General features: G+C 57.4%; 58 protein-coding genes and 1 riboswitch (2 of these 59 only partly in view). Of the genes, 26 read left to right on the forward strand and 32 right to left on the reverse strand.

What is annotated here, in order from left to right; genetic code table 11:
* Positions 1-1,274: the 5' portion of a malate synthase G gene (locus LF599_RS07125; protein WP_279522810.1), read on the reverse strand. It extends 925 nt beyond the left edge of the window; 1,274 of the gene's 2,199 nt are visible here — the first part of the coding sequence; the start codon lies at positions 1,272-1,274; the stop codon falls past the left edge of the window.
* Between the two features lie 583 nt (positions 1,275-1,857).
* Here LF599_RS07125 and LF599_RS07130 point away from each other — a divergent pair.
* Positions 1,858-3,159, forward strand: a complete 1,302-nt coding sequence (locus LF599_RS07130) for a glycosyltransferase family A protein (RefSeq protein WP_279522811.1) — start codon at positions 1,858-1,860, stop codon at positions 3,157-3,159.
* Here the strand turns inward: LF599_RS07130 and LF599_RS07135 are convergent.
* Entirely contained in the window at positions 3,126-4,151 is a 1,026-nt protein-coding gene (locus LF599_RS07135) for a glycosyltransferase family protein (RefSeq protein WP_279522812.1), read from the reverse strand. The genes LF599_RS07130 and LF599_RS07135 overlap by 34 nt on opposite strands.
* 117 nt (positions 4,152-4,268) lie before the next feature.
* A complete protein-coding gene (locus tag LF599_RS07140; RefSeq protein WP_279522813.1) occupies positions 4,269-4,652 on the reverse strand; it encodes a response regulator in 384 nt (127 codons plus the stop codon).
* A 554-nt stretch (positions 4,653-5,206) separates the two neighbouring features.
* Here LF599_RS07140 and LF599_RS07145 point away from each other — a divergent pair.
* The 20 genes from LF599_RS07145 to LF599_RS07240 all read left to right on the forward strand — a co-directional run bounded on the left by LF599_RS07145 (position 5,207) and on the right by LF599_RS07240 (position 25,792).
* Positions 5,207-6,922, forward strand: a complete 1,716-nt coding sequence (locus tag LF599_RS07145; RefSeq protein WP_279522814.1) for a sensor histidine kinase — start codon at positions 5,207-5,209, stop codon at positions 6,920-6,922.
* Entirely contained in the window at positions 6,915-7,346 is a 432-nt protein-coding gene (locus LF599_RS07150) for a response regulator (RefSeq protein WP_279522815.1), read from the forward strand. Before LF599_RS07145 ends, LF599_RS07150 begins: the two co-directional genes overlap by 8 nt.
* A 3-nt stretch (positions 7,347-7,349) precedes the next feature.
* The gene (locus LF599_RS07155; protein WP_319023435.1) at positions 7,350-7,760 is read left to right on the forward strand and encodes a response regulator transcription factor; all 411 of its coding nucleotides are present in this window, start codon (positions 7,350-7,352) and stop codon (positions 7,758-7,760) included.
* Positions 7,757-8,140: a response regulator gene (locus LF599_RS07160; protein WP_279522816.1), complete on the forward strand. Its 384-nt coding sequence runs from the start codon at positions 7,757-7,759 to the stop codon at positions 8,138-8,140. Before LF599_RS07155 ends, LF599_RS07160 begins: the two co-directional genes overlap by 4 nt.
* Positions 8,141-8,200: 60 nt before the next feature.
* The gene (locus tag LF599_RS07165) at positions 8,201-9,478 is read left to right on the forward strand and encodes a sulfite exporter TauE/SafE family protein (RefSeq protein WP_279522817.1); all 1,278 of its coding nucleotides are present in this window, start codon (positions 8,201-8,203) and stop codon (positions 9,476-9,478) included.
* A 4-nt stretch (positions 9,479-9,482) separates the two neighbouring features.
* Positions 9,483-10,169: a hypothetical protein gene (locus LF599_RS07170; RefSeq protein ID WP_279522818.1), complete on the forward strand. Its 687-nt coding sequence runs from the start codon at positions 9,483-9,485 to the stop codon at positions 10,167-10,169.
* Between the two features lie 132 nt (positions 10,170-10,301).
* Entirely contained in the window at positions 10,302-11,792 is a 1,491-nt protein-coding gene (locus LF599_RS07175; RefSeq protein WP_279522819.1) for a PAS domain-containing sensor histidine kinase, read from the forward strand.
* Positions 11,792-13,138, forward strand: a complete 1,347-nt coding sequence (locus LF599_RS07180) for a sigma-54-dependent transcriptional regulator (protein ID WP_279522820.1) — start codon at positions 11,792-11,794, stop codon at positions 13,136-13,138. Before LF599_RS07175 ends, LF599_RS07180 begins: the two co-directional genes overlap by 1 nt.
* A 121-nt stretch (positions 13,139-13,259) precedes the next feature.
* On the forward strand, positions 13,260-14,303 hold the full coding sequence (locus LF599_RS07185) for an FUSC family protein (RefSeq protein ID WP_269941148.1): 1,044 nt from the start codon (positions 13,260-13,262) through the stop codon (positions 14,301-14,303).
* A 653-nt stretch (positions 14,304-14,956) separates the two neighbouring features.
* Entirely contained in the window at positions 14,957-15,415 is a 459-nt protein-coding gene (locus tag LF599_RS07190) for a cytochrome c3 family protein (protein WP_279522821.1), read from the forward strand.
* Positions 15,416-15,418: 3 nt separating this feature from the next.
* Positions 15,419-16,564 carry a 4Fe-4S dicluster domain-containing protein gene (locus LF599_RS07195; protein WP_279522822.1) on the forward strand — a complete coding sequence of 382 codons (1,146 nt, stop codon included), beginning with the start codon at positions 15,419-15,421 and terminating at the stop codon, positions 16,562-16,564.
* 47 nt (positions 16,565-16,611) lie between these two features.
* Positions 16,612-17,583 (forward strand): RnfABCDGE type electron transport complex subunit D, encoded by a 972-nt coding sequence (locus tag LF599_RS07200; RefSeq protein WP_279522823.1) that lies wholly within the window; start codon positions 16,612-16,614, stop codon positions 17,581-17,583.
* 2 nt (positions 17,584-17,585) lie between these two features.
* Positions 17,586-18,155 carry an RnfABCDGE type electron transport complex subunit G gene (gene rnfG / locus LF599_RS07205; protein WP_279522824.1) on the forward strand — a complete coding sequence of 190 codons (570 nt, stop codon included), beginning with the start codon at positions 17,586-17,588 and terminating at the stop codon, positions 18,153-18,155.
* Between the two features lie 10 nt (positions 18,156-18,165).
* Complete coding sequence (locus LF599_RS07210; protein WP_279522825.1) at positions 18,166-18,855, forward strand: electron transport complex subunit E; 690 nt, start codon at positions 18,166-18,168, stop codon at positions 18,853-18,855.
* Between the two features lie 3 nt (positions 18,856-18,858).
* On the forward strand, positions 18,859-19,434 hold the full coding sequence (locus LF599_RS07215; RefSeq protein WP_279522826.1) for an electron transport complex protein RnfA: 576 nt from the start codon (positions 18,859-18,861) through the stop codon (positions 19,432-19,434).
* 24 nt (positions 19,435-19,458) lie between these two features.
* Positions 19,459-21,573, forward strand: a complete 2,115-nt coding sequence (locus LF599_RS07220; protein WP_279522827.1) for an FAD-dependent oxidoreductase — start codon at positions 19,459-19,461, stop codon at positions 21,571-21,573.
* Positions 21,574-21,966: 393 nt separating this feature from the next.
* Entirely contained in the window at positions 21,967-22,848 is an 882-nt protein-coding gene (locus LF599_RS07225) for a formate/nitrite transporter family protein (protein ID WP_279522828.1), read from the forward strand.
* Positions 22,848-22,985: a hypothetical protein gene (locus LF599_RS07230; RefSeq protein ID WP_279522829.1), complete on the forward strand. Its 138-nt coding sequence runs from the start codon at positions 22,848-22,850 to the stop codon at positions 22,983-22,985. Before LF599_RS07225 ends, LF599_RS07230 begins: the two co-directional genes overlap by 1 nt.
* Positions 22,986-23,069: 84 nt before the next feature.
* Positions 23,070-25,202, forward strand: a complete 2,133-nt coding sequence (locus tag LF599_RS07235; protein WP_279522830.1) for a molybdopterin-containing oxidoreductase family protein — start codon at positions 23,070-23,072, stop codon at positions 25,200-25,202.
* Positions 25,203-25,213: 11 nt separating this feature from the next.
* Positions 25,214-25,792, forward strand: a complete 579-nt coding sequence (locus LF599_RS07240; protein WP_279522831.1) for a 4Fe-4S dicluster domain-containing protein — start codon at positions 25,214-25,216, stop codon at positions 25,790-25,792.
* A gap of 138 nt (positions 25,793-25,930) precedes the next feature.
* On the opposite strand, the gene speB is transcribed toward LF599_RS07240, so the two are convergent.
* The 10 genes from speB to LF599_RS07290 form a co-directional block, all read right to left on the reverse strand.
* Positions 25,931-26,785: an agmatinase gene (gene speB / locus LF599_RS07245; protein ID WP_269943035.1), complete on the reverse strand. Its 855-nt coding sequence runs from the start codon at positions 26,783-26,785 to the stop codon at positions 25,931-25,933.
* Positions 26,786-26,795: 10 nt separating this feature from the next.
* Entirely contained in the window at positions 26,796-27,965 is a 1,170-nt protein-coding gene (nspC, locus tag LF599_RS07250) for a carboxynorspermidine decarboxylase (RefSeq protein ID WP_279522832.1), read from the reverse strand.
* Positions 27,965-29,155, reverse strand: coding sequence for a saccharopine dehydrogenase family protein (locus LF599_RS07255; protein WP_269943036.1), 1,191 nt, complete (start codon positions 29,153-29,155; stop codon positions 27,965-27,967). The genes nspC and LF599_RS07255 overlap by 1 nt, the downstream gene beginning before the upstream one ends.
* 45 nt (positions 29,156-29,200) lie before the next feature.
* Complete coding sequence (speA, locus tag LF599_RS07260; RefSeq protein WP_279522833.1) at positions 29,201-31,114, reverse strand: biosynthetic arginine decarboxylase; 1,914 nt, start codon at positions 31,112-31,114, stop codon at positions 29,201-29,203.
* Between the two features lie 535 nt (positions 31,115-31,649).
* Positions 31,650-32,831, reverse strand: a complete 1,182-nt coding sequence (purT, locus tag LF599_RS07265) for a formate-dependent phosphoribosylglycinamide formyltransferase (protein WP_279523086.1) — start codon at positions 32,829-32,831, stop codon at positions 31,650-31,652.
* Positions 32,832-32,978: 147 nt separating this feature from the next.
* Positions 32,979-33,932 (reverse strand): ABC transporter substrate-binding protein, encoded by a 954-nt coding sequence (locus LF599_RS07270; protein WP_279522834.1) that lies wholly within the window; start codon positions 33,930-33,932, stop codon positions 32,979-32,981.
* Between the two features lie 74 nt (positions 33,933-34,006).
* Positions 34,007-35,491 carry a betaine-aldehyde dehydrogenase gene (gene betB / locus LF599_RS07275; RefSeq protein ID WP_279522835.1) on the reverse strand — a complete coding sequence of 495 codons (1,485 nt, stop codon included), beginning with the start codon at positions 35,489-35,491 and terminating at the stop codon, positions 34,007-34,009.
* Between the two features lie 15 nt (positions 35,492-35,506).
* Positions 35,507-37,150: a choline dehydrogenase gene (gene betA / locus LF599_RS07280; protein WP_279522836.1), complete on the reverse strand. Its 1,644-nt coding sequence runs from the start codon at positions 37,148-37,150 to the stop codon at positions 35,507-35,509.
* A 21-nt stretch (positions 37,151-37,171) separates the two neighbouring features.
* The gene (locus LF599_RS07285) at positions 37,172-37,954 is read right to left on the reverse strand and encodes a FadR/GntR family transcriptional regulator (protein WP_279522837.1); all 783 of its coding nucleotides are present in this window, start codon (positions 37,952-37,954) and stop codon (positions 37,172-37,174) included.
* Positions 37,955-38,513: 559 nt separating this feature from the next.
* Positions 38,514-39,167, reverse strand: coding sequence for a tyrosine-type recombinase/integrase (locus tag LF599_RS07290; RefSeq protein WP_279522838.1), 654 nt, complete (start codon positions 39,165-39,167; stop codon positions 38,514-38,516).
* A gap of 323 nt (positions 39,168-39,490) precedes the next feature.
* On the opposite strand from LF599_RS07290, the gene LF599_RS07295 reads away from it, so the two are divergent.
* The 3 genes from LF599_RS07295 to metE all read left to right on the forward strand — a co-directional run bounded on the left by LF599_RS07295 (position 39,491) and on the right by metE (position 43,284).
* The gene (locus LF599_RS07295; protein WP_269943314.1) at positions 39,491-40,420 is read left to right on the forward strand and encodes an IS4 family transposase; all 930 of its coding nucleotides are present in this window, start codon (positions 39,491-39,493) and stop codon (positions 40,418-40,420) included.
* 18 nt (positions 40,421-40,438) lie between these two features.
* Positions 40,439-40,618 (forward strand): hypothetical protein, encoded by a 180-nt coding sequence (locus tag LF599_RS07300; protein ID WP_269943040.1) that lies wholly within the window; start codon positions 40,439-40,441, stop codon positions 40,616-40,618.
* 96 nt (positions 40,619-40,714) lie between these two features.
* Positions 40,715-40,895, forward strand: a riboswitch (cobalamin riboswitch).
* Between the two features lie 118 nt (positions 40,896-41,013).
* Positions 41,014-43,284, forward strand: coding sequence for a 5-methyltetrahydropteroyltriglutamate--homocysteine S-methyltransferase (gene metE / locus LF599_RS07305; RefSeq protein WP_279522839.1), 2,271 nt, complete (start codon positions 41,014-41,016; stop codon positions 43,282-43,284).
* 52 nt (positions 43,285-43,336) lie between these two features.
* On the opposite strand, the gene LF599_RS07310 is transcribed toward metE, so the two are convergent.
* A protein-coding gene (locus LF599_RS07310; protein WP_404823727.1) for an IS3 family transposase occupies positions 43,337-44,478 on the reverse strand; the annotation gives its coding sequence in 2 pieces (ribosomal slippage) (positions 43,337-44,226 and positions 44,226-44,478; 1,143 coding nt in all).
* A gap of 102 nt (positions 44,479-44,580) precedes the next feature.
* Between LF599_RS07310 and LF599_RS07315 the strand changes: the two genes are divergently transcribed.
* On the forward strand, positions 44,581-45,042 hold the full coding sequence (locus LF599_RS07315) for a hypothetical protein (protein WP_269943042.1): 462 nt from the start codon (positions 44,581-44,583) through the stop codon (positions 45,040-45,042).
* 422 nt (positions 45,043-45,464) lie between these two features.
* Here LF599_RS07315 and LF599_RS07320 read toward each other — a convergent pair whose 3' ends face one another.
* The 10 genes from LF599_RS07320 to LF599_RS07360 all read right to left on the reverse strand — a co-directional run bounded on the left by LF599_RS07320 (position 45,465) and on the right by LF599_RS07360 (position 53,392).
* The gene (locus LF599_RS07320) at positions 45,465-46,094 is read right to left on the reverse strand and encodes an RloB family protein (protein WP_279522840.1); all 630 of its coding nucleotides are present in this window, start codon (positions 46,092-46,094) and stop codon (positions 45,465-45,467) included.
* Positions 46,081-47,442 (reverse strand): AAA family ATPase, encoded by a 1,362-nt coding sequence (locus tag LF599_RS07325; RefSeq protein WP_279522841.1) that lies wholly within the window; start codon positions 47,440-47,442, stop codon positions 46,081-46,083. The genes LF599_RS07320 and LF599_RS07325 overlap by 14 nt, the downstream gene beginning before the upstream one ends.
* A gap of 518 nt (positions 47,443-47,960) precedes the next feature.
* On the reverse strand, positions 47,961-49,139 hold the full coding sequence (locus LF599_RS07330; RefSeq protein ID WP_279522842.1) for a tyrosine-type recombinase/integrase: 1,179 nt from the start codon (positions 49,137-49,139) through the stop codon (positions 47,961-47,963).
* Between the two features lie 46 nt (positions 49,140-49,185).
* The gene (locus LF599_RS18295) at positions 49,186-49,482 is read right to left on the reverse strand and encodes a helix-turn-helix domain-containing protein (RefSeq protein ID WP_404823742.1); all 297 of its coding nucleotides are present in this window, start codon (positions 49,480-49,482) and stop codon (positions 49,186-49,188) included.
* A 377-nt stretch (positions 49,483-49,859) separates the two neighbouring features.
* A complete protein-coding gene (locus LF599_RS07335; protein ID WP_269943048.1) occupies positions 49,860-50,066 on the reverse strand; it encodes a hypothetical protein in 207 nt (68 codons plus the stop codon).
* Complete coding sequence (locus tag LF599_RS07340; RefSeq protein WP_269943049.1) at positions 50,063-50,953, reverse strand: hypothetical protein; 891 nt, start codon at positions 50,951-50,953, stop codon at positions 50,063-50,065. The genes LF599_RS07335 and LF599_RS07340 overlap by 4 nt, the downstream gene beginning before the upstream one ends.
* A gap of 150 nt (positions 50,954-51,103) precedes the next feature.
* Positions 51,104-51,490: a hypothetical protein gene (locus LF599_RS07345; RefSeq protein WP_279522843.1), complete on the reverse strand. Its 387-nt coding sequence runs from the start codon at positions 51,488-51,490 to the stop codon at positions 51,104-51,106.
* Between the two features lie 259 nt (positions 51,491-51,749).
* Complete coding sequence (locus LF599_RS07350) at positions 51,750-52,034, reverse strand: hypothetical protein (RefSeq protein WP_279522844.1); 285 nt, start codon at positions 52,032-52,034, stop codon at positions 51,750-51,752.
* Positions 52,024-52,491, reverse strand: coding sequence for a hypothetical protein (locus tag LF599_RS07355; RefSeq protein ID WP_269943052.1), 468 nt, complete (start codon positions 52,489-52,491; stop codon positions 52,024-52,026). Before LF599_RS07355 ends, LF599_RS07350 begins: the two co-directional genes overlap by 11 nt.
* A 331-nt stretch (positions 52,492-52,822) precedes the next feature.
* Positions 52,823-53,392 carry a hypothetical protein gene (locus LF599_RS07360; RefSeq protein WP_279522845.1) on the reverse strand — a complete coding sequence of 190 codons (570 nt, stop codon included), beginning with the start codon at positions 53,390-53,392 and terminating at the stop codon, positions 52,823-52,825.
* Positions 53,393-53,431: 39 nt separating this feature from the next.
* On the opposite strand from LF599_RS07360, the gene LF599_RS07365 reads away from it, so the two are divergent.
* Positions 53,432-53,704, forward strand: a complete 273-nt coding sequence (locus LF599_RS07365) for a hypothetical protein (RefSeq protein ID WP_279522846.1) — start codon at positions 53,432-53,434, stop codon at positions 53,702-53,704.
* Here the strand turns inward: LF599_RS07365 and LF599_RS07370 are convergent.
* From LF599_RS07370 to LF599_RS07405, 8 genes are all read right to left on the reverse strand, one after another.
* A complete protein-coding gene (locus LF599_RS07370; RefSeq protein ID WP_269943055.1) occupies positions 53,690-54,064 on the reverse strand; it encodes a hypothetical protein in 375 nt (124 codons plus the stop codon). The two genes, LF599_RS07365 and LF599_RS07370, sit on opposite strands and share 15 nt — an antisense overlap.
* The gene (locus LF599_RS07375) at positions 54,064-54,429 is read right to left on the reverse strand and encodes a hypothetical protein (RefSeq protein WP_279522847.1); all 366 of its coding nucleotides are present in this window, start codon (positions 54,427-54,429) and stop codon (positions 54,064-54,066) included. The genes LF599_RS07370 and LF599_RS07375 overlap by 1 nt, the downstream gene beginning before the upstream one ends.
* Positions 54,430-54,440: 11 nt before the next feature.
* Positions 54,441-54,734 carry a hypothetical protein gene (locus LF599_RS07380; RefSeq protein ID WP_269943056.1) on the reverse strand — a complete coding sequence of 98 codons (294 nt, stop codon included), beginning with the start codon at positions 54,732-54,734 and terminating at the stop codon, positions 54,441-54,443.
* A 10-nt stretch (positions 54,735-54,744) separates the two neighbouring features.
* Positions 54,745-55,071: a hypothetical protein gene (locus LF599_RS07385; RefSeq protein WP_269943057.1), complete on the reverse strand. Its 327-nt coding sequence runs from the start codon at positions 55,069-55,071 to the stop codon at positions 54,745-54,747.
* A 220-nt stretch (positions 55,072-55,291) separates the two neighbouring features.
* Positions 55,292-55,765: a hypothetical protein gene (locus LF599_RS07390; protein ID WP_279522848.1), complete on the reverse strand. Its 474-nt coding sequence runs from the start codon at positions 55,763-55,765 to the stop codon at positions 55,292-55,294.
* Between the two features lie 53 nt (positions 55,766-55,818).
* A complete protein-coding gene (locus LF599_RS07395) occupies positions 55,819-55,983 on the reverse strand; it encodes a hypothetical protein (RefSeq protein ID WP_269943059.1) in 165 nt (54 codons plus the stop codon).
* Between the two features lie 507 nt (positions 55,984-56,490).
* The gene (locus LF599_RS07400) at positions 56,491-56,835 is read right to left on the reverse strand and encodes a hypothetical protein (RefSeq protein WP_279522849.1); all 345 of its coding nucleotides are present in this window, start codon (positions 56,833-56,835) and stop codon (positions 56,491-56,493) included.
* Between the two features lie 2 nt (positions 56,836-56,837).
* Positions 56,838-57,007, reverse strand: the 3' portion of a protein-coding gene (locus LF599_RS07405; RefSeq protein WP_269943062.1) for a hypothetical protein. The gene runs 43 nt beyond the window's last position; the window shows 170 of its 213 coding nt (coding positions 44-213); its start codon lies beyond the right edge, outside the window; its stop codon occupies positions 56,838-56,840.

Below are 57,007 nucleotides of genomic sequence, written 5' to 3' on the forward strand. Positions count from 1 at the left end.
GGGGGCATGTCGAGGGCCTTTTCCACGGCCGCGAACAGATCGCAGGTGAAGGCTACCTCCTGGGGACCGTGCAGCTTGGGCTTGACGATATACACGCTGCCGGTCCTGCTGTTTCGCCAGCGGCCACGGCCATTGATATCGTGCAGGAAGACGAGCCCGGCGAGCAGGGTGTCCAAGATACCCTCGGGAACTTCCTCGTTCCTGCCGAAGCCGTCCACGAGCACGGCGTCGGTGGTCATGAGATGGCCCACGGTGCGGACCAGCATCATGCTTCGGCCCGGCAGCGTCAGGAGAGCGCCGTTGGGCGTGGTGTAGGTTCGGTCGTCCGCGAGCGTCCGTGTCACGGTTCCGCCGTCTTTTTCGAAGCTCGTCTCAAGGTCGCCCATGACCAGGCCGAACAGATTCAGGAAGGCCTGCGCCTTGTCCGCGCCGTCCACTACGGCCACGGAGTCCTCGCAGTCGAGGATGGTCGATACGGCGGACTCCAGGACCACATCCTTGATGCCCGCGGGGTGGTCGCGGCCAACCGGATGTTCGGGGTCGAATTGCAGCTCTATGTGCAGGCCGTTTTTGGTGAAGAGCAGGGACTGGAGCCCGTCCTCGTCCACGTAGCCGGCGAACTGGGCGGGGTCGCGCAGGAAGGTGGCGTTGCCGTTGAGCAGGGTGACGACGACGTTCTTGCCCGAGGGGCCGTCCGTCAGGTCGAATCCTATCGCGTCACGGTGGGACCCGTTGGCCAGGGGCACGGCGGCGTCCAGGTGCGCGGCGGCCCAGGCCATGACCTTTTGTCCGCGCGCCGGATCGTATCCCTTGGCCGGGATGCCGTCTCTTTCGATCACGTCGGAGCCGTACAGGGCGTCGTAAAGGCTGCCCCAGCGGGCGTTGGCCGCGTTCAGGGCGAACCGGGCGTTGGTGACGGGGACCACGAGCTGCGGCCCGGCTATCTTGGCGATCTCCGGGTCAACGTTCTCTGTGACGATGGAGAAGTCCCCGCCTTCGGGCGACAGATAGCCTATCTCGCGCAGGAAGGCGTGGTAGGTCTTTTTGTCACCGGGCTGGCCGGGGTGCGCCTGATGCCATTCGTCCATGGCCGCCTGGATGCGGTCCCGTTCGGCCAGCAGTTCCTGGTTGCGCTGGGCGAAATCCCTGAATACGGATTCGGCTCCGCCCCAGAAAGTTGCTTCATTGAGGCCGGTTCCGTTCAAGATGGTCCTGACGGCTTCGGCGAGTTCCTTGTGGATCGACAGGGCGCCCATGAGAAGTCTTTGCGTCATGCCTGCTCCTGATAAGGTTGATTATTGGTGTGCGGTTTCCACGGAATTCATCATTGCAGAATGCCCTGACTCGGGGAGCAATGCAACCACAACCGATTCTTATGACATCAAGTTTTCCATGGCTGCCGGTTTGTTCCTCGAATGCGCGGGGCATTTATGCTGGAACGGAACTTGTAAAGGTTTCCGATCGGTACGGTATTTTGACGAACGCGGCGCGGCCGGTACTCGGGCGGGCCGCATCAACAGCACGGAGCAAGCCTTGCGGGATTATCTTTCCTTTGGGACCATCGGTCATAACCATCTTCTGGGTGGAGCGCAGAAGGCCTTTGGTCAGGCTGGTTCCGCCAAGCCTGGCGACCGGCCCGGGCTGGTCGCCCTTGGGTCCCGGCTTTTCGCCATGGCTTGGGCCGAGTTCCCTTTGAATGGCCCTTTGGCCGCCGAGCTTCCGCGTTTGGCCGCTTCGTTTCCCAACCCCGCCATGACCGGGGAGGGGGTTCGTCTGGCACGGAGGTTGGCGCGATCCCTTGCGGCGGATGCGCCAGCCGAACCCGGCCGAATGTTCGCACAGGGGAATTTTTCTCGTATGGCGGCCTGGTTCGAAAGCGAGGCTGCCAAGGGCGCGGGACTTCCCCTGGTGGCTCAGGCGGTTCAGTTGCAAGGGCTGCTTTCGCAATGGGATTGGCTGGTCGATTTTCTTGAACGGCATGTGGTTCCGGCGGACCCGGAGGTGGGACGGCTGTTGCTTGCGGACGTCTGTTTGGCCGGGGGACGATACGACCGGGCCGTGGCGGAATTGGAGAGGGCCGTCGCGTTGTATGGGTTGGCTGGATGGGGATTGCGCCTGGCATCGGCCCGGGCCGCAGCGGGTAATACAGACGGTGCCGTGCGGTTGCTCGGCAGGGTTTTGGAGGATTTTCCGGAACACGTCACGGCCTTGCTGTATTTTGACAGCCTGGTTTTCCCGCCCGGCCGCAACGGCAGGCTGGATGGCAAGTGCGCGGTCTCCATATATTCCTATAACAAAGCTGAAGAACTGGGGCGGACTCTGGAGAGCGTGCTGGCTTCGAATCTCGGTCCCGAGGTCGGCGACGTCACCGTGCGTGTGTTGGTCAACGGGAGTACCGACGACAGCCGGGCCGTGGCCGAGGCCGCGCGCGACAGGTTCGGCGGCAACATGGAGATCGTCGCCCTGCCCGTGAATGTGGGCGCGCCCGCTGCGCGCAATTGGCTGCTGGACGCGGCCCGCCGCGACGGGGCGCGTTGGATCGTCTACCTGGACGACGATGTGCTCGTGCCGTGCGACTGGTTGGCTGGGCTGGCCGCGGGCGTGAAGGATTTTCCCGAAGCCGGAGTGTGGGGATGCCGTGTCGCGGACGTGCGGTCGCCGAGTCTCGTTCAGCACGGCGACGGCTTCCTGCTTCCGCCGGATGAGGCGGCGCGCAGGGGAGGACGGGTCTCACTACAGGAACCCTGCGTGGAGGTCATGGCCGAGTCGCTGCTGGGCTATCGTCGCTATGCGGCCTCGGTAACCGGCTGCTGCCATCTCTTCGAAACGGATTCCCTGGCCGGGAGCGGCGGTTTCGATCTGCTTTTCTCTCCCAGCCAGTTCGATGACCTAGATCTCGACCTGCGCAGGCTCCGCCAGGGCAAGCTCGCCGCCTATCTGGGCGATGTCCGCATCACTCATTTGCGGGAGTCCACGCATTTCCTGAAGTTGTCGGAAGGCGCGGCCGCCCGGAGCGAAATGCACCGTCATATCCTAGAGGAACGCCATGCGCCCGTCCTGCCCGAACTGTGCGCGATACAACGCGCTTCGGTGCGGGCGGATTTGGCGGCGAGACGCGAACGGTTTCAGGAATCCGGATTGTTGCCCGACAATTCGTAGCACAGAGCGAGCAATTCGCTAGGCGTGTCGTCGGCCAAGGCATGGTCGGACAGGACTTCCTCCTGTGCGCTGTACGCCATCCGGGTCCGCGCTCCGGGGTTCTCGATCAGGGTTTTCAGACCGTCAAGCCATGTCCGGGGCGAGTTGGCCAGCAGGCCGGTCCGGCCGTGGCGCACACAGGCGTAGGGCGGCAGGTCGCTGAAAACGCCCGCGATTCCGCGTACCGCGTATTCCATCCATTTCACATGGCTCCCGGCCCGGTTGAACAGGGAGTCCTCCAGTGGAGCGAGGCCGATGTCGAAGGAAAGCTTATTCATGGCTTCGGCATAGGCCGCGTAATTTTCGGTCGGGGGCAGGATGCGCACTTCGGCCAGTCGTTCAATGGAGGGGGAAGAGCAGCCGAACAGAGTCAGCTCGACGGCCTCTCCGTACTTGTCCAGCAGGCGGGACAGGGGAGCCCGCAGGGTTTCGAGGTCGGCCGAATGGGTGGGAGTGCCTGCATAGAGGATTCGGACGGGCGTTCCATCCTGCCTTGGTTCCGAGGGGGCCCACAGAGTCGTGTCCAGTCTGTTGGGCGTGACCGCCACGCGGGCGTTACGGCGTTTGAAGGCCGTCGCCAGGGCACGGGTGGGGACGGAGATGGCCGCGAAGCGGTGTGCGATCTTGTCCAGTGTCCGCAAGGTGCGGCGGGCGAGGTCGTGTTGCGGGTTCTCCTCGGGTATGGCCTGGAGCAGGTCGTCCGTCTCGTAGATGACCGGCTTTCCGCTGTTGAAGCAGGCGTCGAGCAGTTCCTCGGTAAAGTCCAGGGGAAAGAATTTTTGCACCAGGATGACGTCGGCCTTGAGCAGAGCGTCGTGATTCACGGCGTGATCCTCACCCTGTTTGCGAACGGCCCAGTTCACCTTCACGGATTCATGGCGAAGTGGTGCCAGGACCCGGTATCGGGCACAGGCGGAATCCGGGCTGTCGAAAGTCAAAACGGCTATATTCAAGAGAACTCCATGGCCGGGGGCTGCTGTGCATCCCTTGGCCTATCTTTCTATATTCTTCTTCTTTTGGGTGGTTCGTGCCCATGGCGGTCGGTTCGGGCGGGTTTTTGCCCGGCATTCCTACGCTCGTATGGCGTCCTGGATGCGTTCCCATAGCTGTTCCAGCGGAACGGGCTTGAGCAGGTAGTCGAAGGCCCCCGCTTCGAGAGACTGCATGTGCCGGTTCATGTCGCCTTCTCCCGTGAGCACGATGACCTTGGCGCGGGGAAAGTTCTTGCGAATGATCTTGAGGGTCTCCAGTCCATTCAGGTCGGGCATGTTCATGTCCAGCAGGACCACGTCCACGGGGGAGGACTCCAGCACGGCATAGGCGTCGACACCGCTCGCGGCCGTGGCCGCCCGCGCTCCGAGGTGAGCCAGCCGTTTGGCCAGCGTGGACGCGAAGTCGGGCTCGTCGTCGACGATCAGGATGTGAATTGTTGCGGTCTTGGTGTCTTTTATCACGTTCTTCTCCTTACAATGAACATGCCAGCGACTGAAAGCCCAACACGTCTTGATACTTTTTTCTCCACTTGTCGAGGTTAAAAGAAGGACAGTAATTTCATATAATTAAATACTTATGGTACGTAAGTAACCAGTTTGTTCCAATTGGGACATGCAAAAAAATACCTAGGCTATTCAGGGGAATGTTTGAAAAAGTGGGGCGTTTTTACCCATCGTGTGCTATGGAGGTGGCAGGCGTTCCCTCATACGGGGGCTTGAGAGGAGGAAAGGGGTATTGGTTCATTATGTACCACTGGGGCAAAATGTACCGCTTTTGTGGTGTATGCCATGGATGAAGGTATTAAACGGCTGTTGGGTTTCGCTCGAAGGCGGAGAAAGTCGCTATGGGATGGTGTGTATAAAAAGTATATATTTCGGTTAATAAGAGCGATTTGGCGTTCTCGGGCCGTCCGTCTTTGTTTGATTCTGGATGGCACACGGTTTGCTCATGGGCACCATGGAGAGGCCGTGAGGTACGGCCGGGAAGCCGGAAGTTGCAATCGGGAGTTGAGGGAATGCATCCTGAGAAGAAGTCATCATACGACAACCTGTCGCGAAATCTATCGCTGACAGTTATCACGGTGTCCTTCGCCCCCCTCATTTTGGTGGGCGGCCTTCTCTTCCACCAGTTCCGCTCCATATATACTGAGAAGGTTTTTGCCCATCTGGCCGAGGTTGTGGACAAACACGCGGCCAACATCAATACGTTTCTTCGGGACAAGCTCACCGAGGTCCAATACATCAGCCGGACCTCCTCCTTCGAAGACCTGACAGCCCCGGGCCGTCTGGAAAAGGCCCTGCGCGGGATGCAGCAGCAATACGGCCGCATCTTCGTGGATTTGGGCATAGTCGACAGCCAGGGCCGTCAAGTGGCCTATGCCGGGCCGTTCAGCCTGTACGGCGCGGACTATTCAGAAGCCGACTGGTTTCGCAACTCCAAGGAACGCGACGCCATCATCAGCGACGTTTTCGAGGGCTTGCGCCAGTCTCCCCACTTCATCATCTCCATCAGCCAGGGGAAGGGCGAAGACCGCTGGACCCTGCGCGCGACCATCGATTTTCTGTCCTTCAGTTCCCTGGTGCGCAACCTCCACATCGGCGAGACCGGGTTCGCCTACATCGTCAACAGCCGGGGCGTGTATCAGACCCGCCCCAAGGACAAGCGTAACCAGGACCTGGAATTGACTCCGCGTCGCGAACTCACCCGGCTGGAATCCCTTGCCGGCGTTTCCATCTATGAATCCTTTGACGGCGAGGGCGATAACTATATCACCGTGTCCGCGCCCATCAAGGGCGGGGGATGGGAGCTGATCTATCAGCAGAAGGCTTCCGACGCCTTCTCGGCCATGACCCGCACCGAGTTCGTCACCCTGATTATTTTCCTCATCGGCGGCGTGAGCATCGTGGCCATGGCTCTGATTATCTCCCGCAAGCTCGTGCTTCGGTTCCAGGCCATAGACCAGGAGTCCGAACTCATGAGCAAGCAGATCGTCGAGACCGGCAAGTTGGCGGCCATCGGCGAGCTGGCCGCGGGCATCGCTCACGAGATCAACAATCCCGTGGCCATCATGATCGAGGAAGCGGGCTGGGTCGGCGATCTCATGGAGGACGAGGGCCGTGAACTGCCGTCCTATGCCGAGATACGGCGGGCGCTCACCCAGGTCGGCAACCAGGGGCGGCGGTGCAAGGACATCACCCACAAGCTCTTGAGTTTCGCCAGGCAGACCGACTCCCGCGTGATCGAGATGTCCGTGCCCGAATTTATCCGCGAGGTGGTCGAAATTTCCATGCAGCAGGCCCGGTTCGCCCAGGTTGAGTTCGACCTCGATCTGGACGAGTCCATGCCCCGCATCAGCACGTCGGCCACCGAGCTGCAACAGGTGCTGCTCAATCTGGTGAACAACGCCATCCAGGCCATGGAGCCCGAGGGCGGCAAGCTGTCCATCTCCTGCTTCATGGAGACGGGCCAGGCGGTCATCACGGTGGGGGATACCGGTCCCGGCATCCCCGCCGCGAATCTGGGCCGGATTTTTGATCCGTTCTTCACCACGAAGCCCGTAGGCAAGGGGAGCGGCCTGGGATTGTCCATATGTTTCGGAATAATCCACCAGATGGGTGGTGAGATAGATGTGGAAAGCACAGTGGGCGTGGGAACGCGGTTTACCATCCGGCTGCCGATGCCGTCGCCCTCATGGCAACCTGAAACGCGACAGGAGAATCAAGATGACTGATGCCACTGTTTTGATCGTGGACGACGAGCGGGGGTTCGTCGAGACCATGGCCAAGCGGCTCGAAAAGCGCAACATGACCGTTTTTCAGGCTTTCAACGGTGACGAGGCCATGGTCCGGCTGGCGGACCATCCGAACATCCAGGTGGTTATCCTGGACATGAAGATGCCCGGCAAGGACGGCTTGGTGGTCCTGCAGGAGATCAAGGAGGCGCACCCCCTGGTCGAGGTCATCATGTTGACCGGCCATGCCACGGTCCCCTCGGCGGTCGAGGGCATCCAGCACGGGGCCTTTGATTATCTGATGAAGCCGTGCAGCTTCGAGGATCTGAATCAGAAGATCGCCGAAGCCGTGGAGCTCAAGAACGAGCGCGAGGAAGAGGCCGTCGAGGCCCGGCTAAGCAACATCGCCGGGCGCATGGGGTAAGCCGTGGACAAGGCCAAGAACACCGAAAACGGCGTCAGCCGGGACATGCGCCTGCTCATCGTGGACGATGAGACCGGGTTTGCCGAGGTCCTGTGCAAACGGATGCGCCGGCGCGGTGTGGACGCCGCTTCGGCGTCCAGCGGCGACGAGGCGGTGCGCCTGCTTCGTCGCGAGGAGTTCGACGCGGCCATTGTGGATCTCAAGCTCCAGGGCATGAGCGGTATCGAGATTCTCAAGGTGTTCCGGCTGATGGCTCCGGAAATGCCTGTGGTCATGCTGACCGGCCACGGTAGCGAAGAGGCGCGCGACGAGTGTATCAAGCTCGGCGCGGCGGGCTATCTCTCCAAGCCCGTTGATTTCGACAGACTGCTCGCCAAGGCGCTGGAAGTGTGCGCGGGGAGGGTGCGGGCGTGAACCGGATCAGGGTGCTGCTCATTGACGACGAGGCCGGGTACACCGATGCCCTGGCCAAGCGGCTGGATCGTCGCGGACTGTCGGTGACGACGGCCGGCGGCGGGGCGGAAGCCCTGGAGATTATGGGCTCGAAGGCATTCGACGTGGTCCTGCTCGATGTCAGGATGGCGGGCATGGACGGCATCAAGACCCTGAGCGCCATCAAGCGGCAGCATCCGGACGTGGAAGTGGTCATGCTGACCGCCCACGCCAATACGGACATTGTCATTTCAAGTCTGGCCATGGGGGCGTTCGACTACCTCATGAAGCCGGCGGATGTGGAGGAACTGGTTCGCAAGATCGAAGATGCGGCCATGAGAAAAAGAAGTAATTCGAAGTGATCGGCCCGTGGGTGGGTGCTTCGGACAGGTAGAACAAAACAAGAGGAAGCGAGGATAATCATGCGATTTTTCAAGCAATGGGGTAATTTCATGATGGCTGGGGCAGGCGCCCTTGCCCAATGGGAGATCGAAAACGCCAAGTCCATCGTGAGCAGCCGGAAAAAACTCCTGCTCATCGGGCTGATGATAATTCCCATCATCCTGATCGGCGTGGCCTTCGCCGATGACATCGGCCCGGCCCTGCCCGACCTGCTCGGCGGAAAGAAAGCCTACAGCCCGGCATTCTACAGCCTGGGCATTTTCCTGATTTCCATCGCCATCGGCGTTGGCGCGGGCCTCATTACCGGCTGCATCGGCGCGGGCGGCGGCTTCATCATCGCCCCGGCGCTCATGTCGGCGGGCATCAAGGGCATCCTGGCCGTTGGTACCGACCTGTTCCACATTTTCGCCAAGGCGATTATGGGCAGCGTCATTCACCGCAAACTCGGCAACGTGTCCGTGTCCCTGGCCGTTGTCTTCCTGGTGGGCGCCGTGTTGGGGGCCACGGCAGGCGGTGTTATCAACCGCGTGCTGTATGAGATCAACCCGATTCTGAGTGACGCCTTCATCACCACCGTCTACTCCTTGATGCTCGGCTTCCTGGGCTTCTACGCCCTGACCGACTTCCTGCGTTCGCGCAAGTCCGCCCACGGCGGCGATGCTCACGGCGGCGCGGAAGGGGCCGAACTCGGTGCGATTTGCCGCAACCTGCAGGACGTCAAGTGCCCGCCCATGATCAAGTTCGACCAAGACCTGGTCGCCGGCGGCCGTCAGATCTCCTGGATATTCCTGGTCCTGTCCGGCGCTCTGGTCGGCCTGGCCGCTGGTATCATGGGCGTTGGCGGCGGCTTCCTGACCTTCCCGATCTTCGTCTACGTGCTCGGCGTGTCCTCCATGACCACGGTTGGCACCGACATCTTCCAGATCGTGTTTACCGCCGGTTTCGCGTCCATCACCCAGTACGCCATCTACGGCTTCATCTTCTACACCCTGGCCATGGGTATGCTCATCGGCTCGCTGCTGGGCATCCAGATTGGCGCCCTGGTGACCAAGATCGTGCCCGGCATCACCATTCGAGGCTTCTACGCCATGGCGGTGCTGGCCGGTTTCATGAACCGTATCTTCGCGCTGCCGGGCAAGCTGGCCGAAATGGAGGTTATCTCCCTTTCGCCGGGAACGGGCGATATACTCAACACCATCGGCATCTGGGCGTTCTTCATCGTCATCGGCGGGTTCTCCGTCTGGGTGGTGGGGACATTCCTGATGAATATTTCCAAGCTCAAGAGAAAGGAGGCCTAACGCCATGATCTACAATAAGAAGGAATTCTATGGGGGCGCCGCCCTGCTGGCGGTCTTCTTCGTCATTTTGTTCATGATGTTCCAGCCCATTTATCATGGGCATAACGCCATGCAGTTCCTGGATCACCTGTACAACTCCATCTCCAAGGGCTCCATTGACTACTCGGGGCAGTTGAAGACGGAAACAGCGCCTTATAAAGACAAAAGCGTTGACCTGATACTGCCGTACAAGACCGAGGCGGAAGCTTCGCAGTCGGCGGCCCTGTTCACTCAGGCCGGGGCTACGGCCGCCCTTGAAGGCTCGACCCTGCATGTTACCGGCTCCCTGGGCGCCATTCTCGACGCAAGCCTGGACGATGCCAAGCTCATGTACGACAACGACGGCGACGCCATGAAGGCCAAGTACCCCATTGATCCGCGCCGCGCGCTGTTCAACTGGTGGACTTCCCTGAAGCTGATGGACAAGGTCCTCAAGGCGCAGGGCGAGTTCGAAGCGGCCAAGATGGCCGGTACGGTTCAGACCAAGGCCATCGAGGCATCCTACAACTATTACGGCATAGACGCTCAGCATATCACGGAGGATCTGGCTCTGGTTTCCTTCTCCCTGATCTTCTATGTGCTCTATACCCTGTGGTACGGGTTCGCGATCCTCTTCCTCTTTGAGGGGTGGGGGCTCAAGCTCAGCCACTAGGTCTCGGAATGCGCAACATACCCTAGCCCAGCGCGGTCCGGCGGTTTCCCGGCCGTCGGACCGCGCCCTGATATACGAAAGGATTTACTTCTGACCGAAATGATTGTATTTTCTCTGAATGAGGACTCGTGCATGAATCTCCAGAATTACTATGAAACCGTCATGGAGCTGACCCACGGCATCGTGGTCACGCTCGACCTCGACGGGGGGATCATTCACGGCAACTCCGAACTGGAACAGCTTTCCGGGTATAACCTACGGGAATTGGCCGGAAGGGACTGGTTCGAGGTTTTCATACCCAGGAACGAGCGCGAGATGGCACGCCGCGCCCTGTTCGAAAGCGCGGCGGGGCCGGGCAGGGGCATCACCGCTTTTGCCGGTCGCATCCGGGCCAAGGACGGCGACACGGTTTACGTCAACTGGAACCTCAAGCCGCTGACCGACTCCAACGGGGAGATAATCAGCCTGCTGTGCGTTGGGCAGGACGTGACCGACCTGGTCCTGCGCGAGAAGGGGCTCCTGCGCGAGCGGTTCACCCTGCTCGAACGCAACAAGGAGTTGAGCTGCCTCTATTCCTTGAGCCAGCTTATGGGCGAGATTCATCGGTCCATGGATGATCTCCTGCGGCAGGTGGTGGACCTGCTTCCCTCGGCCTTCCAGAATCCCGAAATGACCTATGCCCGTCTTCGGCTCGGACACAAGATTTACGAGACTCCGGGCTATGAGGACAGCGACCACATGCTCAAGTCCGACCTCGTGGTAAACAACGAGAAGCGGGGCTCCCTGAGCGTGGCCGTGCGCGATGACGCCGCCAGGCCCGGCTTCATAGAGGACGAGCGCGACCTTTTCTCCACCGTGGTTCAGCAGGTGATGATCCTCGTGTCCAAGCGGGAGACCCGGCTGGCCAAACAGGAACTCGAACGGCAGTTGCGGCAGTCCGACAGGCTGGCCAAGATCGGGCAGTTCTCGGCCGGTGTGGCCCATGAGATCAACGAGCCCCTTGCCAATATTCTCGGGTTCGCCGAGCTTGCCCTGCAGACTCCGAAGCTGCCCGGGCAGGTGGTCACCGATCTGAATAATATTGTGGATTCCTCCCTCCATGCGCGGGAGATCATCCGCAAGCTCATGTTTTTCGGGCGTCAGTTGCCGCCCCAGCCGACTTTCATCGACCTGAACGATACCGTGGAGCAGGCCCTGCGCATCACCGAGTCCGGGGCCAGGCGCGGGGACATAGAAATCGTTCGGGATTTTGACCGGACATTGCCCAGAATCCTGGCCGACCCGCAACACATGAAGCAGGTTGTGGTCAATCTGGTCGTCAACGCCATTCAGGCCATGACCGAGGGTGGAACCGTGACCATTCGGACGGTCAGTCACGATGGCGACGCCTATCTCATAGTGGAGGACACCGGACCGGGCATGACCCCGGACGTGCTCAAAATGATCTTCACTCCGTTTTTCACCACCAAGGACGTGGACAAGGGATCGGGTCTGGGACTGTCCGTGATACACGGCATAGTCAAGGCCCATGGCGGGTTGATACAGGTGGAAAGCGCGCCCGACGCCGGTACCAGGGTGGAGGTGGCATTGCCTTGCCATCTGTGCTGCACGGAGGATGATTGATGAATAAACGTATCCGCATTCTGGCGGTGGACGACAGCAAGTCCACCCTTGAGGTTCTCAAGCGCAACCTCGAACCTGCGGGTTACGAGGTCTTTACCTGCGGCAGGGTGGACGAGGCCGTGGCCCTGCTTGAGGATATCGTCATAGATCTGGTCATTACCGACTATCGTATGCCCGTCGCCTCCGGGCTCGACCTTATCAAGCACGTGCGGGCCAATCTGCCGGACGTGGAAATCATGATGATAACCGGCTATCCGTCCATTCCTGGAGCGGTGGAAGCCATCAAGGACGGCGCCGGGGAGTACCTGGCCAAGCCGTTCACCACCGAGGAGCTGCTCTCGTCGGTGGGGCGCATCGTGGAGCGGCTCCAGCGCAGGCGGGTGCTCGCATCGGCGGATACGCCGCCCGACAACTTCGGGATCATCGGCACCTCCCCGGAAATGGAGCACGTGTTCCAGCGCATCGGCAAAGCCGCGGCCTCGGACGCCAACGTGCTCATTATCGGCGAGTCCGGCACCGGCAAGGAACTGGTCGCCCGCGCCGTACACTACAACAGTGACCGTCGGACGGCTTCCTTCGTGCCGGTCAATTGCACGGCCATTCCCGACAGCCTCGTTGAGAGCGAGCTTTTTGGTCACGTCAAGGGCGCGTTCACCGGGGCCAAGGAGTCCAGGGCGGGCTTTTTCGAGATCGCCAACGGCGGCTCCATCTTCCTGGACGAGATAGGCGACGCCAGCCCGACCATGCAGGCAAAGCTGCTGCGCGTCCTCCAGTCCAAGGAATTTTGCAAGGTCGGGTCGAGCATCGTCAAGACCGTGGATGTGCGCATCCTGGCCGCCACCCACAAGGACCTTCGGCGTATGGTGAAGGAGGGCTCCTTCCGCGAGGACCTCTTCTACCGGATCAATGTCATTGACATCAATGTGCCGCCCCTGTCGGAGCGCGGGGATGACATGCTCGTGCTCATAAATCACTTCCTGGCCGAGTTTTCCAGCGCCATGCACCGCGAGCCGCCGACCCTCTCCGACGAGGCGTTACAGGCCCTGCGTCGGCACGATTGGCCCGGCAATGTCCGCGAGCTTGAGAATCTCATCCAGCGGCTCGTGGTCATCGTGGATCACGATACCATCGAGATCACCGATCTGCCCGATACCATGCGTTTCAGCCTGCCGCGGGAAGGCAGCGTCAACCGGACTTTGGAGGAGGTTGAACTCGAACATATCCGCAACGTCCTGGTCATGACCGGCCACAACAAGACCAGAGCTGCCGAAATTCTCGGCATAAATCGCAAGACCCTGCGAGAAAAGCTCAAGCGTGTCGAGGAGATGCCCAAGTCGGAACGGTAGTTTTTCCGGTGTGAACCTTTGGGGTTGACCCGAGCCGGTCCATATGCGAAAGGGCCGGTCGGTGTCGATCTGTCCGTTTGGGCGGGCAAGGCCGACAATGAACCCTTTCCCCAGGGGCACTATGGCTCTCAGCTTAAGAAAAATCATCAGCAGTCATGTCCGGCACGGAATGAAGGTCGGCCTGGCCAGCGTCCTGGCCTATGTGGTCTCCGGCTGGTCCGGCGTACCTTACGCGTACTGGGCGGTCATCACCACGGTCATCGTCATGCAGATGCACGTGGCCGATTCCATAAACATGTGCCTGTACCGGTTTACCGGCACGGCCATCGGCGCGGGCATGGGCATCCTGATGATCCTCATCTTTCCGCCCACCCCGATCTATACCCTTATCGCAATATTCCTGGGCACGGGCACCTGCGCCTACCTGACGCGCTATGATGCGCGCTACCGCATGGCGGCCATCACCATGGCCATCGTCTTCCTGTCCGGCCTGTTCGAGGAGCATCGCATCGAATACACCCTGTTCCGGGTGGCGGAGATCGGCATCGGTGTGCTCTGCGCTTTCGTTGTTTCGGTGGTCGTGTGGCCCAACAGAACCGCATCGGTCCTGCTTGAGCGGCTGCGCACCCAATACGATCAGGTGGCCGACAATTTCTTGCTGCTCGTGGACAATTTCCTGCATCAACAGCGCAAGACCGATCCGGACCTGTTCTTTGATCTGGCCCGCGAGGTTCAGGCCAACCGGGAGTTGTACAACAAAATTTACGCCACCGAACGGCGCGTCTTCCGCGCTGACATCGATCTGCTCGGCCTTCAGGTCAACACGCTCAACTCCGTGGTCGAACGGATTCAGTCCGCGCCCAATCTGCTCAACGAAGTGGAGGGCGACGGTTTTGACATCATCATGGCCCCGGAGCTTACCCGGCTGGGCCAGGACATCGCCGACGCCCTGCGCGCCATCGGCCGGGGCGAGAAATACGATTCCCATCATCTGGCCCGGTCCGTGGATGCGGTGGAGAAGCGGTTCATCGAGCTGCGCGAGGAAGGCGTCATCGAGCGATTCGACGTTCGCCGCTACTTCCAGGTCATGAGCTTCATCAACACGGCCCAGCACCTCGGCGAATTCCTTTTGCTGGTCCTGAACAAGCAGCAGTTACCCGAGTAATCGAGCCAACTAGCCGAAGTTGGAAAGGGGTATGCGGAGCTTTCCGCATACTCCTTTTTTGTGGTCTGAGGCAGTCTGGAGCGTCCGCGATCGTTTCGTCTAGGGATAGGGTAGGCGACAGGCGGAATATGTTCGATCCGTTCGGGAAATGGCCAGTTTATTTCGCGCAATGAGTTCGATTTCATGGTTGCGTGATACGTGACTCAGCCTCCGACATCCGGGCGGATCGTCCGATAATGGGTATATTTTTTCAATATAGTGGTACGGTGTACCGATATATGGATCATGGGAGTGGCGAAGCCTTGCGCAAAGTGGCGAAGAGCCATGTGCTCCGGCATTTCAGCGTGGTTTGGTTGCTCTCCGCCGGGTTGAAAAATTCAAGGATTCAACAGGTTGTTGCACGATTACGTGCAATGGGTTGTCGATGCCTCTTGCAAATAAATAGTTTTGTATTTCAATGTATTAATTGAATGAGTCAGTCTGCGGTCACTCGTTGGTTTCGTGGCATGTTTCCTGCTTTTTGGATTTTGATTGATTAATCAATTCAGGGCCGAGAGAGCGGGATTTCCTGAAAAGGGCGGAAGAACGCCGTCGAATAGGGCTTGAAACCATTTATCCGAACGGGGATTGACCAGTTGCAAAACAGATACTTCATGATTTCCACAGTGGTTGCGCTCCTGTTTGCGGGCGCGGTGGCCGGGTATGCCATTCCCGTGGAAAAACGGGAGACGCCCACCCGGTGCATTCTGGACAACACTGGCGGCCGGGTCATTTTCACGCACGGGGTCCATGCCGAGGACTACGGCTTGGACTGCGACGACTGCCATCACGATGACGTCGAGGGCCAAGCTCGTCTGGAATGCGGGGGATGCCATCCGGCGGAGTTCGGCGAGGAGTTTCGCCTCGGCCATGCCAAGGCGTTTTTCGGCCGGGAGACCTGTCCCCGCTGCCATGTTGACGTTCCTGACGGGCCACCCCCTTTAGACGAGTTGCCGGACGTGGAATTCATTCCCGTCAGAGGCGATGCCTTTCATACTCAATGCCGAGGGTGCCACGAGTCGAACGGCGGCCCCTTTGACGAAGATTCCTGCACCCGGTGTCACGCGAGGTAATCCATGCTCAAGATTCGCTATCCACTTGATTCCGAGCTGGCCAATTCCATCCGGGAAATGCGGCCCCCCAAGGAGCTGCATGTCAATGTGCGCAACCTCGTCCTGAAGGTCGGCAAGGGAGCCGTGCTGCGTAAGGGTGATATCGTCGCCGAACATCCGTCCAAGGGCGTCGGCGCGTTCCACGCGTCGGCGTGCGGCAAGGTCTCGGGCGTCAACTACCACAGCCTGACCGTCAAATGCTCGGGTGGGGAAGAGACCGTCGACCCGGTGAACGTGGAGACCATGGGCAAGGGCTTGGAGCTTCTGCGCGCCTTGCAGGGGCTCGGCGTGGATGCGGCCCTGTTCAAGGGCGGGGCCGAAGTCCTGGTGGTCAACGGCCAGAACCCGGAACCCGGCATTTCCGTGGCTCAGCAGCTCCTGCGCGACGGACGCGAAGAGATTCATGCCGGGCTGCAAATGGCGCGCAGGCTGCTTTCTCCGGGCCGGACCGTGTTGGCCGTGCCCAAGGGCGAGGAGACCTCCATCCCCGGCGCAGAGACCGTGGGCGTCAAGGCGAAGTATCCCTATTCCCTGGACGCATTGGTGGTCCGGGCCGTCACCGGCAGGGAATTCCCCGAGGACGTCAGGGTCGTCAACGTCATGGATCTGTATGATCTCGGCAAAGTGGTCCTGACCGGGTTGCCTATCACCGAGACCCTCATGAGCATAGCCGGTCACAACTATCGAGTGCCCATCGGCACGCCCGTCAGGCACATCCTGGACGCCCTGCACATGGCCGCCGGCCCCGGCGACATAGTCGTGTTGGGCGGGCCGTTTAGGGGCGAGGCGATCTACAGCCTGGACCAGGGGGTGAAGAAGGGCGACCACGGCCTGTTCATCACCTCTTCGGACTCCATCCCGGCGGTGCAGGATGCGGCGTGCATCAACTGCGGCGAATGCGTTCTGCAATGCCCCGCCAGGATTCAGCCGCATCTCATCAGTCGTTGCGCGGAGTACGAGCGGTTCGATGAGGCTGTTCGATACGGCCTGAACAGTTGTTTCGAGTGCGGCCTGTGCGCCTTCAACTGTTTCGCCAGGCGGCCGCTGCTCCAGTACATCCGTTTCGCAAAGGCGCAGATTCTGGCCAAGGGACGGGAGACGCGGTCCTAGCCGGTTCCGCCGCGGACAAGATGTTCGATCAAACAAGGAAGAAGCATATGAATCCTCCCATACTCAAAGCGATGTCCGACATCTCCCTTCGGCTGACGGTTTCACCGCCGCCCCATTGGCGGAGCGGGCGGACCATCCAGGGCATGATGCAGGCCCATTTGCTGGCCCTGATTCCGGCTGCCGCCATGGCGGCCGTCATGTACGGCTGGCGGGCGTTGTCCGTGGTCGGCATGGCCGGAACCGCCGCCGTGCTCACCGAGGTGGCGTGTCTGCGCCTTCAGAAGCGGGATGTGGACGTGGACAATTATTCGGCACTGTACGCCGGGGTGCTGTTCGCCTTCCTGCTCCCGGCCACCGCGGCGTGGTGGCTGGCGGCCATGGGCGGCGCATTGACCATAGCCCTGGGCCGGGCCGTGTTCGGCGGGTTCGGGTGCAACCCTGTCTGCGCTCCGCTGGTGGCATGGGCCGTGTGCCGTTTTTCCTGGCCCGAGGCCATGGACATAGACCTGAACCTGGCCGGATTCATGGCCAATAGCCCGGTGGACCAGCTCATGTACTTCGGGGTCGGCAGCCTCGGCCAGTTCGACTACATGGACCTGTTCATGGGACGGCAGCTCGGCGGGCTCGGCTCTTCCCAGGTCGCGGCCGTGGCCGTCGGCGGCCTCTTTCTTCTCGCCGCCCGCTGGATTCGCCTGTTCATCCCGTTCGGCTTCCTTGCCGGGGTTGCGGGCACGGCGGCCGTGTACCGGCTGATCGATCCCACTGTCTACGCCGACCCGGTGTTTCACCTGCTGGCGGGCAGCACCATGTTCGGGGCGTTTTTCCTGGCCACGGACACCGCGTCCAGCCCGGTCGGCAAGATTCCCCAGATCGTCTTCGGGCTTATTGCCGGAGCCATGGTCGTGGTCATCCGCGCCCACGGGGTATACCCCGACGGCGTGCCCTTCGCGATCATGGTGGCGAACCTGCTCAGTCCGCTGCTGGAACGCCTTCGTCCCAAATACTTCGGAGTCAGATAGCCATGCGAGAAATAGTTAATATGGTCGTGGTCCTGTCGCTCATCTGCGCCGCTTCCGGCACTCTGCTGGTCAACCTGAAGCAGGCCACCCGGGAGAGGATAGAGCAGCAGGTGCTCGTCAATGTCCAGGGACCGGCCCTCATGGCCGTGCTCGAAGGGTGCGATAACGACCCCATAGCCGAACGGCGGACCGTGGGCGGCGTCACCGTGTTTCCGGCCCGGCGCGAAGGCAGGCTGGTGGGCGTGGCCTTCGAGACCTTCGCTTCAGGTTATTCCGGGGACATCGGGGTCATGACCGGGTTCGACCTTGGCGCGGATCGGCTCATCGGCATCGGGGTCACCACCCAGACCGAGACGCCGGGCGTGGGCACCCGGATCATGAAGCCCGCCTTCCTCAAGCAGTTCAGGGGCCACGGGCTTGACGCCATGGCGCTGAGTTCGAGGGACGGCGACATCGACGCCGTGGCCGGGGCGACCTTCTCGTCCTCCGGCGCGGTGGACGCCGTGCGCAAGGCGCTCGACGTCTACAGGGACATCAAGCCTCAAATCGCCGACCTCTGGCCGACGTCCTAAGGAGCGAGACATGAGTTCCATCAAAAAGGAATTTCTCAAGGGGTTGTGGGACGAGCTGCCGCCGTTCAGGGTGGTGCTCGGGCTGTGTCCCACGCTGGCCGTCACTTCCACGGCGGAGAACGGTTTCGGCATGGGCGTGGCCGTGCTCTTCGTCCTGACTCTGTCCAACGCCATCATCTCGGCGATGCGGAAGGTCATTCCGGCCAAGGTGCGCATCGCCTGCTTCATCGTCATCGCGGCATCCCTGGTGGTGGCCGTGGAGTTGCTCATGCAGGCGTACACATACTCCCTGTACCAGAAGCTGGGCATCTTCGTGCCGCTCATCGTGGTCAACTGCATCATCCTGGGACGGGCCGAGGCGTTCGCTTCCAAGAATCCGGTACTGCCGTCCATCGCCGACGGGCTCGGCATGGGCCTTGGCTTCACGCTGTCGCTGACCATTCTCGGCGCGCTGCGCGAGGGGCTCGGCAGCGGCACCGTCTTTGGCGTCCCGGTGGTTTGGGAGACATTCAGGCCCGCACATTTCCTGGTGATGGCTCCGGGCGCGTTCGTCTGCCTGGGCGTGATCCTGGCGGGCATGAACGCCCTCAACCGCCACTTGAGCCGCAGGAAGGGCGAACCGGCCGCCGAGCCGCAGAACGCGGCCTGCGCCTCCTGCGCGTCGTGCAACCTCTGCATAACGGCCAAGAGGGAGGAGTAGGCCATGGAATACTTCATGCTGTTCATCTCGGCCATCTTCATCAACAACATCGTTCTGGTTCAATATCTCGGTACCTGTCCGTTCATGGGCACGTCCAAATCCACGGACGTGGCTTTCGGCATGGGCGCGGCGGTCATCTTCGTCATGCTCATGGCCACGGCATTCACCTGGCCCCTGCAACGGTATGTGCTGACGCCCTTCGGCATCGGCTACCTGCAAACCATCGTCTTCATCCTGGTCATCGCTTCCCTGGTTCAGTTCGTGGAGATGTTCCTGAAGAAGGCCGTGCCGCCGCTGCACGCCTCCCTCGGGCTATTCCTGCCTCTGATAACCACCAACTGCGCGGTCATGGGCGTGGCCATCATGGTCCAGCGCAACCAGTACTCGTTCGTCAAGGCGATGGCTTTTTCCCTGGCTTCGGGGATCGGTTTTCTCATCGCCCTGATAATCGTCTCCGCCATCCGGGAGCGGCTGGACCTCTCCCCGGTGCCCGTCGTCTTCCGGGGCATTCCTGTGGCCCTGGTCACGGCGGGTGTCATGTCCCTGGTCTTTCTCGCCTTTCAAGGCATGGCCGCATAAACGAACAAGCTCAAGGACGCGATTATGGTACCCTCATCCATACTGGTTCTGTTTTTCCTGGGGTTCTCGGCCGCTTCCATTCTGGCCGTCGCTTCCCGAATCCTCCGCGTGGAGGAGGACCCTCGCGTGGCCCGGGTGGAAGCCTGCCTGCCAGGGGCCAACTGCGGCGGGTGCGGCTACCCCGGCTGTTCCGCCGCTGCGGCCGCAATAGTCAACGGCCAGGCACCGCCCGAGGTCTGCGTGGCGGCCAATCAGGAGGTTTCGGCGCGCATCGCCGGGATCATCGGTTCCGAGGTGAGCTTCAAGGAGCCCAAGGTCGCCACGAATATCTGTAGCGGCGGCTCCCGGGCCAACCTGCTTTTCGATTACAAGGGCGTGGAGGACTGCCGCGCCGAGGCCCTGCTCTACGGAGGCGAAAAGTCGTGCGGCCTCGGTTGTATCGGGCTTGGCACCTGCGTGAAGGTCTGCGCGTTCAACGCCATCCGTTTGAGCGGCGCGGGGCTGCCCGTGGTGGACTGGAACGCCTGCCGGTCCTGCGGCAAGTGCGCCGAGGCGTGTCCCACCGGGGCCATCCGCATATCCAGCGTGACCAGCGTATTGCTTCACCTTAACCAGACCGACGACTGCCTCGCTCCGTGTATGCAGAAGTGTCCGGCTCAGATCAATGTGCGCCGCTATATCCAGCAGCTTCGGCAGGGCGACATGCGCGGCGCGCTTCTGACCATCAAGGAGCACAATCCGCTGCCCCTGGCGGCTGGCCGCATCTGTCCGGCCCCGTGCGAGAACATCTGCCGCCGCAAGATCGTGGACGAGGGCGTGGCCATCCATACCCTGCAACGGTTCGCTGCGGACTGGGAAATGCGGTCGGGCATTCGCGTGCCCCTGCACTGCAATCCCCCGAGCGGCCACAGGGTGGCGATCATCGGCGGCGGTCCGGCCGGACTGTCCTGCGCCTATTTTCTGCGCCGTGTGGGGCATGAGCCGGTCATTTTCGAGAAGCGCGCCCATATCGGCGGCATGATGCGCGGCGTTATCCCCGAATACCGCCTACCCAAGAAGGTGGTGGATTGGGAGGTTCAGACCATTCTCAACCTCGGCGTGGAGGCCCGCACCAACGTGGCTTTCGGCCGCGACGTGACCCTCGCCGATCTCGAAAGGGAAGGGTTCGAAGCGGTCTTCATCGCCACCGGCGCGTGGAAGGTGCCGCCGCTCGGCATCGAGAATGATGATGCCAAGGGCGTGTTGGACGCGGTCTCGTTCCTGTACGGCGTGGGCCGCGAATACACCGACCTGCGCGGAAAGACCGTGGTGGTCGTGGGCGGCAGCAACACCGCCATGGACGTCGCCCGGTCCGCCGCACGTCTTGGTGCCGAGGTCGTGGCTCTGGTGCCGAGCATCCAGCGCAAGATGTCCGCCAACAAGGATGAGGTCCTGCGCGCTCTTGAGATCGGCGCGGATCTTCGTTACCTGACCGCGCCGCTCGGCATCGAGGCGCAAGACGGAGCCGTGCGGGGCGTGAACTATTGCGACCTGGCCTACGACGACCCGGAAAAGGCCAAGGGCGATCCGAAGCCCGTGGCCGGAACCCGAGCGTTCGTCGCGGCCGATCTGGTCATCGCGGCCACCGACCGCGTGGTGGACGACAGCCTTTTGCGCGACGCCGAAGGCAATCCCTTATTCAGGATGGACAGGAAGACGGGCGGAATCAGCGTGAACCCCACCACGTTGCAAACCGACATCCCCAACGTGTTCGCGGGAGGCGAAGCCCATACGGGCCGCAATATCCTGATTCATGCGGTGTCGGACGGACGCCGCGCAGCTCGTTCCATCCATTTCCATGTGACCCGGGGGACCGTGCCGGAACCGGACAACCAGCAAGTCCAGGTCATCCCGGAGACGATCCTCAAGGATATGCGTGTGACCTATTCCATTCCCAGGGTGCAAATCCCCCTGATTAGCATGGACGAGCGCAGGCATACCTTCAGGGAGGAAGTGGCCGGTTCCATCACCTATGAGGCGGCCAGAAAAGAGGCGAGCCGCTGCCTGCGATGCGGATTGACCTGCTATGACGCCGACGCCGGGGCCGAGTACACCCTGGACGACGACGTCAAGCTGATCTGCGCTTCGGGCAGGGAGTAGGCTGCCTTGATCGGCCGCTTGAAAGGAGCGGCGTGTGGGCTTGGCCGTGCGTCCGGTAGCAGCCAGCCGGATGTGCGAGGAGGTCAGGCCTGACGGGAATCCGGCATCCCGAACATGCCGGAAGCGCCGACTCGGGGCGCTTACAAGAGGGGTTGCAGCCATGCCGCTGCAACCCCTTGCCGTTTTTGCGGAGAGCCTTTTTTGCCGCGCCGCGCAGGGTGAGCGGACGGCGGGAACGCCGGTTCGGTCCGAGTGCCGTCTCATCCGCTGATATAATAGACATATTATCATATGTTCAAAAAAAGTGGTCGTGCCCTTTTGTTTGGGGTATTGTCTCAAGCAGGACTGTTGCGTCGCTCGTGTTTCGTCTCGATCATGGCAAGGGGAGGGCATATGCCGGCCAATCTCGACGAATTGGTGGTACGCGTCGCCGATATCTGCACCTACAAATGGGATATGGTGGGAAAACGCCCGCTGGCTTTCCTGATTTCCTCGTTTGCCGGCGGTGCGATGGTCGTGTTCGGCGCGACCCTGGCCCTGTCGGTCTCGGCGGGAGTGGGTGAGAATCTTGCTCCCGGGCTGGCCAATCTGCTTATGGGATTGGTTTTCATGTTCTCCCTCGTCATCATCATGATGTCCGGCATGACCCTGGTTACGGCCGACATGTATATCGGGATCGTCGGCGTCTTTCACAAACGCATCACCTGGGGAAGCTTCATGTGGGGCATCCTCCTCGGGTACATCGGCAATTTTATCGGCTCCATGTTTTTCATGTGGCTCATCGGCAAAAGCGGCGCCTATGCGGCCTGGCCTTGGATGGCCAAGTCACACGCCATAGCCGTGGCCAAGACGGGATACGGAGCGATCGAAATTTTCGTCATGGGCATCGTCTGTACCTGGATGCTCCAGACCGCGGCCATTCTGTTCGTCAAAGCCGAGGGGGACATGGCCAGGATCGCCATGGCCGCCTATGGTCCGCTGGCCTTCGTGGCGGGCATGACCGAGCACTGCATCGCCAACATAGGCTTCCTGGCCCTGCCTCTGTTTCAGCAGGAAGCCTTTCTGGAAGCCGCCGGGCGGATGGGGCTGGCCGCGCCCGTGATCCTGCATTGGGGATTCGGCCAATACGGATGGGCGCACAACCAGTTGTACACACTCCTCGGCAACATCGTGGGCGGGATTCTGTTTGTGGGCATCCCGTTTCAGTTGGTGTCCAATCCGAAGCGAGTCGAGATGATATACAGGAGCAAAACCTCATTTATGGGGAAGTTGTGATGATGGATTATTCTCCCTTCAACCCCGTGGTATGGGGGCTGTTTCTGGCTTTTGTCGTCAGCGTATGGATTGTCGTGCGCCTGTTCGCGCGGCGATATCCCGGTTATCCGGGAAATATGCCGGAGAAGCTCGAATAGGGCTCGCCGGGCATATGGTTATACCAATGGGTTGCTCTGCCTGAGGGGATACCCTGACAGAGCCGCAACTCAAGGAGGCTCACCATGGTACAGGACGGATGGCATCCCACTGTCTGCTATCAATGCAAGGCGGAATGCGCCATTCTGGCGAAAGTTCAGGATGGACGGGTCACCGAGGTCAAAGGAAATCCGAAATACGGCGGCAAAGCCTGCGTCAAGGGGATGGCCGGGGTCACTCTCCAGTACGCGAAGGACCGTCTGACAAAACCCCTGAAACGGGTCGGCGAGCGGGGGGAAGGCCGGTTCGAGGAGATTTCCTGGAACGAGGCGTTCGACATTATCGAGGAGAAGCTGCGTAGTTTGTACGATCGGGGCGAAGGGCACAAGCTCACCTACAGCTTCTTTCCCCATTCGCTGACCGACCCGAAATGGCACTTCCTCAACGCTTATGGCGGCTACATCAATACCGGCCTGCCGCACTGCGATTCGGGCAAGATCGTCTCGGAGATCAAATGTTGGGGCGGCATTCCCAATCACCACATCCCGCCCGCCTGGTTCACCATGCCCAAGGACGGCATAATCCTGCTGGTGGGCCGTCACGCCTTCGGCTGCCTGGATGACGCCTGCGTTCCCAGGGATATTATGGAGGCCATGGACCGGGGAGCCAAGCTCATCGTGGTGGACCCGATCTTCAGTCCGGATGCGGCCAAGGCGGATTGGTGGATTCCCATTCGCCCGTCCGGCGACACCGCGCTTTTCCTGGGCATGATACATCACATCATTGAAAACGATCTCTACGATAAGAAGTTCGTGGAAGAGTGGGTGCGCGAGGGCGACTTCGACAAGGTCAAGGCGCACGTCAAGGACATGACCCCCGAGGCCATGAGCGCGATTTGCGACGTCCCGGCGGACGACATCAGGAGACTGGCCGTCATGTGCGCCGAGGCCCCGGCCGTGGGGGTGGACGGCTTCAAGTCCATCATGCTCGGCCAGGCGCTCGATTTCGGCCACGCGTGGTCCATTTTCCTGGCTATCACCGGCAATCTGGACAACCCCGGCGGCCAGCCCATACCGGAACTGACTCCGCTCAGCCCGGTGGAGCCCCAGCCGCCCGGCCCGCCGCCCCTCAACGAGATGGGCTTCCACCGCACCGGGCCGAATCGCGATGCCTTCAGAAATTACAGCTTCATCATGGAACCGACCTGGTACGAGGCGCAGGCCATCAAGGACGGCAGCCTCAAAATCCTTCTCGTCACCGAAGCCAATCCGGCCCTGACCGAAATGGGCAGCAAGGAGTGGCAGAAGGCCGTGTGCATGAAGGACGCGAACGGCGAATACATGCTGGAATTCCTGCTGAACACGGACATCATGCTTTCCGAAACCGCCAAATACGCCGACCTGGTGCTGCCCGACCAGACTCATTTCGAGCGTTACGAGCTTCTGTACATGCCGTGGTGGTATAATTTCGGCCACGGCGTGCTTCTCCGCCAACCCCTGGTGAAGGCACCGGGCGAGGCCATGCATTCCAATCTCGTGTTCATCGAAATAGGCAAGCGCATGTTCCCGGAATACTTCCAGTTCAAGGACGACGTCGAGTATTACGACATTCAGCTCAAGGGGCTCGGCCTGTCCGTGGAAAAGCTCAAGGCCATGGGAGGCAAGTGGTCTCCCGGCACCATGGGCTTCCGCAAGTACAGGGACGGCGGCTTCGGGACGCCGTCCGGCACGGTTCACCTCTACTGGGAGGATTTGGAGGAGGTCGGCCAGCAGTTGCCGCGCGCCATTCTCGCTCCGGAATACGATGCGGACGTGGAGGAGTATCCGTTCATTATGATAAGTTACCGCCGCATCCACATCAACGGAACCGGGCCGTGGTCCAGCAACAACGCCCAGTTGCGCGATCCCGCATCCGGCCAGAGCACCAACCCGGCCATTCTCAACCCGGCGGCCGCCGCCAAACTCGGAATCGGGGACGGCGACACGGTCACCATCAAGTCGCGTACGGGAGAGCTGCGAATGCCGGTCAGGCTCACCGAGCATATCCGGCCGGATTGCGTGGGCATCATGCACGGTTTCGGCGCGACTGTTGGCCGTGTGGCGGCCGGGGCGGGCCATTGCGACAACGAACTCATCCCCGATGCCGGTTCGCACCTTGAATGGCAGGACCTCATCGGCGGCGAGGCGCACGTTTCCACCAGAGTGCGCATAACCAGATAAGGAGGGCAACGATGCATCAGCTCGGCTTGATGATAGACATGAACAAATGTATCGGCTGCAAGACGTGCGTGGTCGCCTGCCGCAACCACCACGGCATCGTGGACCACGAAAACTGTATGCCGGGGGAGATTCCCTTTTATATCCGCGTGGAATCCCTGACCGAGGGAACCTATCCTCTTGTCTCGGAACATTGCTGGGTGGTTCCGTGTCAGCACTGCAAAAACGCGCAGTGCGTCAAGGCGTGCGCTTCGGAGGCGATCGTCAAGGACCCGCAGACCGGCATCGTCCGCATCGATGCGGACAAGTGCGCGGGCTCAAAAGCCTGTATCGAGGCGTGCCCGTATAACGTCATCCAGTTCGACGCGGTTCGCAACAAGGCGCACAAGTGCGATCTCTGCCATGACCGCGTGGTGGCCGGGGAGATTCCGGTCTGCGCCGAGGTCTGCATGACCGACGCCATCTCGTTCGGCGAGGTGGAGATGCTCAGGCAGACGGCCCTGGATCAGGGCCGCGAGATCGACAGGAAGAAGTCAGCCATGTCGATCGTCTACCTGAAGCCGACGCCCAAAAACACGTTGGCCGGCGTTTAGCGGCCAGACCATGACAAAAGGTGCATTCCAATGGAGTGCGCCTTTTTTCGTTGCGGGATGAAAGCAAGGGAGCCTCGGCAATGCCTGCGGAATGCCGGGTGGCCGTCACGCCGCGCCTCGGCGTGATCGTCGTTCACCCTAGCTCGCGGGCTTGAGGCCCATAATGAGGTAGGCCAATTGCGCCGAGGCGAAATCCGACGCGCGATCCCCGTCCATGGGGGCCAGTTCGACGACATCGGCCCCGATGAGTTCCCTGTCCTGCACGGCGGCTTCGAGGAGCGTCAGGGCTTCATGCCAGCCGATGCCTCCCGGAACCGGAGTGCCGGTGGCCCGGATGACCGAAGGGTCCAGTCCGTCCACATCGAACGTGATGTAGATTCGATCCGGGAAGTCGGAAGGCAGGAGGTGCTTGGGGATGCCTTTCAGAAACAGCTCGCGCGCATCAAGATGGGGGATGTCGTTGGCCTTCCTGTATTCCACTTCCTCCGTGCACAGGGCGCGGACGCCGATCTGGAAGATGGGAAGGCCGAGGTCGTCGGCGGCGCGGCGCATGACGCATGCGTGACTGTAGAGTGAGCCTTCGTAGGAATTTCGGAGATCGGCGTGGGCGTCGAACTGGACTACGCCGAATTTCGGGTATTTTTGCTTCAATGCCCTGAGCGCGCCGAGGGTCACGGTGTGCTCGCCGCCGAGGACCAGGGGCATCGCCTCGCATTCCACGGCATACGTGACGGCGTCCTCGATCCTGTCGAGGGTTTTGGAAATGTCGCCAGAGCAATCCACGGACGCGGAAGTGTGGATTCCGTTGTTTGCGGGCACGGACTTGCCGTCCCACAGTTCCAGTTGCGTGGACGCCTCCACTATGGCCGCAGGCCCTTCAGCGGTTCCGCCGCCGTAGGAGACGGACGATTCCAGGGGAACCGGAATGATATGGAAAGCGGCCTCTTCCGGCCGCGCGTTGTTGATCTCGCCTTCAAGAAAGTGCGAAGCCATGGCGTCCTCTCTAGGAAAGTCGGTTTTTGAAATCTTCGTAGCCAAAGGAGCGGACAAGGGGAATTTCATTCGAATCGGGCCTGAAGAGATAAATCGACGGCAATTGGATACCGTTGAATGTATTGGTCTTGACCATGGAATAGATGGCCATGTCGGTGAAAACCAGGCGGTCGCCGGTCCGGGCGGGCTGATCGAACGAGTATTCCCCGGCCACGTCGCCAGCCAGGCAGGAGGGACCGCCGATCCGGCAGGTCCATGCCTTTTCGTTGGCCTCGCCTGAACCGACGATATGCGGACGGTAGGGCATTTCGATGACGTCGGGCATGTGGCACGGCACTGCGGAATCCATGATCGCCACGGGCATGTCGGCCTGCACCACGTCGAGGACCTCAGCGACGAGGTAGCCCGCGTTGAGCGCCACGGCCTCGCCCGGTTCCAGATAGACCTCGACGTTCCATTTCTCCTTGAAGCGGGTGATGAGGCTGACCAGTAGTTCGACGTCGTAGCCGGGCCAGGTGATGTGGTGCCCGCCGCCGAAGTTAACGTATTTCATGCGCGGCAGCACGTCGGCGAAATTCCGTTCGACGGCCTCGATGGTCCTTTCCAGGCAGTCGGCGTCCTGCTCGCACAGATTGTGCCAGTGCAGGCCCGTGATCCCGTCGAGGTTGTCGGCGTCGAACTGCGCCCGCCGAATGCCCAGCCTTGAGCCGGGAGAACAGGGGTCGTAGATGGGCGTGGCCCCTTCGGAGTGCTCGGGGTTGATGCGCAGGGCGAGTTCAATGTCGCGCCCGGCGGCTTCGGCCAGTTCCCGCACCAGCGGACGGAAGCGGTCGAGCTGGGCAAAGGAGTTGAACACGATATGGTCGCTCGTCTCGCACAGGTCCCGGATATCCGCTTCGGAATAACCGGCGGCGAAAGTGTGCACCTCGCGCCCGAATTCCTCCCGCCCCAGCCGCGCCTCGTGAGGCGAGCTGGCGCAGATGCCGTCCAGCTTTTTCGCAAGTAAGGGGAATACGGCGTGCATGGCGAAGCATTTCAGCGCGAGCAGCACCTTGCATCCCGCCCGCTCCCTGACAGAGGCGAGGACCTCCAGGTTGTCTTTCAGGAGGCCCTCGTCGATGACATAGGATGGCGTCTCGACCAACTTGGGGTCGAAACGGTATTCCAGGCGGCCGTTCACTACAGCTCCGCTTCCTGCCAGGGCAGGCCGTGGCTGTTCAGGGCGGCCATGAACGGATCGGGATCGAATTGCTCCATGTGGAAGACGCCCTCGCCGGACCATTTGCCGGTGAGCATCATCATGGCGCCGATCATGGCCGGAACGCCCGTGGTGTAGGATATGGCCTGGGAACCGACTTCTTCGTATGCGGCTTCGTGGGAGCAGATGTTGTAGATGTACATCGTCTTTTCCTTCCCGTCCTTGACGCCCTTCATGACGTTGCCGATGCAGGTGCGCCCCTTGGTCAGGGGGCCGAGGGAGCCGGGTTCGGGCAGGACCGCCTTGAGGAACTGAAGCGGCTGGATCATCTGGCCCTTGTATTCGACGGGTTCGATGGAGGTCATGCCGATGCCTTCCAGCACGCGCAGATGGTTGAGGTACGCGTCGCCGAAGGTCATCCAGAAGCGGGCGCGCTTGAGGCCCTTGATGTGCATGACCAGGGACTCCAGTTCCTCATGGTACATGAGATAGCACTTCTTCGTGCCGATGCCTTCCGGGAAATCGTAGCTCATGGACCAGGAGAGCGGATCGGTCTCGACCCACTCGCCGCGTTCCCAGTATCGTCCGCGCTGGGTGATTTCGCGGATGTTGATTTCCGGGTTGAAGTTGGTGGCGAAAGCCTGCCCGTGGTCTCCAGCGTTGCAGTCGATGATGTCGAGCACATGGATTTCGTCGAAGTGGTGCTTCATGGCGTGGGCCGCGAACACGTTGGTGACGCCCGGGTCGAACCCGGAGCCGAGCAGGGCCATGAGACCCGCTTCCTTGAAGCGTTCTTGATACGCCCACTGCCATTTGTATTCGAATTTGGCCTCGTTCGGCGGTTCGTAGTTGGCCGTGTCGAGGTAGTTGACGCCGGTTTCAAGGCACGCGTCCATGAGCGTCAAATCCTGGTAGGGGAGGGCCAGGTTGACCAGCAGATCCGGCTTGATCCTGTTGATGAGCTCCACGGTCTCGGCCACGTTGTCGGCGTCGACCTGGTAGGTGGGGACGTCGACTCCGGTGCGCTGCTTGACCGATGCGGCAATGGCGTCGCACTTGGACTTGGTACGGCTGGCGAGGTGGATTTCGCTGAACACCTCGGGAACCTGGGCGCACTTGTGCACCGCCACGCTGCCGACGCCTCCGGCGCCGATGATCAGAACCTTGGACATAGTCGTATCCTCGTAGAACGCTCTTCTGGGAGCGGTAAGAATTTCTTATCGTTCGAAGTAAGTGTAGCCCTGCAGGCCGTTTTTGTAGGCCTGGAGGATATCCCGTCGCTGAATGGGCGTTATCTGGCCGTGCTGAACGGCTGTCTCCGCTGTTTTGCGGAAGCGCCTGAGGAGGGCTTTGGTGTCGTATTCCACATAGGAGAGGATATCCTCCACCGTGTCGCCCTCAAGCTCGCCCACAAAAACGAACTCGCCGTTGTCACGAATCCTGACGGTGACGATGTTGGTGTCACCGAGCAGGTTGTGCAGATCGCCGAGCGTTTCCTGATATGCGCCTACAAGGAAGGCGCCGAGGTAGTACTCCTCGGAGTCCTTCAACTCATGCAGGGGCATGGTTCGCTTGACGCCCTGGCTGTCGATGAAACGGTCGATCTTGCCGTCGCAGTCGCAGGTGATGTCGGCCAGCAGTCCCTCGCGTGTCGGCGTTTCGTTGAGACGGTGCACCGGCATGATGGGGAAGAGCTGCCCTATGGCCCAGGAATCGGGAAGGGATTGGAATACGCTGAAGTTGCAGTAGTAAATGTCGGACAGAGCCTGGGTGATGCCTTCCAGCTCGTGCGGGAGCGAGGGCATGTCCTTGGCGAACCGGGCGATGCGGAAGATGGTCTCCCAGAAGACGCTGTCTCCGAGGGCGCGCTCACGGAAGGAGAGCTTGCCCTGAGAGAAGGCCTGCCGCACCTGGTCGCGGTAGTAGAGAATGTCGTTGAAGCTTTCCTGGACGTTGCGCAGGTTCAATGCTTCCAACGTGTCATAGAGATGCTGAATGTGGATGCTCGTGCCTTCTGGCAGCGTCTCTGGCAGCGTCTCGGGCTCGAAACGGGCCGTATCCAGCACGTTGAAGAGCAGCATGGAGTAGTAGGCGACCAATGCCCGGCCCGATTCGGTGATGATGATCGGATGGTCGATGTTCTGCTCGTCGAGCACGGTCATGACGCCTTCCACCACATCCACGGAATATTCGTCCACCGAGTAGTTGCGGCTGCTCATGAAGTTTGTCTGGGTGCCGTCGTAATCAACGGCCAGACCGCCGCCGAGGTCGAGGTAGCGCATACCCGCCCCCTCGGCCACAAGCCCCGCATAGACGCGGGCCGCTTCGGCCACGGCATTGCGGATTTCGCGGATGTTCGGAATCTGCGAACCGAGATGGTAGTGGAGCAGTTGGAGGCTGCCCAGCATCTCTTCTGCCTTGAGGGTGTCGATGGCCTCGATGATTTGCGCGGCATTGAGGCCGAAGATGGAGCGGTCTCCGCCGGATTCGGCCCAGAGGCCGTTGGCCTGGGCCGAGAGCTTGACGCGCACGCCGAGGATGGGCTCGACGCCCAGGGCTCTGGACCGCTCGATGATGAGCGGCAGTTCACCCGGCATTTCGACGACCAGGACGCATTTGAAGCCGAGCTGTGTCGCGTGAAGGCCAAGGTCGATGTATTCCTCGTCCTTGTAGCCGTTGCACACGAGAACCGCCTCGGGGTCGCGGAGCATTCCCATCGCGGCGATCAGTTCGGCCTTGCTGCCAGCCTCAAGCCCGTGATGGTATTTCTTGCCGTGACGTGTCACGGCTTCCACCACTTGTTGCTGCTGGTTGACCTTGATGGGGTAAGCGCCAAGATACGAGCCTCGGTAATTGAGGCTGTCGATGGCCGCCTGGAAGCTGTTGTTGAGCAGGGAAATCTGGGTGCCGAGGATATTCTCGATGCGCAGGAGCACGGGCATGTCCAAGCCGCGTTCCTGAATACCTTCGATAATCTCGGGAATGCTTACCGCATTGGTAAAATTGCCCGGCTCGGGGGTTACTTGCAGTTCTCCGGATTGGGAAATGCCGAAGAAGCCGGCTCCCCATTCACGGACGCCATAGAGTTCGGTGGACCGTTCAGTGGTCCATCTTTCCAGGGTAGGGGTCACTCATAAATCCTCCCGCCAAGTGGATTCGGGAAAACCCGGTGTTGCGGTTCATTGATTCGAGTTAATCGTTTCAATGCGAAAACGGAAGTATGGGCGGGGGGCAAAAAAGTCAATATTAAATTTGCCCCCTGCGCGGCGCGTAGCGCGTACGCCGCCGCCTTTGCTGAATATATCCGAGGGCGTTTTTTGGGGGAACTTTTCCTGCAACTCCCTGGAGAGGAAAATCAGGCCTTGAAAGCCGCTTTGCGGCAATAGTCGGATGATTTCGCCTCCGGCGGGCAAGGGTTCGCACCCTTGCATCCCATCTATGCGCCTTCGGCGCGGGCTATATCCCGCTCAGCGTGCCCTGCCGCGAAAGGGGGTGGTGTGCTTTATTTTGATTGCCCTACTGAATACGATAAACAAAGCCGAGCGCGTTCATACGCACTCGGCTTTGTTACGTGTAACGAACAAGTCAGATTTAAGGGACAAGAAAGGAGCGCAAACCCTCCGCTCTACAGACTTTTATTGGTCATACGATCGGTTCAAAGTGCTATTAATACGAAATAGTTATAGCAGAAGAAACTTTTTTAGCTTTCTCCACAGCACTCTCAACATCGTCGGCAAGGGCCAAGGCAACGCCAAGACGACGGACTCCAGCGCATTCGCCCTTTCCGAAAATCAGAACCTTTGTATCTGCCTCGCGAAGGGCAACATCAACGCCATCAAAGGCGGGCTTGTCTGATGTGCCATTAGATAAAATTACACTCGAAGCGGCTGTTCCGTATTGACGAATACCCGGAATCGGCAAGCCCAAAATAGCTCTTACATGCAGAGCAAATTCACTTAAATCCTGAGAGATGACAGTCACTAATCCAGTGTCGTGAGGGCGGGGGGAAACTTCACTGAAGATAATATCATCATCTTTTACAAAAAGTTCAACGCCAAAAATTCCACGCCCACCTAAGGCGTCTGTGATCTTGCGTGCGTATTCTTGAGCTTTCGCAAGGGCTGCTTCGCTCATGGGTTGCGGCTGCCAAGATTCACGGTAATCCCCATTCTCTTGTCGGTGCCCAATCGGCTTACAAAACGTTGTTCCATCAACGTGGCGCACGGTTAAAAGGGTAATCTCATAATCAAAAGGTACGAATTTTTCGATGATGATACGCCCCTCACCCGTACGGCCGCCGGACTGAGAATAATCCCAGGCCTTTTGGATATCGGCCTCACTTTTCACGACGGATTGCCCTTTTCCGGAAGAACTCATGACGGGCTTGATTACGCATGGGACACCGATTTCGGCCACTGCCGCCCGGTATTCTTCTTCTGTGTCGGCGAAACGGTAAACCGATGTGGTCAGGCCAATCTCTTCAGCAGCAAGACGCCGAATGCCTTCGCGATCCATTGTCAGCTTAGTCGCATTGGCGGTAGGGACAACATTAAATCCCTCTTTTTCAAGCTCGACCAAGGTAGATGTGGCAATGGCCTCAATCTCAGGCACAATATAGTCCGGCTTCTCTTCCGTAATGACTCGGCGAAGCGCGTCGCCATCCAACATGGACATGGAATAAGAGCGGTGCGCCACCTGCATGGCGGGGGTATCTTCATAGCGATCGACCACAATAACCTCAACGCCGAGACGCTGCGCTTCAATCACAACTTCCTTGCCAAGTTCGCCACCACCAAGAAGCATCATTTTCTTTGCTGATGCCGTTTTGGCTGTTCCTAATATCGTCATTCTAAATCCCTTTGAATTGATTAAAATCATGCTTTAGGTAGGGACTCCCTATGCCAAACTTCCCCCCAAATTGAAAGGATTTCCCTTTTCGATTAAATAAGGGGGCTGTACGAATACAGCCCCCTCGTGGTTGTTGTTTGTGTGAGGCTAGGCCTCGGAGTCGAGGTATGCCTTGAAGGCGGCTGCACCTGGCTTGCCATTCACGGTGGTCACGCCGTCGAGCCATTTTTCGTACATGGCCGGATTGCCCTTGAGCCACTTGAGCCCGGCTTCACCCAGCTTCAGTTTCTTGTTGTTGTGCACTTCGGTCATGATCTGGTTCATCATGGAGACAGGGAAGGTCATGTTCTTGAACAGCTTGGCAACGTTGGGGTTGTCCTTTTCCAATCCTTTGCGGATGTTGGTCCAAACGGTGGCGGTACCATCATTACCGCCGAAGGTCTGATCGGTGGAGCCGGTGAGATAGGTCATATCGATGCGTTCGTTCATGCTGTGCGGAGCCCAACCGAGGAAGACGATCCACTTGTCGTTCTTGGCGAACGCCTGGACTTCGGAGAGCATGGCAACTTCACTGGAAGCGACCAGCTTGAATTTGCCCAGGCCGAACATATCCTTGTCGATCATGTCCTGAATGATCATGTTGCCGTCGTTGCCAGGCTCGATGCCGTAGATCTTCCAGTCCAGCTTGTCGCCGAATTTGGCGATGTCGCTGAAGTCCTTGAGTCCGGCTTCGGCGCAGTAGGAAGGCACTGCCAGGGTGTATTTGGCTCCCGGCATGTTGGCCACGTATTTGATGACCGTTCCTTTGTCGAAAAATTTGTTGGCGATATTGGCCATGGAGGGCATCCAGTTGCCGAAGAACACATCGGCATCGCCGGTTGACAGGGCGGAGTATGTGATGGGCACGGAAAAGACTTTGTTTTCGGCCTTGTAACCGAGGCTTTCCAGAACGGAAACCGCGATTTCGGATTTGATGGTCACACCGGTCCAGGAAACACTGGCAACAGTGATTTTGTCGGCGGCGTGTGCGGTGATGTTGAAACAGAAAATGGTTGCGATGAGAAAGAAGGCGATTGCGGTTCGCCTAAGGCCAGAAGACATTAAACCTCCTACGTTGAAATTAAAGGAGCGGTTCAGCGCAGGCTGTCTCGCTCGTTAAACGCGAAATACGCTGGTTATTCGTTATCCACGCCAAACCAGTTGAAAGGCTGGGTGGCGTGGTTGCGATATATGTGTTTGACCTCGGTGTATTCTTCGAGGCCGATTTTGCCGAGTTCGCGGCCCAGGCCTGACTGCTTGTAGCCGCCCCAGGGGGCCTGGACGAAATAGACGTTGAAATCGTTGGCCCAGACCGTGCCGAAGCGAAGCGCCTTGGACACACGCTCAATGCGGTCAGGATCGCGGGTCCAGAATCCAGCAGACAGGCCGTAGATGGTGTCGTTTGCCCGTTTTATTACTTCCTCTTCCGTGCTGAACTTTTCGATCGTTATGATCGGTCCGAACACTTCCTCCTGCACGATGCGCATATTGTTTTCGCATTCCGTGAACAGGGTGGGCCTGTAAAAGTAGCCGTTTTCCAAGGCCGCGTCATCTGGGCGTTTGCCGCCCAGCACGAGCTTGGCACCTTCGTTTTTGGCGATGTTGACGTATCCTTCGACCTTGGCCAGATGCTCGGCGGAGATGAGCGGACCCATCTGGGTCTTTTTGTCAAATCCGTTGCCGACGACGATCTTTTCCATTCGTCCTTGCAGGGCCTCCACAAAACGATCGTGGATGCCTTTCTGCACCATGACCCGTGCTCCGGCCGAGCAGATTTGCCCGGCGTGGAAGAAAACGCCGTTAAGGGCGTAGTCCACCGCGACGTCGAAGTCGGCGTCGTCGAAGATTATGTTGGGATTTTTACCGCCCAGCTCCAAGGCGACCTTCTTCACGTTCCCGGTAGCGGCGCGCATGATGGTCTTGCCGGTGGCGATGCCGCCGGTGAAGGAGATCAGGTCCACGTCGTTGTTTTCGGACAGCTCAGCTCCCACCTCGGGGCCAGGGCCGAGGACCGTGTTGACCACGCCAGCAGGAAAGCCTGCCTCTTCGGCCAGTTCTGTCACCTTGAGGGTGGTCAGGGGCGTGATCTCGCTCGGCTTCATGACGATGGTGCAGCCTGCTGCCAGTGCCGGGGCCATCTTCCATGAAGCCTGAAGGAGCGGATAGTTCCACGGTGAAATCTGGCCGCAGACGCCCACTGGTTCGCGGATGACCATGCTGGTGGAATCCGGGTTGGGCGAGGCGATGATTTCGCCGCCGTCCTTGTCGGCCAGCCCGGCGAAGTAGCGGAAGATACCCTCGATGTCCTCCATGTCCCAGCGGCTTTCCTCAACGGTCTTGCCGGTGTCCAGGCTTTCCAGGCGGGCCAGTTCCTCGCGGTCGCGCTCAATCAGGTCGCCCAGTTTGAACAGAAGCCGTGCCCGCTCCGAGGCCGGAGTCTGGGGCCAGCCGCTTTCGTCAAAGGCCCGGCGGGCCGCCGTGATGGCTGCCCTGGTGTCTTCACGGTCGCCTTCTGCAACCGTGGCTATGACGGACGCATCGAACGGATTGAGGATTTTTCGCTCATTGCCGGAGCGCGAATCGACCCATTGTCCATTAATATAGAGTTTCCCCGAGATCATGATTTCACCGCCATTTTACTTCTCGTGTTTGTAGAAGGGGACGTTTTCAGGTGCGATGGGCGTGTTGCCGAGGATGATGTCCGCAGCCTTTTCCGCGATCATCATGGTCGGGGCGTAGATATTGCCGTTGGTCACGTAAGGCATGACCGAGGCATCGACTACTCGCAACCCTTCCACGCCGTGGACGCGCAGAGCAGGATCAGTGACCGCCATATCATGGGTGCCCATAGCGCAGGTGCAGCTCGGATGGTAGGCGGATTCGCCTTCGCGGGCCACGAAATCGAGGATTTCCTCATCGGTCTGGGCCTGCTTGCCGGGTGCCAGCTCCTTTCCACGGAATTCGTCAAAGGCGGGCTGGGTCATGATTTCACGGGTTTTGCGGATAGCCTCGACCCATTCGCGTTTTTCCTGCTCGGTGGAGAGGTAGTTGAACAGGATGCTCGGATGTTCCTTGGGGTCGGCGGACTTGATCTTCACATGCCCGCGCACGTCGGTGTTCATGGGGCCTACGTGGACCTGGTAACCGTGCCCCTCGTTGGGGGCGGAGCCATCGTAGCGGATGGCAATGGGCAGGAAGTGGTACTGGATATTGGGGTATTCCACCTGGTCGTTGCCGCGGATGAAGCCACCGGCCTCGAAGTGGTTGGTGGCAGCCTCACCCTTGCCTGCGAACAGCCACTTGGCTCCGATCCAGGGTTGGTTGTACCACTTGAGGCAGGGAAACATGGAAACAGGCTTCTTGCATGCGTACTGGACGTAGAGTTCCAGGTGGTCCTGCAGGTTCTCGCCCACGCCGGGGAGGTCCTGAACCACGTCGATGCCAAGGGCGGACAGCTCAGAGCCGTTACCCACACCGGAAATCTGGAGCAACTGCGGGGAGTTGATGGCGCCGCCGCAGGATATAATCTCGCCACCGTATGCCTTGAAAAGCTTTTTGAGCGGGCCGCGCGTATACTCGACGCCAACGGCGCGTTTGCCTTCGAACAGGATACGGGTGGCCTGCGCCAGGCACTTGATGTCCAGGTTGCGGCGGTTTTTGACCGGGTGGACGTATGCGCGGGCTGCGTTCCAGCGACGGCCCTGGTAAGTGGTGCGGTCGAACTTGCCGAATCCTTCCTGCTGGTAGCCGTTGACGTCCTTGGTCACGGGATAGCCTGCTTCCTGAACCGCCTTGAAGAAGGCGTCGAAGAGCGGGCTCTCATTGTCTGGCTCGGTTAGGTAGAGTGGGCCGACTGCGCCCTGGTACTCATCGGCTCCGGCCGTGCGACCTTCAAAGCGTTTGAAGTAGGGCAGGCAGTGGGCATAGGACCAGTTTTCCAGGCCGTCTTCCTTGGACCACTTTTCGTAGTCCATGGCGTTGCCGCGAATGTGGATCATGCCGTTGATGCAGCTGGAGCCGCCGAGAACCTTGCCGCGCGGCTGGTAGATGCGGCGGTTGTTCATGTGCGGTTCGGGATCGGAATCATACCACCAATTGTAAGTCTTGCCTGCCAGTGGATAGGTCAGGGCCGCAGGCATGTGGATGCGAAAGTCGAACTTGAAATCGGGAAGTCCCGCTTCAAGAACGAGGACTTTGTTGTTCGGATTGGCACTCAGGCGGTTGGCGAGGACGGAACCGGCGGAACCGCCACCAACGATGATGTAATTGTAGTGTTTCATGATCTGTATTCTTTCTTGTGGCTATTGGTTTTCGTCTTGAAGGAATTCGGCGGCCGGTTCATTGGTGGGGGCGGCCTTTTCGTCGATACATTTGCGTAGCAGCACATAGTGGTGGCCGATGAACGCGAGGGCGCGCATGAGTTCGCCGTCGGCGATGGCCTTGGCTGTGTCACTCCAGTTGGCGGCGGCCCTTTTTCGATAGGTCGGGTCTTCGTACAAAGAGTAGTCGTGGGAGCTGAACCCCATCTGCAGGGCGTGCATCACCCACTCAAAAAGAGGATTGCGAGCCATCTTGGCCAGCATGATGTTCAATTGCCGATCCAGCTCGCTGGTCGCGAGGAAGTCTGGTTCACCTTCACGAAGCATGGATTCCAGGCGAAGAGCTTCCTTGAGCAATTCCTCTTTTTCGGCCTTCTTTGCATGTGTGATGGCCAATTGGGTAATGGTTTGGTCCAGTGATTCGCGGAATTCGATCAGCTTTTCCGGATTCACAGGATGTTGCTTGAGGAACAGAGCAAGGGATTCGGACACGTTGCCCACATCCAATTGCCGGACATAAGCGCCGCCCTTGGCACCCTTTTTTACTTCAAGAAGGCCCTTTTGCTTCAGTATTTTGATTGCCTCCCGGATGACACCGCGCCCGGTGCCGAACTGGGATTGCATTTCTCGTTCACTTGGCAATCGTTCGCCGGGAGAAAGCCTGCCATCCACTATGGCGGCTTCTATCTGGAGGGCTACCTCCTCGCTGGCGCGCCCGGCCTGAACAGGAAGGAAAAGGGGTGAAATCGTGTCTAGCGCAGTCAAAAGGTATTACCTATGATGTGAATTTTTGCGTTATTTTCGTGGATATGCCAATTTTTGCCACATTTGGTAGGACCATTTTAGGCAAGATTTGCTCAGAACGTCAAGGGTGGGGGTAACCCTTTGAATGGACGGGTGATTATTGCCGTCTCTCGAAGTCATGAAGTACGGGATCGGCCACACCGGGAAAACTGTTCGCTTCAAGAGCATGTGTGGCTTATGTGGGATGCTGAAGTTCTCCATTGGATACCCAATGTGAGGCAGGTGATCTTCATTATGTTGTATTCGAATCTGCCATGCCAGGTGCTGCGAATTTAGAGCTTAGAGGTAAAAAATGTGTCCGGTATATGTCCGCTTTTTTCGCGACGCCATGCGAAAAGCGGCGACATCCCGCGTTTTCTGCACCTTTGCTCAAAAGCATTTCGAAGTGGCTTGGCGGCGATAAGTCTTTTGTTTTTGAATGGTTATTTGAGTGGTTTGGTTGAGTGCCAACGAAAATGGCATTCAAGAGGTCGTGGGTTTAATGTCTTCCGGTTTTGTCACTAATCCCAAGAGCTAATCATTACACAGTCTCCTTGCACAGGTCCTGTGGCTCCGTACCGATTTCCGAGATATCCAGATCGGTGACCGAGTTCATGACTTCCTGGGGGGATTCGGCGACAACTTCCTGGTAATGGCGCAAGATCATTGTGGGATCGGCGTGGCCGACGATTATTGATATGGCCTTAAGATCGCATTTTTTTCGAAGCGCTTGGGAAATGGAATGGTGTCGACAATCGTAGGGGCGAATGCGGCGGCCGATGTCAGCTCTTTTGAGCGTGCTGCCCCAGGTTGTTTTGAAGGAATCGATCGGTTTGCTTCTCCAATGGATGATGTGTTCCGTGAGGCCGTTGGCCATGTCGATCTCTCGCCATATGCGAAGGGCAACTGTCACTGCTGGCTTGAGGTCGATATCGCGGTGGGGAATGTTCGGATTTTTGTCGGCTGAATAGATGCGGATCTTGGTGCAGTCTTCTGAAACATGAGACCATCGAATGTCGAACAATTCACTCGGCCCGACACGACAGCCAGTACCGACTCCAATAACGACAACTCGCCTGACGTGATCTCGTGCGGCCTTCAGGATGCGGTTGATCTCTTCCGGAGTGGGGGCCGAAGGCTTGTTGTTCGGCCCCCGAGGAGCCTTGAAGCTGCGAATCGGATTTTCTTCGATCAACTCTGATCTACAGCTCAGTTCAGCGCAGATTTAACTATGCCGACTTTGCGGTTGATGGTGCATTGGCTACAGCCATTGAATTTGCGCTTGATTGTTTTGGTATGACGACCATTCTTGTCGAAATATACTTGGTCGATGATTTTGCTTTTACGCAGTTCTATTACGACTTCGCGCATGTCGGCCTTGCATAGTTCAGCCACAGGAATGTCGTGTCCGGTTTAGCTGAAAGAAAAACGTCCAAAATCTCCGGGAATTGTGTTATGATATTGGTGTCTAACCAATGAATAACAAAGGAGAATTTTGACGTAGCTCACAGTGACACAATCCTTGCTCAACTGCTATCCCTGATTCCGAGACATGTTTTTACGCAAGTCGAACGCGAGTTTCCGAGCGAACGAAAAGCCCGTGTCTTCAGCCGCTGGAATCAATTTGTCTGCCTTGCATTTATCCATATCGCGGCTCGGCATTCCATGCGCGATGGCTTGCGCAACCTCGCAGTAAACGCAAGAAAGCTTTACCACTTGGGAGCCAAGCCGGTGGCTCGCTCTACCTTTGCCGATGCCAATAGCAATCGTCCGGCAGCGTTCTTTCAGGCCCTGTTCGGTGCGGTGTACAAACAGTGCCAAGCCATCGCTCCCAGCCACAAATTCCGTTTCAAAAACAAGCTGTTCAGCCTCGACGCATCGACTGTCAAACTGAGCCTTGACCAATTTCCTTGGGCTTCGTTTCGAGAAAACCGGGGAGGGATCAAGCTCCACGCGCTCCTGGACCATGACGGCTATATCCCGTCTTTCCTGGAGATATCCAATGCGCGAAAACACGAATCCAAAGTCGCTCAGGCACTCACATTGCCCAAGGGTTCCATCGTCGTGTTCGACCGAGGCTACGTCTGCTATCGGTGGTTCGCCGCACTCATGGAGGCGGGTGTTTTCTTCGTAACCAGACAGAAGAAAAACATGTCCTACAAGGTCCTCAAACGTCGACCCGTCAACAAAAAACAGGGCATAACTTCCGACCAGATCATTCAGGTTATGAGTGGCGGAAAGCCGCTCAAATTGCGGCGCGTGGGGTACCGCGATGCCAAAACCGGTGAGCACTTCGTATATCTGACCAGCCATTTCTCGCTTGCAGCAAGATCGGTTGCGGAAATCTACAAGGAGCGCTGGCAGATAGAGATTTTCTTCCGGCTGATCAAACAGAATTTGAAAATCAAAAGATTCATCGGGACATCGGAAAATGCCGTGCTTTCGTAAATCTACGTGGCCATGATCATGTATCTGCTGGTGGCGTTCCTGAAATTTACGTCTAGGATCGGCTGGCCCATTCAGGAGATGTTGCAATTGCTGCAGCTGAACGTATTCAAGCGTACAGGGCTGGAAACATTTTTCAGTCCGCCAGGAGAAATGTCAAAGATCAAAAATGATTATCCGTTGTTAGGAATGGCGAGTTAACCGGACACGATTGAGTCTGACTAGACTTTTCGCAGCTCTCAAATCAAACAACTAACGATGATGGAATGTATCCCGCCCTAAAAAGCTTGCATAGAACAGACTTTCTATATATCAATAAATCTTGATATAAGGATTTGGCAAGAAACGGAAAGCGGTGAAAAACCGCTGCGGACGCGCCGCTGTAACCGGCAAACCCGTTGATGACCACCTTTTTGGGGGAAGGGATTCAACACGATGGGGCCGGAAGCCAGAAGACGTCTTGCCAGAGAGCAACCGCCTCGCGATCAGGTTAGGATGGCAGAAAACAACTCAGACCAGGATCATTCCCACGCTGTGTTTCTCTCAACCATCGCAAGGCACGCTCTACGTCTTTCACCCTGAAACATGGAGTAGACATGAACGCGCACGTATTGGGTTTCCCCAGGATGGGGAAAAATCGTGAACTCAAATGGGCCCTCGAAAAATTCTGGAGAGGGGAAACAAACGAAGCTGAACTTATCAAGGTTGGCGAGCACCTCAAGAAGCATCACTGGGAGATCCAGGCCAAGGCGGGCATGGACCTGCTGCCAGTTGGCGACTTCTCATTTTACGACCACATCCTCGACACCATCACCATGCTCGGAGCTATTCCTCCCCGATTCCGGTGGGATGGCAAAGAAGTTGACCTTGAAACATATTTCCATATGGCACGGGGAGATGCGGAAAAGGGTATCCCGGCCATGGAGATGACCAAATGGTTCGATTCCAACTACCATTACATCGTCCCGGAATTGACCAGAGACACGCGATTCCAAAAAACCGGCTCCCGGCTTCTCAAAGAAACCACCACTGTCAGGGACCTCGGGTATTCTCCGAAGCCCGTTCTGGTGGGGCCGATCACCTTTCTTTCGCTCGCCAAGGAGACCGACGGCTGTAGTCGTTGGGATCACCTTGAAGGGCTAGCTGACGCTTATTGTGATATTCTCGCCGAGCTGGACGGCCAATGCTCCTGGATTCAAATCGACGAACCGATCCTCTGTACGGACATTTCAGAGGAAGCTGATGAAGCCTTCCGGCTTGTCTATGCAAAGATGAAGAAGGTCACCGTCAGCTCCCGTCTTTTGCTCACCACGTATTTCGGTGGGCTTGGCGACAATCGCGATCTCACACTGTCATTGCCCATCGACGGCATCCATTTGGATTTGGTGCGCACCCCCGAACAACTGAAAGACATCATCCACAAGCTGCCGCCACACGTTACCCTGTCCCTCGGCCTGGTTGACGGGCGAAACGTCTGGAAGACTGAACTCGAAACTGCCTTCAGACGTGTGAACGCGAGCAGACAGCAGTTGAAAGCAAGCCGCATAATGATCGGCTCCAGCTGTTCGTTGCTCCACTCTCCAATGGATCTCTCCGCTGAAACGGAGTTGGATGGGGAGTTGAAGCAGTGGATGGCTTTCGCTGTGCAAAAGTGCGATGAAATTGCAGCCTTGAAGCTTGCTGCGGAAGGGGCAGACAAGCCGAAGATATTCGCAGAGAACAAAGCTTCGCTTCTCGCACGAGGTGCCCACTGTCATGTCGTGGACAAGGAGACCCGAAACCGACTTCAGACAATCACTCCCGAAATGTATGACCGGACATCCGACTTTGCTAAACGGTCTGCCATCCAGAAGAAACAGTTGAACCTCCCTCTCTTCCCGACAACAACTATCGGTTCTTATCCGCAAACCGACGAGATCCGCAAAACGCGTCTGCAATATAAAAAGGGCGAACTGTCGAATGCCGAATACAAGGAAACCATGAAGGGACATATCGCAGAAGTCGTGGCTCATCAGGAAGAATTGGGACTTGATGTTTTGGTCCACGGCGAACCGGAACGTAACGACATGGTCGAATACTTCGGCCAACAACTCAAGGGATTCTGCTTCACGCAAAACGGCTGGGTGCAAAGCTACGGTAGCCGCTGCGTCAAGCCGCCCATCATTTACGGTGATATATCCCGCCCGGAGCAAATGACCGTGGATTGGGCCGTGTACGCCCAGAGCCTCACGAACAAGCCCATGAAAGGGATGCTGACCGGGCCGGTTACCATCCTGTGCTGGAGCTTCGTGCGCAACGACATTCCGCGTGAAGTGGTCTGCCGCCAGATAGCCCTCGCCATACGCGACGAGGTTCTTGACCTCGAAGCCGCTGGCATCGGCATCATCCAGATCGACGAAGCCGCGCTCCGGGAGGGTATGCCCATTCGTAAGGATCAGCAGGAAGCATATCTTCGTTGGGCCGTGGATTGTTTCAGGCTGACTGCAGGCGGCGTACAGGATACCACTCAGATTCATTCACACATGTGCTACAGCGAATTCAACGTCATCATGAAATGGATCGCTGAAATGGACGCCGACGTCATCAGCATCGAAGCCAGCCGCAGCGGCATGGAGTTGCTCGAAGCCTTCAATGCATACGAATATCCGGCGGAAATCGGCCCCGGGGTGTATGACATACACAGCCCGAGGATTCCCTCCGAGGATGAAATCTACTCGCTCCTTCAAAAGGCGCTGAAGGTAATCCCCGCTGAACGTCTTTGGGTTAACCCTGACTGCGGCCTCAAAACCCGTGCTTGGGTCGAGACGCTTGTCTCCCTAAAAAACATGGTTTGCGCTGCCCTCAAATTGCGTGAATCATACGCCTAACCCTCTACACACACCAAAAGGGCAGGTGTAAAGTCCCCCATCTTAGGGCCAGCTAGTAGTAGAGGCTTCCCGCCGTTTTTTGGTGAGAGCCCAGAGGGCAGGGGGTACCCCCTGCCCTCTGGGCTGCAAATTCCACTGGCGTCATGTCGCCTAGCGATTCATGAGGCCGATCTTCGTTGTACTCCCTGATAAATCTCTCCGTGCATTCACGCACTTCGCTCAAGCTATCGAAGATATACAAGTCCAAGACCTCTTCCCGATAGGTCCGGTTGAAACGCTCAATATATGAGTTTTGCGTCGGCTTGCCTGGCTGTATGAACTCCAGCCCAACACCGTGCTGATCAGCCCAGGCTGCCATGGCCGAACTGGCAAATTCAGGTCCGTTGTCCATCCTCAGCTTTTCCGGGTAACGACCTCTTTCTTCGGCTACCCGGTCAAGTACCCTGAGCACTCTTCCGGCTGGCAGGTTGGTGTCTACTTCCACGGCAAGCACCTCTCGATTGAAATCGTCAACAGCATTAAATGTTCTGAAAGCCCGCCCGCTGTAGAGAGTGTCACGCATGAAATCAATCGACCAACAATGGTTCGCCAGCAGCGGCTGGGCCACGGCTTTCCTTGTCCTTTGGGGGCGACGTTTCTTTGCCTTGCGTTTCAAATTCATTTTCAACAAGCAATAAACCCGCCAGACGCGTTTGTGATTCCAAGGGGTCCCCTGCTTGCGAAGCACAGCAAAAAGCTTACTGAAGCCCCATGTGGGCTTTTTCTCGGCCAGTTCAGTCAAAGCGGCGATGACGGTACTATCGTCGCGCGGATGAGGCTTGTACGCGTAGTAGCTCCGGCTGACGCCAAGAGCTGTACAAGCCTTGCGGACACTCATCTCGAACTCACAGATCATGTGCGTGACGAGCTGTTTTCGCTGAACCGGCCTCAGAGTTTTTTTTCGATGACATCCTTGAGAGCCATGTTTTCCAGGCTCAGATCCGCAAACATCTGCTTGAGCTTACGGTTTTCTGCCTCAAGGTCTTTCATCCGCTCTATGTCGGACGCCTCCATGCCGCCGTACTTGGACTTCCATTTGTAGTACGTAGCGTTGCTCACGCCGTGCTCTCGGCTGACGTCCTTGACCGTCCGTCCACTTTCCACGGATTTCAAAATCCGCACGATCTGGTGCTCAGTGAATCTTGATTTGCGCATGTGAAACTCCTGGGCGCAGTTTGGGCCAGAAGTCTCTACTTTGCAATGGACCTACTATACGGGGACTTTACAACCAGCACGATAGGGAAAAAGGAGCCAATTATGGATAATATGTTTATCGTGCGTGATGATTGGAAATTTGAACTCCACATGCCTGAAGAGCTTGGCGGAGATATGGGCGAAACCCACTACTGGGCCGTGGAGGTTTTCGAACAATCGTTCCTTTTTCACGTATATTTCTACTTTCCAGTACAGGATGAAATCGAACCTGGTGCCACCAGGAGAATACGTATGATCGTGGGCGACATAGGGGCCATCATCGCGAGCATAAAAAGCGGCTGCATAACTGAAGCTTCTATCTTGCTTCAGTACTTTGAATGGGTAAGCCCGGATGGGAATGAAGGCATTTCCGGCCTTCAGGAAGTTATCTCGGCCACCGACAAAGCCGGGCAGCCCGCCTATCTCTACGTGTGCAAGAATGGCATGCGGTTTGTCGATTCATTGTTAACGCGATCTGAAGAAGAGCTAACTTTAGGACAAGTGATATATTCTAATGAGACCTAGCCGCCTGATTGGGTAAATCCTGTATCCCACCGCACCTGAAAGGGAGCTTGACCGGCAGCCTGAAAGGCGTCGGTCAAGCTCCCAACAATCTATTTCATCCACTGCTTCAATCGTTTCTTGTTGCGCTTCCAGCAGCGGTCTCCCAAATCAGCTCGGGGAACGTCATCCCAACTATTGGGGAGATTGTTTCCCCTTCGGCTTGGACGAACGAATTCAGGATAGGCAGCAGCTTCCCGCCGCTCCTGAGTTGTCTTGGGATATTTGACGATTTGAGGCCAGCGCCAATAAAGGCCTCCGGTCCGAGGGACGGGATCTCGACGGTAAACCATAATAACCCTCCAATGTTGTTAGGCATTGCAGGGTGTCGAGAACGTGGAGTGAGAACATGCGGGTTTTCAAAAGTTGAGTAGGTTGATTGTTGGTTATTTGTTTTTTAGTTCGTTGCTATAATCGACGAGTTTTTCGACTAATCGGTCAACATCAGTGTAGGGATTGAGTTCGTATATTGGCTTGCCCTCGCCGACGGCTTCCCAGTGCTTTCTTATGCGCTTAGCTGCTGCGCATGCGTTGTTTTGTTTCATCTTGATGATGTCATATATGTCTATTTGGTTCTTCTCATAATTTGGAATGTTGGCTTCAAGCTGTTCTTTGATTAATTTCTCGCACTTGGCTTTTTGTGCCGTAGTGTAGGTGAAGTGGCATAAAATCCAAAATTCGAAACAAACGCTTGAAAAAGCTATATTAAAAGAATTTGCTAGCGCTTGGTCAAACCCTTGTGCATGCATAGTATAGCCGTCTTTATCAACAACAATCCAATATTCGTCATCGACTATACCGTATCTGTTGTTCTTTTTTAATTCCTTCGCCTCATTCACCAAACCAACAAGATTTGTCTTGTCGCTGTCTATCACTTTGACTTTTGCCAGTTCACCTGGAAAATTTAAAGAGTTGATTAATGCTCTAAAGTAGTTTGGCTCAGTTTTTTTCCCTTCACAAAAAATGAAGATGCTAGGGAAAATCGGGCGTGTCGCTTTTTTTCTAGGCCTCGCCATTTGAAACCTCTTCTTCGTCCTCAAAGGGAATGAACAGGTTCCGGTTTATAAACGGTAATGCTCCAAATTTGCCTTTAAGATACCAACTGCCAAAATTGGTGCCCTTTCTTACGATATTTTTTCCAAATTCAAGGAGACTAAAAAGGGATGTCGCCCCGTAGTTGTCCTTTTGCGTAAACCATATTTGATCTCGTCTAAAAATATCAGATGTAAGAGTAATAATATCGTGTGTCGAAAATATTAACTGGGCGTTAAAGGGATTTGTTTTTTTACTGTGGAAAAGACTGATTATGAACTTTGTAATATCTGGGTGTAGGCTGGTGCTGATCTCATCAATGATTAAGGTGGAGCCAGCTTGTAATGTTTCAATAACCGGTCCAGCTAAGTCGAATAATTGTATTGTTCCTTGTGACTCCTTCATGATGTCAAATTCTTGAACCCCAATAAGTTCTTCTCCATTGTATTTGTCATGAACGGCAAAAGGTCTACTGGCTAAATCTTTTTTAATCAATTCAAGGAATTCATCGGGTATTGCAGGGGCTCCTTCGATTTTGAGACCCTCTACACTGTCCATTTTAACTTCTTTCACTCGGATACCCTGAATCCCTGTATCTGCGGCCTTCAAAAGCTGAGTTAGTTTTTGGGCAAAGGTATCAGAGTGTTCGCCTGTAAGTTGTCTTCTCGTGTAAGAGTCCAGTTCCATACCACCAATTATTCCAACCGATCGGAAGCTGCTTATGCAGTCTCTAAAAAAGCGATATATTACGTTTAGAGGATGGTCTTTAGTATTTCCTGCAACCGATAAGAAAAGCTGATTGTCAAGAAGTATACTTTCAATCGTCTGCTTCTTTCCTTTGAGGTATTCCCCCCATTTTACGGGCGAATCACTTTCTCTCTTGAAAAGGGTGCTTGGTTTTGTGCTTTTAAAAATCAGTAATTCTTCAGACAAAATAAATTTTTTATTGTATGAGATGCTATAGTTGTACCGCTGATTAGTTTCTTTTTCATATAAATCAGGAGCAAGAAATTCTATTTCGAATTTTGTTGGTTTATTTTCGTATTGCTCGTCAAGACGATGCGGTTCGTAATAACTGATTATTTCATCAATTTTATATTCCATTGATGACAATACGAGTTCTCTGAACAACAAAAGTGCTTCCAGAAGTGTCGTTTTACCCGACGCATTGGCCCCGTATATTGCCGCAGTTTTAAGAATAGCAATATCGCTGGGCTGATCTGTCGTGAGATAGTTTTCGGGATGATTATCTTTTTCGCCTTCGGCAATAAGGCTTAAAACCTGTTCGTTTTTAATCGATCTGAAGTTGTCGACTACGAATTCTATGATCATGGTTTTCTCCGGTTAAATTCGCTATTTTGAAAAAAGAGCACGAAAATGACTTTTTGACAATAGTTTTGTCTTGTTTTGCGGTTGCATTACTCATGCCATGCCTAGCCGTCAAGTGGTGCTTGTCGGCTATCGTATGTTATTGGGCGGATGCCAAGGTACATGAAAGCATACGAGTTTTCGTAAGTGATTGATTTCGTATGTACTATAGATTGGTCGGGCGGCCGTATTGATTACGGATCAGATACGCTGTCGAATGCTCATTGTCGGAGCCGCCGATGTCTCACTGTATGGGTAGCAATAGGGTAGCATAAAGATAAAGGGTTTACGGAATATCTCCGTAAACCCTTAATTTTTATGGTCGGGATGAGAGGATTTGAACCTCCGATCTCTGCGTCCCGAAGGCGGCGATCATCACTGTAACCATTGTTATTACAGGACTTTTTTTATCACGGTTACACAAAAAACAGTCTAAAATATGCCTGAAATGTAACCGGATGTGTAACCGGATGTAACCGGCATCATTCCGTTGGCTCCGTAGTGTCCACGCCGTTTTTGTCTGCCAGATCCGGGATCTCGAGGTCGGGGATTTCGAGAACCGTGTCACGCATCCGCTTCGGGACGACGTGTTTGTAACGGCGCATGATCATCGTCTGGTCTGCATGGCCCATAAGCGTTGCGATCGTCTTCGGGTCGCCTCCGTAGCCGTCGTTTCCGTTTTCAAGGGCCTCGGTAGCGAACGAGTGACGGAGGTCGTACGGGCGGATGCGGCGGGTGATGCCGGCACGTTCCAGGGTAGCTGACCAAGCCGTCTTGATCGTGTTGATCGGCTCACCTTTCCAGTGGACGATGTGCTTGATCCCGTTCTCTTCGTCCTGCTTCCGCCAGATCTGCATCACGTCGGAGACGATCGGCTTGATCGCCAAGTCCCGGTATTGGATTTCCAGGTTCTTGTTGGCCGACCATATTCGGAGCACGTCGTTGTCGCCGTCGATAGACACGTCTTCCCACTTCATCTTGAACAACTCGCTCGGTCCAACCCTGGCTCCTGTCCCCATGCCGAGTACGACAACACGCCTGACATGTTCACTCGCCACGGCCATGATCCTGTTTGCCTCCTCGATAGAAGGGGGCGGGATGATGAGGTCTGCTCCACGGGGTGCCGAAAAGCGTATGATAGGGTTTTCGTGAATCAGTTCTTCGTCTTCCGCCCAGTTCAAGGCGGCTTTGACAATCGAGATCTTGCGGTTGATCGTGTTCTGCTTGCAACCGGGGTAATCAATCCTGATCCCCTTTTTATCCTTGTAGTCACGCAGGATGAACCTTGGTTCACGAAGAAAACGGACCACTGCCCGCATGTCGGCCTTGGTCAGCTCAGTTGCCGGGATGTGGCCGATCATCGGCCTTACGTATTTGAGGTGGAGAAGGGTGTCGCGAAGGTTCTTCTTGGAGAACCGCTTGGCTTTCAGGTAGAGGAGAAAAATGTCGTCGAAGGTCAGCGCCCCGTCGCTTTCCTCTGCGTGTTCGGTCGGTGCGAACGATGCCCTGTCGTTCTTTTTGCGCAACTTGACCTCGGCTTCCTTAAGGTCGGCCTCCTCTTTGGTTGCGAACGACTTCGACTCCCGTCCACCAGTTATTGGGTTGCGCCAATATACCAGCCACGGTTTTTGCGGCCGATTTTTTCGGTGTTGTATTGCCACGACTCCCTCCTTGTCGCGGCAAGGTAGCTCTCTGCGCTCGGAGGCGTCAACTACCTGCTAACTCGTCGACAAGCTTGCTGATCGGCTGATCAAGTGCGTGTGACCGGCGTTTTTTCAGCCGTGGGTCAGGCCTCGGCGGCGGTGTCTCCCGGTGCGGTACGGTCTTTTCCCCGGCTTCAACGATTTCTGACAGCCGCCACCGGAGACCCATGCCGCGACCAGACCCCAGGTCGGCGCACGGCTTGACCCCCCATGCCTGGAGCAACTTGCGCACAGCCCTGTCCGAGATCCTGAGGATCTCGGCCACCTCCGCCGTCGTCAAAAACATTTGCATCATCTCCATATCGACGGAATCGTACCACGCCGCAAATGCAAATCAACAACTATTTCAACAAGTTGACGATTCCTTGTTTTTGCATTACGCATAAACATGTTGAAATAACTGTATATTTTCAGATTGTGCAAAATACTGCATCAAAAAAAGTTTCGCAAAGTGCAACATTTGCACCGCATGGCGCAAAAAAAGGTGGAAGCCGGCGGCCTGTTTCCAGGGAGGTTCCCGCGGCTTCCAGGAGGAAGTGAGATGAGAATGGGTTGGGGCATGGCCCCGAGGAATCCAATCATCGCTCGGCGCAATCTCAAGAGTCAAGTTTTGGCGGGAAAAAAGATTTAAAAAGAGGAAGGCCCCGAAAGGGGCCTCATGTTGCCGGTGAATGGCGATCAGATCTCGCCCCTGGCCCTGGCCATCTCGTCGGCCTCGGCCTCGGCCAGGTCGAACCTGGAATAGTGGATTTCCCTGTTCAGTGGGCCTCCTGAGCCTCGGTCCTCTAAGAGACGGGCTGACACGGACACGTCGATCTCGTAGAGCAGGGCGGCGGTTTCGGCGTCGTCGTATTCGGTGGTGGTGTCGTAGTTGAAGTCGATCATGCCGTTGCCTCCAGGAGATTTGACGGGGCTGACAGGCGGGGGACTGGGACGGTGTATGCTCCGCGGAACGTGCCGGCTGACTCAGTTGTGTCGGGGAGGTCGGATTCGTGGCAGACGCCGACGATTGTTGCGACGAAATGGTCGTAGCCTATTTTGTCGGCTAGGATCAGGACGTAGTTGGTGTCACCGTTTCGCTCGTGCGGCCTGACGACCAGGTTGAAGCGTTCAGGGGCAGCCTTCCGCGACCTGCGAAGGGTGGTTTTGAAATCGATGCGGGAGGACCCGATCATTGCGTCAACTCCACCGTCGCCACGGTATTTGTCGGCGTTGCGGACTGTGCGCTCGTTTATGTATCTGGAGAGCCCTTCAACTGGGCCATGGAGAAATATCTGCCCGGCGAGTTCGCCGATTTGGCCGGTGAGGTTGGCTTCGAACTTGCTCTTCTTGCGGCCGTTCCCGTCCTTGATCTTGGACGGAGTGTCAAGGGTCGCTCCCCGTGCGAACTCGGCCGTCAGCTCGGCGACGCTGCCAGTTGTTTCGATAATCGGGCGGCCGCAATCGTCAACACTGACGTTGATCTCGGTTGTTCCTGCTTCCGATTGGCCTTGCAGGGCCTTCTCGGCTGCTCCTACGGCCTCCGCTACCGTCCTGCCTGGCCTGATGGCCTGGCCGTTGAAAGCGTCGATCACGTCGCTTTCGGAGACCGTCCGGACAGGGGCTATGTTGTCGCCGCTGACCCTGACCAGGACCGTGTTCAGCGCCCGTGTCTCGACAAGACAGTCGTGTCCGAGCCGCATCAGCTCCTTGGCGATCCCGTCGGCCTCACCCTTGTCTTCGTAGATGCCGGCGCAGCCGTCGATGGTGCCGCCGTTTGTAGTCAGGACCACGTGGACTTCACGTCCTTCCCCTGCCGATCTTCCTTCTTCCGTTCTTGTGTGCATCGCTCCTCCCAGAGCGTTTGCACACGGGCCTCCACGGCTCCGCCCTGGGGGCGCTGCGGCACTGTTTCCGCAGTCGCCCCCAACCGCCGCGTGTCGTTACTGAATCAGTTCGTCGATCAACTCAATTCCGATTGCCGCGCCAGTGGCCACGAGAAGCTCTCTCGTGTGTTTGTAGATGGCCCGTTTCACGTCGTCGTCGGCGTATGGGATCAATGCGTCAATCACGTACGGCAGATACGCCGTGACCAGTGCGCTGATCTCGTCGTTACACCGTTCCCCGGTCGAGCCATCGTACGCAGACAGCGCGACGATCTGGCTATCGATGTGCGCCAGCACAGCCGCGAACGCGCAGATCGCGTCTCTCGTGTCCGTTGCGGCCTGGACCGCGCCCATCTGATCGACGAGCAGGTACCGTCCGGCGTAGCCCGTAGCGTCGAGCGACAGGCCATCTTCTGTCCTGATAATTCTTCTTTTTGACCCCATTTTTTTCTCCTTCCTCGTTGCGGCTTTTTTATCGCATCGGCCAACCCCTTGGCCCAGGCGCTGTCGCCGTCATGAGCAGATTGGACACCCTCGAAATCCCAAAAGTCAATGGCGCAACGCCAAGAAATCGCTTGATAAAGCGCTGTTTCAAGTGGTCGTCAACATGGCGCACGGAAAAACCGGTGAGCGCCAGGTGTTTTTCTCCGGTGACACGCCAAAAAAAGACGTGCCACCGGCGGTTTTGAGCGGATTTTTGGGCTTAGAAGGGCGGATCGTCGAGGGGATCCCAGTACGGCAATGGGCCGATCAGCTCGGGCTCTGGGCAAGTCAGATCGCAGCGCTCAAGGGGGCGGCGACAGCTACCGAGACGTGTCGGATCGTCATACGAAGATTCGTAGATGACATCCTCATGGCAGTCGTGATCGCGGAGGAACGCCTCGTAATACGGGAAATCGCTGGCTTGGTGCAAGGGGTGCGGGCCATAGCGGAGATCGATGAGGTCGAACCCGACCAAGAACCTGGTCATAAGGCGGCTACCGGCCATGGCTCACCACCTTTCCGCAGCGGCTATGCTGACGGATGCGCGGGGCGTTATGCCGGCGGTGTTTGGAGATGACGCAGCCGCAGGAGCCATCGTCGTGGCCGAGTTTTCCGTTTTTATAGATGACGGGAGCACGGCGGGACTTTTTGGAGTCGCAAGGAGCGAACTCGTCGAACGCAGGCAGCAGGTCGACGAACATTTCTGGCGTAATGTCCATTTCGACGTCGATGATGCCGCTGTTGATATCGACGCAACCTGCCAAGATCACGTTTTCGGCACCGAAGACAACTTCAGCACCAGCAAGGAGATTTCCGCCAAGCTGCTCGACGAAGATCTTGTCCTTGGTGTATTCGATGCGCTTCACGACCCAGGATTTGAAGAGTGGGTGAAGTCGTTCGAAGTAGTTGATGTTTTTAGCTATTTCGCCATTGCCGTTCTTGGTGGTGCGGTCCTTTCCCACACTCGCTCCTTGACGTACAGACACCCTGTATTAGGTGCAGCCTTCTCGACAGATTCTCGATCCGGGATTTTCGAAACATATAGCGGACAACCTCTTTATTGTCAAGAAAAATATTTGCCGGAGTCTTTCACAATCGCTCACTCTCTGGTGCATGTCAATATAAAAAGGCATGATAAAAGCCAACCGGTTAAAGTGGGCCTCCTTACACTTTCTTTTAATAATAGTGATAATCATTTACGTTCGTTATGACATTTTGCAGACAAAATGAAAGACCCCCGAGGGGGTCTTGTGGCCATGAGGCGGGGTGGTGTTCCGCCGCTCCCAGGTAGTTCTATGATCTCGCCCTGCTCCCGAGCAGGACCCGACGTTCCATCGGCCGTCGCGCGAAATGCCCGACCGCAATCGCCATCGGCAGCACGATACAAGCCGCCGCCGCAAGTGCGATCTCCTGCCCGTTCCCGGCCCCTGTCAGCCGGTCGGCCAACAAGATCGAGATGAACAGTGTCCCACAGACAACGACATCCAACACCGTCGCCGCGATGACCCTATCAAGAGCCATCTTGCGGTATGCCCCCCACGGCCTGGTCGCATTCGGCATCCGCTCGAAGATCAGCTTGTCCACGTTTCTTTGCGCGGCCAGGATCTCGAGCGACAGTTTGCCGCAGCAGACCATCCCTACCAGGGCGAACCCGAGGATCCACCAGCCATTTTTCGTCGTCTCCGGTTCGATGTACGCCGCGATCGCGACGCACATGGCCTTGATGACGTAGCTCATGACCAAGGCCATGTTCCAGTTTTGATACGTTACCCGATTCGCCAGCACCGCCTCGGGGGCGACCTTGACATATTCGGGGTTTCCAACGACACCGCACAGCCATGCGGTCAACTTCTCCAAACTCATTTCCACCTCGCTTTTCTGTTACTGGAAAACTGTCTCTGTATGATCAAGTTATATTCGTCACGGTCCAAGGAAAGCAAGTTTTCACGCCGCATTGCGGCAAATGTGCGCCGCCGAAAACAACTGGCGCTCACGGGTTTTTATGGGCGGCCAAAAAAAGATGGAAAAGTTGGAAAAAGATGGGCCTTGAAGGTGGGGGAAATGTGGCGTTGGAGCGATTGGCAGAGCGAGGAGCAAAGCCCCTGGAAGGGGCCTTGGGGGTTGATGGTGTGGTGGTTGAAGAAGGTTGTGTTGAACGGGCTACTTGAGGCGTGAAATGTCGCTCATCAGCATTGGGGACTTGATCATGAACGAGGTCAAGATCCTGGAGGAGATGCACATGCACGTGCCGAGCAAGACAGGTATGGCATCACCAGAAGCGGCGGCAGACAGGGCTGTGAATGCGGCCATGGCCGTGCCGGAGATGCCTATCCCGGCGAGGGTCATGGGCGTGTTCCTGGGACAGTCCCAGTGGCCGAGGACGGCCCATATGTACGCCGGCAGGGTAAGCATGGTCGGGGTCATGGCATACCATATCGATGCGTCTGCCGGAGCGGCGAATCTTATCGTGAACACGGACACGAGGCCGATGGCCAGGGCCGCCCAGGCGGCGAGGTTTATGCGAGCTATCCCCATTATATCTCCTCCTTTTTAAGCGGCATTACGACCGACATCTGCGTGTTCGCGCATGTTTCGACCGCTTCGGCTCCGATCTGTATGATGCGATCTGCGGCCTCCGAGCGGCTGATCTTCCATCTCTCTGCCAGGAGGTCGATGATAGCCAGGACATGCGTCGGAAGTTGGAACGTGACCCGCTCGATGTCGCCACGGGGCGTGTGGAGCGGCGACATTCCGTCGGCGTAGACGAGCCTTGCGCATGTCGCCAATGCCGCCGGGAGTGATATCCCATTTTGCTTCCAGCTCTCCAGCCGGTCCCTGGTCTCGGCGCAGAGCGTAAGGTTTACGCGTGTCCAGTTTTTTTCAAGCGATACTTTAGACATGTTCTTCTCCTTTACATGTTGTTGTCGGACTCGTCGACGTGGATTGGTTGCAAACAACTGGCATCAGAAGCGATGAGGAGCGCATCTTCGAACCCAATGTTGCCGGGGATGCCCAGCAACTTGTTGCCGTCCATATCCTCCACGGTCCAGAAGTCGTCACCTGCAGTCATCTTGACCGGCCGACCACCGTTGCGATTGAGATCGACGATGAACCGCGTCGTGAAGCAGGACTCACAGATCTCATATACGTTGTAACGGCCAAGGTATCTCACCGCCCAAGGGTTTGTGATCAGCATTCTATTCATGTCGTCCTCCTTATGCTTCCAACATTATTTCGACAGCCGCGTCGGTCCAGGATGCGCTGTGGTCAGATTCGTCAGCCCAGCGGAAGCAGGGGAACAAGCGTCCGTCGATTTCGATCGTCGGTGTAGCGTTGTATGATGCGACGATCCCGGCTTCGTTTACAGCCTCGCCGTTCTTCAGGATGAATCCGGCGTTGTCGTCGAAATCTGTCCAGGCGTTCTTCATGCCAGCGCGGACATTTTCGCTATCGTGCGCCTTCATCAACTTCGCCGCGCGTTCCCAGTCAAATACCATAAATCCGCTGTTGAAGCTCTTGTCGAGTGATCCGATATGTGCCATTTTCGATCTCCTTGTTTTTGTCGGCGTTCCTCTGCGCCGTTAGTGTGAATATTTCACACTTCAAGGCCTGAAGTCAAGTTTTTGGGCAAAAAAAGTTGCCTTCCGGAGATATCATAACAGGTTGCGAAAACCGGTGAGCGCCAGGAGTTTTTAGCGACTTGTGGGGCTTGAAAGGGGAATGAAAAGAAAAAAGAAGCCCCGCCGAAGCGGGGCATGGTGGCTAGTCGACTCCGAATGCCTTGCGGATTTGAGATGCGATCAGGAGCGCACCGAGCGGCATGTCTTCGTCGAGGTCGTTGACGGTCTTTGCAGACAATATGAAGTCCTGGACGTTCTCGCCGTGCTTGTGAGCAACCTGTAAGAGGTGCCTGACGTTCATCGTCGTTGCTTGCGAAACACCGCCGAATGCGAATGCGTACGATATGAATTCAAGTACGTCCTCGGTCACGTATTCGAGGTGGTACATTGCCGGGGCGCACAAGTCGAAACACTGGCGGCCGTTCTCGGTCTCCACCAGCTCCCTGATAGCCGCAACACGGGCCTTTTCAAGGTTTATGCGGTCGTCCCACCTGCTCAGCGTCTCCGTTTTTTTGTCGGCCCAGTCACAAAAAGCGTCAGTCGCCGAGTCAATGGCCCTGGCGACGAGCCGCTTTGCCGAAAAAGCAATTCTGAAAAACCAGCTTTCCTTCCCCATGATCTGTTCTCCTTATCGAAAAGTTGCCCCGCCGAAGCGGGGCGGTTGCGGTTCTACTTCCAACCCTTGGTCTTGACGACCGGGTAGCCGGCGCAAAACATGGACACGGCCAGGGCGGCCATGGCGATGACGAGGTTGCCGGTGACTGCGTTGATGCCGGCGACGACCGCCGAGCCGAATGCGGCGGACATGAATGAGAACTTGAGATATCTGTTCATCTTCCCTCCCGGGAACGTTTCCAGCGGCCGCATCGTGCGGCCCCTAAAACCTTATTCGCCGCAATGACCGCAACTCTTGCAAAATCGGGCCAAAAAATGACGGAAAAGGAGAAAAAAATGGCCGAAGGCAGAAGAAAAAGGATCGGGAAAGGAACTGTGAATGAAATTTTGCCCCCCTTCACATGTGGTCGTATCCACCCTGCCTCGAGGGCGTGGGGGGAAACAAAGGATCACCTGCGGTGGGCCAAGGATCTCTGCCACCTTCACCTGTGATCGTATTCCCATGTCCACGGGGCGCGTGGGGGAAACAGCCTGGATATTGCGTCGCGTCACCGCCGTCCGCCCCGGTGTTCGGCGTGACCGTCGAACATCGGAGGATCTTGATTGCGGCGACTGGCGAACGCCGCCAAGGCGCGGAGGAGCATCCGGTCATCGCGTCTTGGCGGCATTGCGGCGTGTTGTGGTCTTGGTTGTGCTGTGGATGGCCGGAGAAGGGTGATGATGCGGTCAATGATCCGCATGAAATCTCCTGACGGCAGCCATGTCCACCTTCTCGTCGACTACATAGCCGAGCGGCTTGTTGTCGGCCTCCGGCTTCTGCTTAACCCGTTCGCCAATGACATAGACGTTTCCGGCTGCCTCGATGCGGCGGTCGCCGTCAAAGGAATGCGGGACTTCCCGTAGGGCAAGGGCAACGAAAAGCTTGTCCAGGACACCGCTTTCACGGAGCCATGCGAGATCACGGACAATGACACGGTATGTCTTTCCGCTTTCCACTCGGCCCCTTGCCATCATCTCGTCGGCCATTGCGTATGGCCACTTCCAGCGCCGCTCCGGCGGAAGCATGGCCATGCCTACTTCCCACCCCGGTTGCGCTTCGCATTGCGCTTGAGCTGGACCGCGCACTTGTCGCACACCTCGACGATCTCGGCACCGACCTTGCCGTTCTTTTTCGTGTCGAGCTGGTTCAGCCTGACATACGGCTGTCCGCAAACGTAACACCTGGTCAGCTTTTCCCCATCAT

This window comes from Pseudodesulfovibrio thermohalotolerans (assembly GCF_021353295.2).
Lineage (GTDB): Bacteria > Desulfobacterota > Desulfovibrionia > Desulfovibrionales > Desulfovibrionaceae > Pseudodesulfovibrio > Pseudodesulfovibrio thermohalotolerans.

What these genes read in the sequence shown, in the direction of transcription:
- LF599_RS07130 (WP_279522811.1), top strand. Translation starts at nt 1,858, where the DNA reads ATGGCGGCCTGGTTCGAAAGCGAGGCTGCCAAGGGCGCGGGACTTCCC.
- LF599_RS07145 (WP_279522814.1), top strand. Translation starts at nt 5,207, where the DNA reads ATGCATCCTGAGAAGAAGTCATCATACGACAACCTGTCGCGAAATCTA.
- LF599_RS07150 (WP_279522815.1), top strand. Translation starts at nt 6,915, where the DNA reads ATGACTGATGCCACTGTTTTGATCGTGGACGACGAGCGGGGGTTCGTC.
- LF599_RS07165 (WP_279522817.1), top strand. Translation starts at nt 8,201, where the DNA reads ATGCGATTTTTCAAGCAATGGGGTAATTTCATGATGGCTGGGGCAGGC.
- LF599_RS07170 (WP_279522818.1), top strand. Translation starts at nt 9,483, where the DNA reads ATGATCTACAATAAGAAGGAATTCTATGGGGGCGCCGCCCTGCTGGCG.
- LF599_RS07175 (WP_279522819.1), top strand. Translation starts at nt 10,302, where the DNA reads ATGAATCTCCAGAATTACTATGAAACCGTCATGGAGCTGACCCACGGC.
- LF599_RS07180 (WP_279522820.1), top strand. Translation starts at nt 11,792, where the DNA reads ATGAATAAACGTATCCGCATTCTGGCGGTGGACGACAGCAAGTCCACC.
- LF599_RS07185 (WP_269941148.1), top strand. Translation starts at nt 13,260, where the DNA reads ATGGCTCTCAGCTTAAGAAAAATCATCAGCAGTCATGTCCGGCACGGA.
- LF599_RS07190 (WP_279522821.1), top strand. Translation starts at nt 14,957, where the DNA reads ATGATTTCCACAGTGGTTGCGCTCCTGTTTGCGGGCGCGGTGGCCGGG.
- LF599_RS07195 (WP_279522822.1), top strand. Translation starts at nt 15,419, where the DNA reads ATGCTCAAGATTCGCTATCCACTTGATTCCGAGCTGGCCAATTCCATC.
- LF599_RS07200 (WP_279522823.1), top strand. Translation starts at nt 16,612, where the DNA reads ATGAATCCTCCCATACTCAAAGCGATGTCCGACATCTCCCTTCGGCTG.
- rnfG (WP_279522824.1), top strand. Translation starts at nt 17,586, where the DNA reads ATGCGAGAAATAGTTAATATGGTCGTGGTCCTGTCGCTCATCTGCGCC.
- LF599_RS07210 (WP_279522825.1), top strand. Translation starts at nt 18,166, where the DNA reads ATGAGTTCCATCAAAAAGGAATTTCTCAAGGGGTTGTGGGACGAGCTG.
- LF599_RS07215 (WP_279522826.1), top strand. Translation starts at nt 18,859, where the DNA reads ATGGAATACTTCATGCTGTTCATCTCGGCCATCTTCATCAACAACATC.
- LF599_RS07220 (WP_279522827.1), top strand. Translation starts at nt 19,459, where the DNA reads ATGGTACCCTCATCCATACTGGTTCTGTTTTTCCTGGGGTTCTCGGCC.
- LF599_RS07225 (WP_279522828.1), top strand. Translation starts at nt 21,967, where the DNA reads ATGCCGGCCAATCTCGACGAATTGGTGGTACGCGTCGCCGATATCTGC.
- LF599_RS07230 (WP_279522829.1), top strand. Translation starts at nt 22,848, where the DNA reads ATGATGGATTATTCTCCCTTCAACCCCGTGGTATGGGGGCTGTTTCTG.
- LF599_RS07235 (WP_279522830.1), top strand. Translation starts at nt 23,070, where the DNA reads ATGGTACAGGACGGATGGCATCCCACTGTCTGCTATCAATGCAAGGCG.
- LF599_RS07240 (WP_279522831.1), top strand. Translation starts at nt 25,214, where the DNA reads ATGCATCAGCTCGGCTTGATGATAGACATGAACAAATGTATCGGCTGC.
- speB (WP_269943035.1), bottom strand. Translation starts at nt 26,785, where the DNA reads ATGGCTTCGCACTTTCTTGAAGGCGAGATCAACAACGCGCGGCCGGAA.
- LF599_RS07255 (WP_269943036.1), bottom strand. Translation starts at nt 29,155, where the DNA reads ATGTCCAAGGTTCTGATCATCGGCGCCGGAGGCGTCGGCAGCGTGGCG.
- purT (WP_279523086.1), bottom strand. Translation starts at nt 32,831, where the DNA reads ATGACGATATTAGGAACAGCCAAAACGGCATCAGCAAAGAAAATGATG.
- LF599_RS07270 (WP_279522834.1), bottom strand. Translation starts at nt 33,932, where the DNA reads ATGTCTTCTGGCCTTAGGCGAACCGCAATCGCCTTCTTTCTCATCGCA.
- betB (WP_279522835.1), bottom strand. Translation starts at nt 35,491, where the DNA reads ATGATCTCGGGGAAACTCTATATTAATGGACAATGGGTCGATTCGCGC.
- betA (WP_279522836.1), bottom strand. Translation starts at nt 37,150, where the DNA reads ATGAAACACTACAATTACATCATCGTTGGTGGCGGTTCCGCCGGTTCC.
- LF599_RS07300 (WP_269943040.1), top strand. Translation starts at nt 40,439, where the DNA reads ATGTATCTGCTGGTGGCGTTCCTGAAATTTACGTCTAGGATCGGCTGG.
- metE (WP_279522839.1), top strand. Translation starts at nt 41,014, where the DNA reads ATGAACGCGCACGTATTGGGTTTCCCCAGGATGGGGAAAAATCGTGAA.
- LF599_RS07315 (WP_269943042.1), top strand. Translation starts at nt 44,581, where the DNA reads ATGGATAATATGTTTATCGTGCGTGATGATTGGAAATTTGAACTCCAC.
- LF599_RS07320 (WP_279522840.1), bottom strand. Translation starts at nt 46,094, where the DNA reads ATGGCGAGGCCTAGAAAAAAAGCGACACGCCCGATTTTCCCTAGCATC.
- LF599_RS07325 (WP_279522841.1), bottom strand. Translation starts at nt 47,442, where the DNA reads ATGATCATAGAATTCGTAGTCGACAACTTCAGATCGATTAAAAACGAA.
- LF599_RS18295 (WP_404823742.1), bottom strand. Translation starts at nt 49,482, where the DNA reads ATGGAGATGATGCAAATGTTTTTGACGACGGCGGAGGTGGCCGAGATC.
- LF599_RS07335 (WP_269943048.1), bottom strand. Translation starts at nt 50,066, where the DNA reads ATGATCGACTTCAACTACGACACCACCACCGAATACGACGACGCCGAA.
- LF599_RS07345 (WP_279522843.1), bottom strand. Translation starts at nt 51,490, where the DNA reads ATGGGGTCAAAAAGAAGAATTATCAGGACAGAAGATGGCCTGTCGCTC.
- LF599_RS07350 (WP_279522844.1), bottom strand. Translation starts at nt 52,034, where the DNA reads ATGGCCGGTAGCCGCCTTATGACCAGGTTCTTGGTCGGGTTCGACCTC.
- LF599_RS07360 (WP_279522845.1), bottom strand. Translation starts at nt 53,392, where the DNA reads ATGAGTTTGGAGAAGTTGACCGCATGGCTGTGCGGTGTCGTTGGAAAC.
- LF599_RS07365 (WP_279522846.1), top strand. Translation starts at nt 53,432, where the DNA reads ATGATCAAGTTATATTCGTCACGGTCCAAGGAAAGCAAGTTTTCACGC.
- LF599_RS07370 (WP_269943055.1), bottom strand. Translation starts at nt 54,064, where the DNA reads ATGGGGATAGCTCGCATAAACCTCGCCGCCTGGGCGGCCCTGGCCATC.
- LF599_RS07375 (WP_279522847.1), bottom strand. Translation starts at nt 54,429, where the DNA reads ATGTCTAAAGTATCGCTTGAAAAAAACTGGACACGCGTAAACCTTACG.
- LF599_RS07380 (WP_269943056.1), bottom strand. Translation starts at nt 54,734, where the DNA reads ATGAATAGAATGCTGATCACAAACCCTTGGGCGGTGAGATACCTTGGC.
- LF599_RS07385 (WP_269943057.1), bottom strand. Translation starts at nt 55,071, where the DNA reads ATGGCACATATCGGATCACTCGACAAGAGCTTCAACAGCGGATTTATG.
- LF599_RS07390 (WP_279522848.1), bottom strand. Translation starts at nt 55,765, where the DNA reads ATGGGGAAGGAAAGCTGGTTTTTCAGAATTGCTTTTTCGGCAAAGCGG.
- LF599_RS07395 (WP_269943059.1), bottom strand. Translation starts at nt 55,983, where the DNA reads ATGAACAGATATCTCAAGTTCTCATTCATGTCCGCCGCATTCGGCTCG.
- LF599_RS07400 (WP_279522849.1), bottom strand. Translation starts at nt 56,835, where the DNA reads ATGGCCATGCTTCCGCCGGAGCGGCGCTGGAAGTGGCCATACGCAATG.